Raw genomic sequence first — 57479 nt, 5'->3', positions numbered from 1 at the left:
CTGGCGATCGAGAGCCCTGCCGACCGAGATGGTCGGCAGGGCTCTTCGTCGTTTCGGAGATCCTTGGTCTCCTCCACAGTCGTTGCTGATGGCGGACCTCCGGGCGAACGCGAGGGCCGCGACTCGAGTCACGGTCTCGATCGCATTTCCGGAGGAGCTTGCGTGCGCGCGGGGTGAGCATACAATGGCCGGCGGCTCGACACCGAGTCATCCGCGCGGGCGGCGTTCGAACACCGAGAACTCGTCTCCCTTCCCGGCTTCACTCGAGGGTGACGTTCGAGGACCATCCGACATTGACGCATTGGGGACGCGGGGTCGCGCGCTCGATCGGCTTCATCTGCTTGGCCATGGTCGGGATGAGCTGCGGCCCCGATACGATGTTGGTGGCCGTAGACGAGGGAGATGAGCCGCCGCCGCCCTATCGACCTCCGACGGTTCTGCCGACGATCGGCACGATCTTGATCACTCACGAACCCGACACGACTTCGGTCCTAGCGGTCGGGTCCACGCTCCAGATGTTCGCGACCGCCCTGGACGGAGAAGGAAACTTCGTCTCAACGCCCGGACTCGCCTGGCGAAGCTTGACGCCATTCGTGGCGACCGTGAGCTCGACCGGCCTGCTCACGGCGGCCTCCGTCGGAACGGCGCCGATCGTTGTGGTGACCGGCTGCTGCGGTGCGGATACCGTGTTCGTGGCCGTGGAGCTCCGACCCCCACCTCCCCCTTGGGTCCAGATCACCCCGAACGGCGGGACGATTCCGGAGATCGGCGTGGCGCTCGAATTGACGGCGACCGCGAGGGTCACCGAAGAACAGGTCGTCGTGGATCCCGGGCTCTCGTGGACGAGTTTCGCGCCGCATATCGCGACCGTGGACGGGAACGGGCGGGTGACGGGGAAGTCGGCGGGCACCGCCCTCATCGCGGTCGCCGCGGAGTGCTGTGGGACGGATACGGTTGCGGTGACCGTACGCCAGACCCTCCTCCCTCCCTCTCCCTACTTTCCGCCTCCGGCAGACGGTTCGGTCTGGTTCGAGGAGACGTGGGCGGGGTACTCGTCCCTCCCCCAGTACGGTTCCGCGCCGGGGATCCATTGGGCCCAGAACTCGACGATCGAGACCGGGACCCTCTTCGATGGATCCACGGGCCGATTCGTCCGGTCGAGGTACCCGGGGAACGGTGGAGATGGGACCGCAGGCGTGGCCGTCTCACCTACTCTCGCCACCACGGACCGACCCCGTGAAATCTGGGGCGAAGTCTACTTCCGAGTTCCGTCGGACTGGAGCATCAAGTCAGACGACAAAACGCTTTTCGTCATGGAGGACTGGAGAAACGTCCCAGGGTCCTTCTACGGGGGCGGCGAAGGAGAGGTCTGGAGGTGGGCGATTTATCTGAGGAATAACTCGGGTTACGGTGGGCCTTACTTCCAGCTCGTCGGGTTCGAAAATCAGTCGAACCTCACGTCACAGATGTTCACGGGCCAGTGGGTCCGGCTCCGCTATCACTTCAAGATGGCGTCGAACATGACGGCCACAGACGGGATTTACGAGGTCTGGGTCGGCGACCGAAAGGTGACGTCCCGAGTCGGGATTCGTACCGATTCGCATGAGGCCGCGTTCTTCCGGGTGCATGCGCTCGGGGTCAATGCCGATCCAAATGGCTCCGCGGAGCGCGATTGGGGCCGACTGCGGATTTACGCCTCGACCCCGGGGTGGTAGGCCGATGGGCGGCCACAGTCGGGTCGGGGAAAGAAAAGGTGGGTCCCGCCGGAGCTCCTGCCATCCGACCGTCGATTTCGAGATCGGCGAGTTTGAACCCTGCGCGCCGCTCCTGATCGAGAAATACGCCGCCCGCGCAGCCGCCGTCTAGCAGGAGGCCCGAAGCACCATCCCGAGCACCTGCGTGGCCTCCCGGCGCAGAGGCACCTCCGTGTTTTCGTAGGCGCGGAAGTAGCCCGCCGACCAATCGCCGTCCGCCCGGAAGTACCCGTAGCCGTAGATGGCCGCCTGATCCCCTGGCGACACCGGCGGATGCTCGAATTGGTGCGTGCAGTCTCCGCCCCGGAAAATCTCGAAGCGCCTTCCCTGCCAATCCTATTGGAACGGGTCAGGCCCAACCTCGGTGCTCCCGCAGACGACGCACTGCGCTGCGGGGGCCAATGGTTCAACGGTCATTTCGCCTCCCGTTGGATGAGCTTCCGGGGTCCTTCGTTTCGGCTCCCCTGATCCTTCAGTAGCCCCCGCTTCGTCGGTAACGTGCCCCTTGCGTGGATTGCGATCGTGGCGCGACCGCGGTCCCATGGAGCTGAGAGGTCGGCCCAGGTCATGCCACACGGGTTGGAGTAATTCCACACAGGGACGGCGACGCACCACCGCCGTCCTTCCGTTCGCCCAGACACTATCCCATCTCTGTGCGCGCATCCCACCAGTTGCATCGAGCGATAAGAGAAGACAACTTGACCATGGCCAATGGCCGCTATGGTCACTTCCCCCTCTTGGGACCACGGACGGACGGTGCCTAATCTCGAGGCTCATGCCGAGCGGGCCTGCGTCGATTTTCCTCCGGCAACGTATTTCCACTACATCCCGTGAGTGAGGACCGCCTCGCCGGAAATCCTGCGTCCAACGAGCCCCAGCGACTGTTTTGGCTCGGACTTCTTTCGTGCATTTTCGTCGTGCTTGCGGTGGACCACTTTCCGTATGCCGATGCAGTCAATCATCTCGCTCGGTATCGCCTCATTGCGGATTATCTCGCCGGGCATTCGACGATCCCGATGGAGTTTCGGTTTCTGCCGACTGGTTACATCGCCGGCGATCTTTTGGGCGTGGGCCTCCTGCACCTTTTTCCCGCCGGGTTCGCCGCGCGACTTCTGGCTTTGCTCGCGCTACTGATCCCCAGCATCGGTGTGTACGTGCTCGCGGGTTCGCTGTTAGAAGAAAATCGAGACGTCGTCGGGGTTCTCCCGGTCCTTTCGCTGAATTGGTACCTATTCTACGGCTTCTTCAATTACCTGATAGGTCTCGGATTCGCATACTTTTTTCTCGCTTGGTGGTGGAAACTGCGGGACGTGAACCGGCCATCGACACTGGCGGTCACCGCTGTCGGCATCGTGGTCATAGGCCTGTGGCATCTTGCGGCGGTCGCTATCGCGCTGACGGTGATCTGGACACATGCCATCTGGTCGACCTGGAACAAGGGTCGTAACCGGTCCGGTGCGCCCTGGACATCCATGCTGCCCATCTGGGTCATCCCCTTGACGGCCGCCATGGCCGGTTTCTCTTTCGCCATCGTCAGCCGGATGCTCGTGGAGGGAAGCGGGTCGCCGGTCGCCGAAAGCCCCGAAATGATGTTCCGCACCCCATTCGAAAAGGCCATGCAGTTCCTTTCACCGATCTACGTGTTCTCGCTGGCTCAGGCCTTGCTCATGGTCGGGACCCTAAGCTTCGCGTTCGTCGCTTGCTGGATCGAAGGCCGACGATCCTCTCGAAGGGGCCCCTTGTTCCTGCTTACGGGGGCAATGCTGCTCTTCTTTTTTCTCGTGTTTCCCGTCGAGATGGGTGGGGTGTACGACGTCGACGTACGTTTCCTGTTGCCCGGGTACGTCTTTCTCCTCTTTTGGGCAGCACCACGAACGCGTGTAAGCTCATGGGTCCTCCGGCTTGTCACTTTGGGAGTTGTTGTACATTCGGCCGTCACATATACGCACATGCGCACGATTGATGAGTCCTTGGGTGACCTTGCCGAGGTCATCGACGCGCTCCCCAATGGCGTGAACGTGGTTGCCCTCGTGGCGACGGAGTCCCGGGGGCGCGTGGACCCTGAGCGACACTTCATCTTTTGGCACACAATTCAGCACGGCGGCCTTGCCAACACGATGTTCACGGCAGAACACGGCGGCCATTTGGCCCACTTTATGGTGAGCAACCTGCCCTACGACGTTCCACTTGTGTGGATTCCGGGCGTGAACGACCCTGATTGGCACCGGGTCGCCGAGGACTACCAATATGCCGTCACGATTGGAGCCCGGCTTTCCGCCGGGACGCAGGCGCAGATCGGCGCCGAGGAAATTCTTTCGCGGGGTCAATCGACTCTGTACCTGATCGCCGACCCGCCCTTACCACGCTAGGCTGGAACTCGCCGGGGAGGTGTCGGCCACGGGTGCCGAGGGTCCTTTCCACGGACGTTGAAGCCATGCAGGACGACGACTTCCAAGCCCACTCTCGCCTCGACACCAGTCACTGGTGGTTCGTCGCACGGCTCGAAATCGTGCGAATGCTACTTCACCAAGTGCTTCCTCCGTCGAGGGACCTGAAGATCGTGGACATTGGATGCGGCACGGGCGGGGCCGTTGCGGGCCTTGCAGGGGACTACGCCGTGAGCGGCATCGACCCATCCGCGACCGCTATCGGTTTTGCGCGGGCGAGATTTCCCGAGCTGGACCTTCGATGCGGTGAGCCGTGTGAAATTCTTCTCGGGTCGAAGGAGCGGGTCAATGCCGTTCTCATCATGGATGTTCTCGAGCACGTAAAGAACGACGCAGCGCTCTTGGCGTGCGCTGTGGAGGCCCTGGCACCGGGTGGCTATGTGGTCCTCACGGTGCCCGCGGACATGCGACTCTGGAGCAGTCACGACGAACGTTTCGGTCACTTTCGACGCTACGACATGCGGACGCTACAATCGCTCTGGGAAGCCCTGCCGATTCGACTCCGTATGCTGTCCTACTTCAACACCCGACTCTATCCAGCCATCCGGACCTTTCGCGCCGCAAAGCGATTGCTGGGCATTTCTGGAGAAGCGTCGGATCTCGCGGCGACTGGTCCGTGGTTGAATCGGGTGCTCCTGTCGGTGTTTCGAGGTGAATCACAGAGGCTGGTCCGGGCACTCGAAAACCCTGCGGCGGCTTACCGTTTTGGAGTGAGCTTGATCGCCGTCTTAGAAAAGGCCGGAAATGGCAGTGTTGGTCAGCGTGCCTCAGACGCGGTAGCGGTGGCGGATCGAGAGCAGGTCGAAAAAGGCCCGGATCATCGAGCGCGCCGTGAGCTTGGAACCTGAAACGTCTTTCCACGCCTCGAGGGGAAATTCTATCACGACCTGAGAGGCCGGCTCTGCACCGATACGGGCTGCAAGTCGGGCCAGGATCTCGACATCGAAGATCCATCTCGATCGAAACGGGTCGTCGAGGGCTGCGGTCACGTCTGGCGTCGCGCGAAATATCTTCGCACCGCACTGGGTGTCATATACACGCATCGAGAGGACCATCGAGGCGACCGTCGCGAAGACTCGGCCGAGGTAGTGCCGTAGTGTGCCGCGCTCGATGCTCCTGCCCAACATTTGAACCCGCGATCCGATCACCGCGATGGCCGTAGGTCGCCGCTGAAATTCCATCATGAAGGATGGGATCTCATCCAAAGGGGTCGCCAAATCGGCGTCCCAATAGCCGGCGTGCGTGGCACCTCCGCCGAAAGCCTCTCTGAGGCCCTGCCGCACGGCCTCCGCTTTCCCAACGTTTTCTGAGAGCGACATCATGCGCATGCGCTGTGGCGCGCGATCCATCAGTTGGCCCAGAATCGCCGCAGTGCCGTCCCTGCTGCCATCGTCGACGAAGAGAAACCCGACGCCCGGGACCCGCGCGGCGAACTCCAGGAAGCGCGGGACGGGGAGGCGGGACGCTTCGTTGAAACAGGGAACGACAATGACCGTTCGCACGTCGTCGGCCCATCGGTGGGACGAATCGTCGGTGTTCATGGAATGGGAGATGGTTCGAGGGCCGGCGCTCCCGAGACCCCGGAGCGGCGCGTGCCTGGTGCAAGTGAGCGGTGCACGGTACCTGCCCGGAGTGGGAATGGACGAATCAAGGATGTTCGCGCGCCCGAATGCGGGAGTGGGCCCTAAAGGTCCAAGCGGGGGGGACGTGGCGATGCCCTCACCAGAAGCCACCTCCGTCGGAGCGGGAGATGGGTCTACGCTCTCCCCGGGCGGGCGAGGGGTGGGAGCGACTCCGCGTCAAAGCCTCGCCGTCCAACGGGACGAGAGTGACCGGAAATCCGCCGGCTCATCCGCCCACCGAATCCATTGCTCAAGGTCGCCGAGGCCGCCGGACTGCCCGCGGCGAGCCACTGGGCCGCCGTGATCTCGAGTCCGGCGATCAGCGCGAAGAGTGAGAAAAGCATCGCAATGTAGCCCATCGAGAGGAAGAATCCCCCGACACAGAAGGCCATCAGGGAGAGCATGAGGCAGTCCGCGCAAAGCGTGAGCTCGGCGGCCTGAGACGATCCGCGAACGCGGGCGCAGGTGCGACGGAGTCGGAAGAGCGCCAGAAACGCGGTCAAGAACATCCCCAGGTACAGAATGATTCCCGGGTAACCGGTTTCCGTGGCGACTTCGACAAAGGAATTGTGCGAGACGCGTGCGCCGGCAGGGAGGCCGCGCTGCGCTTGGGGCGAGAGGGTAGCCTCGGCCACCGGAAAGTTCAGGGTGCCCACTCCCGTGATCGGTCGGTCGGCCAGATAACCCATGCCTCGCTTCCAGATCTCGACTCGCCCTTCCTGATCCGCGTAATTGTAGTCCTCCGTCGGGCTAAAGAGTGTGGACAGGCGGTCCTGGACGGATGCGGGGAGGAAGAAGAATCCCACCACGAGCGCGATAGCCGGAACAAGACGTACCCACCACTTGATCCCGCGGACCCGCACCCAGAGCACGAGGAGGAGGAGACCGAGGGTGAGGAATCCGCCCCGTGACTGCGTCATCAGGATGCTCACCGCCATCATGCCGGCGATGATCCAGAGCACGGCCTTGATCTTCGTGTCCTTCTCCGAGAACGCGAAGTAGAGCGTCATCGGAAGGACCATGTTGAGGAGAAGAGCAAGGTCGTTCACGTCGTACATCGAGACCGGGGTTCCCCAGAGAGGAAATCCGCCCTTCACGTAAAAGTAGGTGAGTGTCGCGGCACCAAGCACATGCACCGCCATGAGCCCGCGGACCGCTCTGAACGACACGAGGCAGGTCAGCGTGAAGAGGGCCATCGTGAGAGACTTCGAATGGGTGTTGAGCCAGGCATCCCATGCACGGTCCGGATCGATGGCGGCCGGCGACGTGGCGGCCACCCAGAGCATCCAGACCACCAGCATCCAGACATACGGAAGCTTGAGGGCGCGTCCAAGTTGGGACATGCGCGGTTCGAAGACGAGATAGCCCCACGAGGCAACAGTGGCGATCGCCGCCAGCCGGAAAGGCTGGAGGATCGCCGCCATATCGTGATATCGCCAGATGTACGTCAGGACCAGCGCCGCGAGCACACCGTTTCGCAGCGTCGCAAGCCTTCTGAGTTCGGCGATGAGGGAAAATCGCCCGGCAGTGGCGGGATTCGCTCGCCGGCGGGCGCGCATGGTCCCCCCGGCCCAGGGGAAGGTGGCGGTGCTGCGTGCGGTCGGAAGGGATCGCATCCTAGAACGCTTCCGGAATCTGGGAGCCCGCAACGGTCACTTTCTCCCGGACGGCCCGGACGACGCGAACGTAGTCTTCGGCCGGGATCTCGAAGAAGCGCTCGGCGAACCGACACTCCCCGGCGCCGAAGTGCAGGGAGTGAAACATGTTGAGCCCCGTGATCCCGTGCACGTAGTCCTTCCCCGACATTTGGGACGCGTGGAGCCCGAGGAGGCGCCGCTTTTCCTCCTGCGTCTCGTCAATGTTAACGATAACATTCGGCACCGTGAGCCCCCAAACCTCGTAACCCATGACCCGTGGCCGGAGCGTGGTCTCAGCCAACGCCTCCGCCAACGCGAAGTTGGTACGCTGATGATGCAAGTTGTAGTCCAGGAAAAAGGGGACGAAGACGACGTCGGCCCGCGTCCGCTCGATTTCCTCCCGGAGATCTGCGGCGGCCGCCCTCTCTTCCTCTCCCGAGAGGTGCAAATAACGAAGGAAACGGGGTGGTGCAATCCCCAACTCTCGAGCAACGGCAGTGGCTTCCCCCTCTCTCAGCGCGACTTGCTCCGCCCGAGTTCTCCCGTCCTCGGCGTGCTCGTCCCCCCCGTCCTGGGTGAAAACCACCGCGAGCGCACTCCCGGCGCGCCGCTGGAGGATCATCGCTCCCCCGCACCCGATCATCTCGTCGTCCTGATGCGGGGCCACCACAAGCATGGAGCGGCCGAACGGCGCGCGGATCGGGACGGGGCGAATCACCGCAGGGAGGACGTTCGTAGCGCAGAGGATCGCAGCGACCCGGGCATCGAGGCTCTCGAGGGAGCGCTGGAGGAAGAGCTTGTAGTTCGTGCGCCCGTAAAGGAGTGGGACGAACTCCCGGTACAGGCGCCTCAGCGTGTTTCGGATCATCGCCACCCCGCGGTGAGATTCATGGGTCCGAGGACGAGTTTGGGTTCGGGGGACGCTACGTCAGTGGAGCGCGGACCCTCCGTCCGCGGGATCCTGAGGGGCGACGCGGCGGATGATCTCAAGGTAGTGTCGCACGTAAGCGTCAGTCGTGAACGACTCGAGCGCACGCTTCCGTGCGGCGGCCCCCATGCGGGCGCGCTCGCCCGGGGAAAGGCCCATGAAACGCCGGAGCGCTCGCACCAGGTCGTTGACGTCGCCTGAGCGGAAGAGAAGGCCATCCTCCCCATCTTCCACGACGTGGGGGATCCCGCCGGCCGTGCTTCCGATCCGGGCCCGGCCGAGAAAGGCTGCTTCCAGGAGCACTCGCCCCATCCCCTCTGAACGGGAGGGAAGGACGAGTGCGCTCGAACCCTCGATCAGTTCGCGCAAGATGGGCGGTTCCGAAGGCCCTCGAAACTCGACCCGGTCCCGGGGAAAGTCCGCGCCGCGCGCCGATTCCTCGATTCGCCATCCCACGACGAGGAGCCGCCACCCCGGAAATTCGGGAGCGACGCGCGCGAAGGCTTCGAGGAGGAGATCCACACCCTTCAGAAGATAGGGGTGCCCGACGAAGATGAGGCGGTCCTCCGGCGCGCGTCCGGTAGGCTCGAAGGCCGCGGTGTGGATCAATTCGTGGAAGGAGGCGCGAGGGGGGCGGTCCGCCGGGACCATGAAGCCCATCAGCTGGCCGGGGTAGAGGAGCTTGATGAAGTCTGCCCTCCGAAGCATCCATGAACCCACCCGGAGCATCCACTTGCGCTTCCTCTCGGCCTTTCGCTGGTCCTCGAGGTCGATGAGAGTATTCGGATCGCCGAAGACGCCGTTCACTTCGCAAATGAAGGCCGCGCCGGTGAGCCACTTGAGGAGAAGGCCGATGACCCCGCTCTGGAACGGATCGTAGGTGATCACGACGAGCCGCTTCCCTTCCAGCCAACGGAGCCGGAGGCCATGCCCCACGACGCGCGCCGTGTAAAGGATACGGCGGACCGGTTCGGGGAGAAACCGGCTCCCCCAGGCGTACAAACGAATCTTGAAGCGCCCCACCTGATAGTGCGCCTGCTGGCCCGAACGGGTCGCAATCTCTCCGTCGAGGACCGGCGCGAAGGCGCGAGCGAAGAAGAGGAGGTGGTTCTCGACATTGTGGACGGGTCCCAGTCGAACGATGACGAGGTAGGGCTCTTGACCGGAGGCCATCGTCACACCTTTCCGCCAGCCGCGCCGGCGACGAGGATGTGAATCTTCCCGTCGCGTACATCCCACACTTCGTCCGCGAGCTCCCGGAGCGCCGGCTGGTGCGAGATCGAGAGGATGCTGAGCTTCCCCTTCAGACGCGCGATGGCGCGGCAGACTTCCTGCTCGGACACGGTGTCAAGCGCCGTTGTGGGTTCGTCCAGGATCAGAAGGCTCGGGCGCGTGACGAGCGCGCGCGCAATCGCTAGTCTCTGGCGCTGGCCTCCGGAGAGCGTAGTCCCCTCCTCGCCGATCCGGTGGTTCAATCCCCCGTCGAGCGCCATCACGAAGTCCCATGCGCTGGCGGCGCGAAGTGCCGCCTCGACCTCGTTGTCACCGAATGCCGGGTTGCCGAGGGTGACGTTCGCACGCACGGTATCGCTGAAGAGCATCGGTTCCTGCGGAACGTAGCCGATCTGTCGGCGCCACCCGCGAACGCCAGCTTCCGCCAGGCTCACTCCATCGACGAGAATGCGACCGCCGGCCGGTCGGAGGAGCCCGGTGAGGAGGTCGGTCAGCGTCGTTTTTCCCGACCCTGAGGGACCGACGACGGCCACGAACCGGCCCGCGCGGAGCGTCGCGTTCGCACCCTTGAGCACGGCCGTGTCACCAAAAGAAAACGAGAGGTCCTCCACCCGTAGCTCCTCCTCGAAGCGCGGCGGAGGCTTCCCGTCCTCGGCCCAGGTCTCGCGGGCCGTCTCTGCCGCCTCGATGTGTTCCATGAGGGAGCGGAAGGAGCTATCCCCGATGAGTACAGAAACCCACCGCTGCTGCATGTTCGTGATGCTCGTCACCGTCCGGTAAAAAAGCCCGGCAAGGATCATGATGGACGTCGCGGCCAACGTCGTGAAGGTGAGCACAAACCAAAGCCCGAATGCGAGTGCCGCCATGAGGAGGGGCTCGCGTGCCTTCTTTAGGAGCTCGGTCGAAGCGATCTCCTTTCGTTGGGCGATGAAAAAGGCCTCGGTCTCCTCCTCGAGCCGGGGAAGGAGATACCCCTCCATCCCCATCGCCTTGAGCGGCTTGAGGCTGGGAAGCGCATCGGTGAGTCGCGCGAGAATCGACCGGAGAATCTGCACCTGGTCGTGGCCCGCGCGTCGGCTCGCCATGACCCTTCCCTGGAGGATGAGGAGGATCACGGCCCCCGCCCCAATCGCGGCGACACCCGTCTCCCACGACATCAGAAAGACGATCGCGAGGTAGACGATGACCTGCGTTCCCTCGGCCACGACCTGCGCGAACTCCTGATAAGCCATTCCGGTTCGGCCCACCTCGTTGCTCACGGCGTTCGAGATGAAGCCGGACGGGTAACGGAGGACGTGCCTCCACTCTGCGCTCGAGATCGCGCGCAGGAGCCGGATCCGCAGCTCCATGGCGACGCGCGCCACGACGGTCCCCACCGTCAGGACGGCGAGGTAGAAGACCACACCCTTGAGGGTGAACATGACCACGAGGAGGGTGAGAAGAAGCCCGGTCGAGGGCTCGAGTCCCACGGTCCGCAGGCCTTGCTCGATGGCGAGGCTGAGTCCGCTCTCCGTCCCCGCGTCGGCGGACACCATCGACTCGAGGACCGGGAGTGCCGCGACGATGCCGAAGCCCTCCAGGACGCCGGCAAGGGCGAGCAGGACCACCATGAGCGTGACCCTCGCCCGGTCGTGGCGTGCAATGTACTGCACCAGTCCGTTCCGACTCTCCATCAGCGCTCCTTGCCTCGCGTCCCCGCAATTCCCCCGGCGCGCCCGAGTCCAAGGTACCGCGGCACCGCCTCGGGATCGCGGGGTGTAACAGCACGACCCGGGCCAAAGGACTGAGTTTGCGGCCCCCGCCCGCACCATCGAGGCGCATGCGAGCCATCCGCGCTTTGCGGTACAATCTCGAGCACGGCGGCGTGGGCGTGGTTCTCCGGAAAGTCGCAGGCCGCCTCGTAGCCCTCTTTTATCGCGCGGAGGCCTGGCTCCTCTTCGAGATGGACCTCGAATCGCCGGCGGCACCGGAACTCGCCCCGGGGACTGAGCTCCGCACGATGACGATGGAGGACCTTCTCCTCCACCACTTCTTCAAGGCGGTCCACTATCCGGATGACCTGAGGGCCCGATTCGCGGATGGGGACCTCTGCCTCGGAATTTTCATGGACGGTTCGCTGGCGCACGTCGCATGGATGGCCTCCCACCGGCTCCCCCTGGATCCGGGCCTTCCCGTCTTCGCCGCGGCGGGCGCCGCGGGAATCTACGATATGTTCACCCTCCCCGGCTTCCGGCGACGGGGGTGCCAGGCTCTCGCCCTCCGCGAGATCCTCCGCAGGGCGGAGGCGCGGGGACTGACACGGGCAGTCGCCGTCGTCCATCCTGCCAACCGGCCCTCGATCTCCGCATTCGAGAAGTGCGGGTTCCGAGCCCCCCGGCGTCTCGAATACCGGCGAACGCTCTGGAGGTCCCACCTCACCCTCGTTCCGCTCGACGCCTGACCAGTCGCTCGAAGCGAGCGACCCAGCGATTGTAGGCCGGTCCGACCACCCGCTCCGTCCAGGGCCGGCCGCACGCAAGCCAGAAGTACGACGGGCTGACGCGCCGGGTCCGCACGGTGTAGCTCCCGCACTCCGTGACCGACGAAGCCCAGTCGCGCTTGTACCCTTCCGTCCCCTGGAGGAAGTCGATTCCGCTGAGCCCCGCCTCGATCGCATGCACTAGGAGGAAGCGGAGGTGAAGCTTCCCGGGAGAGTAATTCTGAAGGGTGTGGTCGAAGGTGGGTTTGTAGTAGAGGAGGTATCCCCCTCCAACGGCTCCCACATGGTAGGCGATCACCCGCTCTCCCGCCCTCAGGAGGGAGAAGTGGAGTCCCTCCCCCCAGAGCTTCTCGATCATTCCGTAGTAGAAGTCTCTCGCGGAGCGATCTTCGAAGGAGGCGGGGAGGCCGGCCTCGAGCCAGCGACGGTCGTGCATCTCGAAGAGGCCGGGGAGGTGGGCCTTCGCCTCTTCCGGGTCGGTCACCACTCGGAAGTCCAGCGGCCCCACCGACTCCTCGATTCGCTTCGCCTGGCGCCGAAGATCGCCACGGAGGCCCTTCTTCATCGCCGCCTCCGCCTCATCGAAGGTGGGGGGGAGGGAGAGGGTGAGGGAAGGTGCTTCCACGTGACGAAAGGGGAGCCCCCGCTCCTCGAGTAGCGATTCGAGAATCCCGGGGACTCCGGTTTCCACCGGGAGGTTCGCAAGGACCAGCGTCCCTGCCCCGCGCGCGCTGGAGAGGGCCGACTCGAGCAGGGGACGAACGACTTCGGGCCGGGCCTCCTGCCCCGTGATCGGGAGAGAGTAATCGCCCCGTCCTCCCGCGAGGGCGTCCACCACCGGAAGGAAGAGGCCGAAGCGGTTCATCCGGCGCCGCGAGGTGGGAAGGATCCCCACGATCCGGTCCCCTTCGTAGGCGACATGATACCGCACGCGGGCCCGGGGGAAGTAGCTCGCCCGCGCGATCTCGAACCAGTCCGGGTGGAGAAAAAACCTCCACCGCTCTCGCGGGAGGAGCGAGATCCACGCTTCACGGATCTCGTCGCCCTGGTCGCCCTGGAGGACGCGAAGTCGGATCAACGGCTCCACCTTGTCCCTCCCCCTCCCGCCAACGATCCTTCCGCTCCATGAAATCCTTCGTGAAACACGCGGTGGAGCGCATTCTCGTTGGGGCGGGGTACGCGCGCGCCGTGCGCCCGCGGCGCGCGGGACGCCTCCTGATCCTGGCGTACCACAACGTGGTCCCGGACGAAGACGCGGCGGCTGCTCCGGACTCGCTCCACCTCCCCTTGTCGCGCTTCCGTAAGGAGCTCGACCTCCTCGAGCGAGCATCGCATATCGTAGCGCTCGAGTCTCCTGACTCGGCCGGCTCGGTCGAACCCCGAGGGAAACCTCGGGTGGCGCTCACCTTCGATGACGCCTATCGGGAAGCGGTGGAGCTGGCCCTCCCCGAGCTTCTCCGGAGGGAGCTTCCGGCCACCGTCTTCCTCTGTCCCGGTCTCCTCGATGCGGAACGTTTCTGGTGGGATGTCTTCGATGCTCGCGGGGCGGAGGGGAAGGTCTTTCAGGAGCTCGCGGGGGACGATGGCGACGTCTCGCGATTCCTCGCCGGCGATCCGAGGCGCCGGAAGTCCTCCTCCGAGTGGCGCCGCCCGGCACGGATGGAGCTTCTTTCCCCGTACCTCCGCGACCGAGAGGGGGCGATTCGCTTCGGGAGCCACAGCTGGAGCCATCGAAACCTGGCCGCACTCGAGGAGGACCGCCTCCGCGACGATCTCCGCTCGAGCTGGGACTGGCTGGAGCGTTCGGTCGAGCGCCCCAGCCGGTGGCTCGCCTGCCCTTACGGGTTCAACTCCCCCGCGGTTGGCCGGATCGCGGCCGGCATCGGGTACTGGGGCGCCCTCGAGATCGCGGGTGGCTGGGTCCCAGAATCCGGGTGGGACCCATTTCGCACGCCGCGCCTGAACATTCCGGCGGGCGTTTCGGACGAAGGCTTCGAACTTCGCGTCTCTGGCGTAGTCCAGCGGTAGCTCCGCGGGCCGGGGGCGGTCAGGCACTGGACGGGGCCCGTGAGTCTGCCCGGGGTCCCCGGGCGAGCCCCTCGAGTGCCGCAACCAGCCGCGCACCGTCCGTCTCCCAGTTGAAGCGGTCGCGGATCGCGGCTCGCCCCGCCCCCGCGTGCGCCTTGCGTGTCTCCGAGCGCCATAGCGCCTCCATCTGTTCAGCCAGGTGCTCCGCGTCCCCGCTCCGAAACCAAAGGCCGCATCCCGTTTCCTCGATCACCCGACGGGTGGGTCGGGCATCGGAAGCGAGGACCGTGAGGCCGGCCGACATATAGTCGAATAGCTTATTCGGGATGGTAGAATTCCAGCTCTCGTGGGCGAGGTGGGGGATCAGGCCGACATCCGCCCCGGCGACGATATCGAGCGCTTCATCGTAGGGAAGGAATCCGCGAAACCGGATCTCGTCGCCGGTGAGGCCGAGGGCGGTGGCGTCCTCCTCGAAGGCCTGTCGCCCTCGCCCGTCGCCGATGATGGTAAAGCCCACCGGGACGCCCCGATCCCGGCAGAGGGCTACCGCCTCGATCGCCGTCCCCACCCCCCTGGCCTTCTCGAGGAGCCCCAGGTAAACGACCTCGAGGCGGCCGCGGGGCTCCTCGTCGCGGGGACGGGGAAACGGAAAGCGGTCCAGTCGGCTGGCGGATGGGGTGTTTCCCACGACCGTGATCCGATCGGGCGGGACGCCGAGGGCCACAAGCCGGTCCCGGGACTCCTCGACCACGACGACGATGTGGCCCGCGCGCCGCACCGTCCAGCGCTCGACCGCTTCGACCGCTCGCGGGTTCCGGACCAGCGTGTCCCCGAACCTGGTGGCACCCGTGAGCCAGAGATCCCGAATCATCGCCGGATAGTTCTCGGCCATGTCGAGGACCATGGGGACGCCGAGCCGGCGGCCCGCCCAGACGGCGGCGGGCGCGAGGGGAAGGTCCCTGCAGAGGATGAGGTCCACCTGCTCGGCCCGTCCCACCTTCAGGATGTGCCGCATCCAGCGCGGATTGCAGAAGGCCGGAAACTGAGAGGCGGCGTCCATGCGCCGGCCGAGCCGGCTCCATGGACGCATCCGGTGCACGACGCACTCGGGGAAGGTCTCCCGGAGCGCGTCGCGGGTTCGGTTCCGGGCGAGGAGATGCACGGCGTGGCCGCCCGCGGTCAACGCCTGGCAGACCTTCTCGACTCGCACGTCCCAAGGATACTCCGACGTCCAGAGCTTCAGGACGCGCATGCGCCGGCCTCGGAGAGGTTCTCGATTTTCCAGTGCCTGCGCCAGGCCTCGAGCATCGCCACGCTCCAGATCCCCAGCGCGAGTTCGGTGCGCCCCTTCCGGAAGCGCTTCCATGCGGCCTGGACCTCGCGCGGCTCGAGAATCGCGTCGCGCGCCGGCGAGGCGGAGAGGAGGAGGTCCTCGCACCACTCCCGGAGCGGGCCGGCGAGCCAGTCCTCCACGGGAACCGAGAATCCGGTCTTCGGCCGCTCGATCAGCTCGCGGGGCACGCGGCGGTAAAGGATCTCCCGGAGAATCCACTTCCCCACCTCTCCCCGCAGTTTCATCGCACCGCCGAGCCGCCAGCTCTCCTCGACCACTCGGTGGTCGAGGAGGGGGACGCGGACCTCCAGGCTGACCGCCATGCTGGCCCGATCCACCTTCTGCAGGAGATCGTCGGGGAGGTAATACGTCTGGTCGAGAAGGAGCATCTCGTCGAGCGCGAGGGGGTTGGGGCTCCCTTCGAGCATCGCGCGCACGGGGTCGGGCGCGCCGCCGGATCCGTTCCGGACCAATCGCTCGGCCTCGTCCCAGATGGACATCAGCGTCTGGTACGTATCGGCGCGCGACCCATCCCGCATCATGCGGGCGAGCTTGTGGGCCTTCTGTCCGGCGAGGCGCGGAATTCGGGCGCCGATGAACGGCAGATCGCCCAGGCGGTCCCACGTCGGAGCGGGGAGTGCCCGGATCGCCGCACCCATCCACCGCCGGGGCATGGCGGGAAGACCGGAGAGCCGCCTCGCCATCGCGGGGCCGTCGCGATAGCGGTTGTATCCCGCGAAGAGCTCGTCCCCGCCGTCTCCGGAGAGGGCCACGGTCACGCTCTCGCGGGCAAGGCGGCTGATGAGGTAAGTCGGGATCTGCGAGGGGTCGGCGAGCGGCTCGTCGAAGATCTCGGGAAGTTGGGGCACCAGGCGAAGCGCGTCCGTCCCGGTCACGCGAAGCTCGGTGTGGTCGGTTCCGAGGTGGGCCGCCACGCCGCGAGCGTGGACCGACTCGTCGTGCTCCGGATGGTCGAACCCGACGGTGAAGGTGCGGACCGGCCGGTCGGAGTGCTCCTGCATGAGCGCGACGACCAGGCTCGAATCGATCCCGCCGGAGAGGAGCGCACCCACCGGGACGTCGGCGACCATGCGGAGTCGCACGGCGTCCGACAGGAGGGCGTCCAGCGCGTCCACGGCCTCGTCATCGGAAGGGCTGGAATCTCGGAGCGGCATGGCTCGGGCGCGGACTGCGCCGAGCGACCAGAAGGGCTCGGACTTGGGAAGTGGCCCGCGCGGATCGCGGATACGGAGGAGGTGGCCCGGCAGGAGCTTTCGCACGTCGCGGAAGGGAGTGCCTGGCGCCGGGACGTAGAGGTAGCGGAGGAAGCTGGTGATCGCGGCGAGGTCCACCGCCGGATCCAGGCCGGGTGCCCGTGTGACGGCGCCCAGCTCCGAACCGAAGGCGATTCCCCCCGAGGTCTGGGCGACGTAGAGGGGCTTGATTCCCATCCGGTCGCGGATCAGGAGGAGCTCCTGGCGCTCCTGATCCCAGAGAGCAATCGCGAACATCCCGATCATTCGCTCGAGCGTCGCCTCCACCCCCATCCGGTCAAAGGCCTCGAGAATGACTTCTGTGTCGGACCCGCCCCGGTATTCGCTCCGGGGGATCCCGAGTTCGCGCCGGATCGCCTCGAAGCTGTAGGCCTCGCCATTAAAGACGATCGTGTAGCGTCCGGAGCCGGAGACCATGGGCTGGTGTCCGCCCGGGGACAGATCCAGGATCGCGAGCCGCCGGAAGGCGAAGGCGACCCGCCCGGAGGGATCTACCCACGCGCCGTCGTCGTCTGGACCTCGGTGGCGGAGGAGCTCCGCCATCCTCCTGGCGTCCGCGGCGAGACGCCCCGGATCGGTTGGAGGGCCCTGAAAAATCCCGGCAAAACCGCACATCTTGGAAGCTTTGTTCCTCCGATGGGTCCGACGCTCTGCATGGGAAGGTCCGAGCGAATCATCCCGCGACACGCCCGAGTTAGCAAGAACGGGACCACCTGGTGCGTGACCGTTGGGCGATCGTCCGAGCGCACGTTACCTTCCCGCTGATTTCCGTTTCCCGACTGATTTCCCCATCCCGGGCGGCCGTCGCCGGTCGAAGGGACGGAACGCCGAGGGCGGCGACGAATGACGCGGTCCGAGAGCTCACCCCCCGATGCGCCGCCCATGACCGTCGCGCTCGCACTCGAGTCGGATGGGCCGGGTGGAGCCGAATGGATGCTCATCCACCTCGCGGTCGGACTGCGAGAGCGCGGGCTCGGGGTGGTCCCGATCTTGCCAGAGCGGGGTGTCGGTTGGCTCGGCTCGGAGCTCGAGGCGCGCGGTTTCGCGCCGCGCACCTTCCGGCTCGACCATCCGCTCGACGCGGGGTGTGTCCTCCGCCTGAGGCGTCTTCTGATCGAGGAGAAGGTGTCGGTCGTGCACGCTCACGAGTTCACGATGTCGGTATTCGCGACGGCGGCGGGTCGGCTCTGTGGCGTCCCCTCCGTGGTGACCCTCCACTCGGCGCAGGCCTTTCCCGAGCGGCTGCGCCGTCGTATCGCGATTCGGTGGGCCGTGCGGCAAGCGAGCGCGGCCACCACCGTGTCGGCGGCGACGCGAAGACAGCTCGTGGATCGGCTCGGAACGCCTGCCGACACCTGGATCGTCATCCCCAACGGCGTTCCCGTGCCTCGCGGGGAGCGGGCCGCCGCACGGGCCGCACTCGGAATCGGGCCGGATGAGCGGCTCCTCCTCGCCGTGGGAAATCTCTATGCCGTGAAAGGACACGACGTCCTCCTCCGGGCGGTGGCGCGGATCGCCGAGCGGACCGATCTCTCCCCGTGGGTGTTGGCGATCGCAGGCCGAGGCGAGGAACTCGAGCCGCTCCAGGCTCTGGCCGGAGCCCTCGGCATCACCTCGCGGGTGCGTTTTCTCGGGCTTCGCCGGGACGTGGCGTCGCTCCTTCACGCGGCCGACCTCTTCGTCCATCCGTCCCGTAGCGAGGGCCTTCCGCTGGCTATCGTCGAAGCGATGTCGGTGGGGCTTCCGGTCGTGGCGAGCGATGTGGGGGGGATTCCGGAGGTCGTCCGCTCCGGGGAGACCGGTCTGCTCGTGCCCCCCGAAGACGCCGAGGCGCTGGCCGAAGCGACGGTGCGGCTTCTCGATGACCCGGCCGAGGCGGCACGGATGGGAGCCCGCGGCCGCGAGGTCGCGGCGGCGGCATATGGACTCGAGGCGATGATGGATCGATACCTCGCCCTCTACCGTGCGGCGGGCGGAGCGCGGTGAGCATTCGCCCCGAGGTGGTGACAGACACCGCTCCCGGACACGCGGTGAAGGGGCTCCCTGTGAGGGTCCTCTTCGTGCATTACGGCGAGAACTGGATCCGCGGCACCGAGACCGTGCTGTTGGAGCTCGTGCGGCGCTTGGACCGCACTCGCTTTCAGCCGTACGTCGCGTGTAACCACGAGAGCCTGGCCGAGGCCGTGCGCACCGCCGGCGTCGAGGCCTTCGTCATCGACCGGCCCACGATCTGGGTTGACGGACTCCGGACCCGGATCGAGCCGATTCGGTGGCTCCGTACCGTGCGTGCCCTTCGTGACCTAGCGGGACGCCTCGGGGTGGACCTCCTCTGCTGCATGAACGGCCAGCCCTCCATGGTCGCGTATTATGCGGGGAACCGAGGGCGCATCCCCTGCGTGTCCTACGTCCACTCCTTCTACATTCGGCGAGACATCCACCTGTACCGGATCCCAAGGGTCCCCGCGGTCCTCTTCTGCAGCGACGAAGTACGTGCCTCGATCGTGCGAAAGGCGCGCCTCCGCGGGGCAATCCACGTCATCCACAACGGCGTGGATCTCACCCGCTTCCGCCCAAGCGACGATGCGGAGGCGCGGAGCCATGCGCGCGAGCGGGCCGGGATTCCGCTCGACCGGGTGGTCGTCGGTCAGGTGGGAAGCCTGATCCATCGCAAGGGTGTGGACCTCCTGATCCGAGCGGCGGCGGATCTTCTCGGCGCCGGCGCGCCCGTACACGTGGCGTTCGTCGGAAGCGGCCCCGACGCAGATGGTTTCAGGCGGCTCGCAGCGGAGCTCGGGATCGCGGACCAGGTGACGTTCGCCGGCGACCTCCGCGACCCGGCCCCCTGGTACCGAGACATTTTCGACATCAACGTGTTGGCTTCGCGCGCCGAGGCATTCGGGGTGGCCCTGATCGAGGGGGCCGCCTCGGGGCTACCCCTGGTGGCCGCCCGCACGGGCGGAATGCAGGAGATCGTCCGTGAGGGCGTCACCGGACTCTTCTTCGAGCCCGGCGACGCGCGGGACCTGGCCGCGAAGCTGGGACGCCTCGTCGGGGACGTCGGGCTGCGGGAACGGCTGGGCCGCGCGGCGCTCGCCGACGCGCGGGAGCGGTTTTCGATCGAGGGACAGGTGAGGGGGATCGAAAGGGTGTTCGACGAGACGATTCTAAGCGCTTCCGGCGGCGGGGCGCGACCGGCACGGGCGCCATGAGCGCCGTTGATCGGGAGTCCGCCTTGCCGGAAGGGACACGAGGCGAATCGCGCCTCACTGGTGGGTCCGGGGAGACGTTCTGGGGCGCCCGCGGATGGTGGGCGCTCGCGATCGCGGCCGCGGTCGCGGCAGTCTTCGTGCGTCTCTTCGCGCTCGGCCGGGCGGCGCTCGCCGAGGATGAGTATTACCTCATCACTTCGGTCGGGTACATCCTCGAGCGAGGAATTCCCTCTTTCCCCGGGGGTGGGTATTACCCGCGGGGACTCCTTCTCCAGTACCTCACCGCTCCCATCTTCTGGCTCACGGGCGCTGCGGAGTGGTCGGTCCGGATCGTTCCCGCCCTTGCGAGCCTCGCGGCGATTCCGGCGCTCGTCCTGATGGGACGGCGACTCGGGGGTCCTCCGGTCGCCGCGGTCGCCGTGGCCCTCTTCGGCCTCTCGCTTTGGGAGGTCGAGTTCGCCCGCTTCGGCCGGATGTACACTCCCTTCCAAACCCTATTCCTATGGCAGACGGTTCTCCTCCTGCGCGTTTCGTTGGACGGCGCGAAAGGGCTCTGGAAGTGGATGCCCGGGTTGGCCCTAGCCGGCATTCTGGTGTACGACGGGGCCGTTTTTTTATGGGTCCTGGCCGCGATCCCGCTTCTCAGAGGTGACCTGCGCGCCTCCGCAGGCCGCGTCGGTGCGGCAGGGGCCGTCCTTGCGGCGTTGTTCCTTTGGGAGCGCACCGACTTCCGGGGTATGGGTCAGCCTCCGAGGCTCCCTCCGGGGATTGGGATAGAGACGGCCGCATCGGGAACGGGCCTGGTCGGGCCGGTCGTGACTCCCGCATTGGGGGTAGAGCGGCTCCTAGAGGGCCCGTTCTGGGCGGCGGCGCTCCTCCTGGCGCTCGCGGCGATCGGGGGTTGGATCCTGGTGCGAGGCTGGCGGTCGAGGCAGGAGCCCCTCGCCCTGGCGTTTCGGGGACTCGTTCTTCTCCTCGCGCTCCTGGGGCTGTTCGGCGCCGCGCTCTTCCTCGTTCTCGGGACCTGGCTCCTACGCCCCGAGCTCCTTCGGACGGATGGGGCGCGGGAGGGAACCACGGCGCTGGTGGGGGTGGGCGTTGCGGCGCTCCTGGTCTGGAGCCTCTTTCACCTCACGAGCGGACTCGCCCCGTACGGCGTTGCCAAGGAGCTTCTGAACTACCCGCCCTTGAATCAGCCCGTGCTTCAGCCGTGGCTCGGGGCCATGCCGAGGATGACGGTGGCCCTCCTACTGCTCTTGGCGACCCGATTGGCGCTGGAGCTCCTGGCCGAGCGGCGGTCCGACGTCTGGCGATTCCTGGCCGGCGTTCCCCTGGTCTGCGTGCTCGCAGTCGCGGTGATCGCCACGAACCAGCAGAGCAGCCGCTACACGTTTTTCCTGTACGCGAGCGTTCTCCTTCTCGCGGCGGAGGCGATTTGGACGTTGGTGGGCGTCGTGTTGCGTGCGGGGCGAGTGCGAGCGATCGGAACGGTGGCGGCGCTCGTTGCCTTCATGTGGGTGTCCGATGACTACTCCGCTTCGCGCCTCGCGAGAATTCACACGCCTGATGTCGCCTACGGGATTGGGATGACTCCGGCGCGTTGGGGGCATTTCGTCCCGAGAGACGATCACCGGGCTCCGGCCGAGGTCGTGAACGCGGGGCTGGAAGTGGGTGATATCGTGATCTTCGGGCCGCCCGCGTCCGCGTATTATCTCGAGCAGGTGGACTTCGCCTACGAGCTCCATCCGAGCATTCGGTTCTTCGACATCTCGACGGCCGGGGGAACGCGGGAGTTGTGGACGGGGGCCGGCCTCCTCTGGCGCCAGGAAGATCTGCTCGCGGTTCTCTGCGAAGCGGAGGCTGACATCTGGCTCGTTTTGCACGCCGACCCACGCGGGATTCGCAGCGAACGGGACGCGGCGGTGCGAGAGCGCCTCGCCGCGTGGGAGGTCTTCTCCAACATCGGCGGAAGCGCCAAGAGCTACCGAGTCCCTTCGGATGAGTGGCGGGCACGGGGGGAGTGCGTCCCGGGACTGTCCTGAGGGCGACGGACATCTACTCCTTCAGCAGCTCGTCGTACATCCGTGAGACTCTCGAGGTGTGAATCTCCGCGCTGAAGTTCGTGCGCACCCGATCCCGTCCCTTTTCACCCATCGCACGTGCCCGCTCTGGGTTCTCCCTGAGTTCCACGATCGCATTTCGCATCTCGCGGATTGCCCCACGTTTCACCAGGAGGCCGGTCTCCCCGTGGAGGACGATGTCCTCCGGGCCCCCGCCGCGAGTCGCCACGATCGGACGGCCAAGAGACATCGCCTCGATAAGGACCATTCCAAAGGGTTCGGGCTCCGTGGAGGCATGAACCACGAGGTCCATGGCGGCCATGGCTTGGCGTACGTCGGGACGAAAGCCGGTGAACACGATGCGGTCGGCAAGGCCGAGGGAGTTCACCCTTTCCCGAAGTGTGTCGTAATAATCGTCGTCGCCGTCGGAGACGCTGCCGACGACGAAGGCTGTTGCGTCGGGATCCGAGCGGACGATTTCTGCGGCAACCTCCACGAACTCTGCGATCCCCTTCCAGGGAACGAGACGCCCCAAAATCCCAAAAGCGAAGGAGCCGGAAGGGATTCCCAGAGCCACTCGGCATTCGTGCCGCGAAGGGACATCGGCAAATCGGTCGCACCGAATTCCGTCGTGGATGAGGACGATCCGGCTTTCCGGGATCCCGAGATCGCGAAGGTTCTGGGCGATCGCGTTCGATATCGCCACATGCCGGTCTACCCTGCGCGCGATCCAACGGAGAAATCTAGTCCCGACCTGAAAACTTCGAGCGTGCGCAACGCAAGGGAGGCCGATGAGCCTCGCGGCGAGCACTCCCGCCTCCTGACTCTCGAGGTTGTTATTCAGGTGAATCAGCTCCGCACCCTCGCGGCGGGCCAATCGAGCGATTTGCAGGGCTTCGGGAGAGGTCTCACCGAGCAGACGGAGAGCTGTCTTGGCCCGGTCCTGGCCGAAGGTGGAGGATCGAGATCGAGGGCCGCTCGATTCGAGCCCCGGTCGCTCTGTCCGTGGAGCACTCCGGTGCGGGACCGGTCTTACCCGGCGTGTTTCTATTCCCGGAAGGCGCTCTCGGAGAGTCGCCTCAGGCTGGGGAGTGGCGACAATCGGGGTGAAACGGGAGGGATCCAGCCCGGCGACGAGCTCCGCAAGGCTGTTGATCGCACCCCCGAACGTGGTCGTATTGTCCAAGTAAAGGATCTTTCTCGGACCGCCAAGGCTTCGCGAGCCACTTCGCAACTCCAGACCAATCCTCCAGGAGAAAACGAGCGTCAGGATGACTGCGGACAGGAACGGGCCGGAACTTAGGGGTCGGCTTGGGGCAAAGCCAAGTGGCGGCGGGCCGAAGCACGTTCCGAATCCGATGGCGGGCGGCGCGCTCTCGAAACGACGAGCGCAACCTGGAATTGCCCTACCACCGTAAACGGGGACCGGAGGTGATTCGCCGTCTATTCGGTGTCTATACGGTGTAGATTCGGTATTCTGGACGATAGGGCCTGTTCCACGTGGAACAATCGCACTTTCCCTCTTCGCGGTTTCCCCATCGCAGCCCCCGACGTATATTCGACCTCCTCTGAGTCGGCTCGACCTCATTCCGAACGCGCCCCATGTCCCGCGTCGTCGCCATCGCAAATCAGAAGGGCGGGGTCGGAAAGACCACGACGGCCATCAATCTGGGCGCTTCCCTCGCCGTCGCCGAGCTCCGGACCCTGATCATCGACATCGATCCCCAGGGGAATGCGACGTCGGGGCTGGGCGTCGAGAAGTCAGAGGATCTCTCCACTGTGTACGATCTTGTCGTGGAGGGACGTCCGGCCGAGGAGTGCGTCACGAAAGGCGTTCACTTCCCTTCCCTCGACCTGATTCCGTCCAGTCGCGACCTCGTGGGTGCGGAGATCGAGCTCGTGGACCGGCCGGAACGGGAGCGGGTCCTCGCCCGGGCGCTGGAGGGGCTTCGCGACAGCTACGATTACATCCTGGTGGACTGCCCCCCCTCGCTCGGGCTCCTGACGCTGAACACGCTGACCGCGGCGGACAGCGTCCTGATTCCAATCCAGTGCGAGTTTTATGCGCTCGAGGGGCTCTCCCAGCTCCTGAGCACGGTTCGCCTCGTGCAACGCGGGTTGAATCCGCGCCTGGAAATCGAGGGGGTTCTGCTCACGATGTACGACCGAAGGCTCAACCTCTCGAAGCAGGTGGCTGACGAGGCCCGCGACTATTTTGGCGCCAAAGTCTTCGACACGACTATTCCTCGGAACGTGCGGCTCGCGGAGGCGCCGAGTTTCGGCCAGCCGATCGTCACCTACGATGTCCTTTCCGCCGGGGCGCAGAGTTATCTGGGGCTCGCGAAGGAGTTCGTGCGTGGCGCGAAGAAGGGGGGTGCCGGCGGGGCGAAGAAGTCCACAGCGAAGGGGGTGGCACGTTGAGCGCGGCCAAGCGAGACAGGTTGGGGCGGGGCCTTGGGGCCCTTCTGGGTGAAGATTATCTCGGTCCTGTGGCGGATCCGTCCGAGGTCCGGACGCTCCCGGTCGCGCGGATCGGCGCGAATCCCTTCCAACCCCGGCGAGAGTTCAAAAAGGAAGAGCTCGCGGATCTCGCGCAGTCCATCCGGGAGCACGGTCTCCTGCAGCCGCTCGTCGTTCGCCCCGGCCCGGATGGAGAGGGGGACCGATTTCAGCTCGTCGCCGGAGAACGGCGGCTCCGGGCCGTGTCGGAGCTCGGTTGGGTGGAGGTCCCGGTCGTGGTGCGGGAGGTGGACGACCGGACGCTCCTCGTCCTCGCCCTGGTCGAGAACATCCAGCGAGAGGCCCTGAATCCGCTCGAGGAGGCCGAGGGATTCGAGCTGCTCGCCCGTGAGTTCGGGCTCACACAGGGTGAAATCGCGGGGGCAGTAGGGCGAAACCGTTCCACGGTGGCCAACACGCTACGTCTCCTCAAGCTTCCCCCCTCGGTCCGCCGGTATCTCCTGGAGGGGTCCCTTTCCATGGGGCATGCCCGCGCCCTTCTCGCAGTCGAAGATGCGGGAAAACTCGCCGAGCTCGCGCGCCGGGCGGCCGAAGAGGGGTGGACGGTGCGGGCCGTGGAGGATCGGGTGCGAGGTGAAGCCGGGAAGGGGAAAACCAGGGGGCGAAGCCGGCCGCGGGCGGGAGGCTCGGTGGACCCGGTCGCCCAGGCCCTCCAGGAGGCGCTTCAGGAAACCCTGGGGACCCGAGTACGGCTCAAGGTCGGACGGAAGGGAACGGGGTCTATCGAGATTCCCTTCGGTTCTTCGGCGGATCTCGAACGGGTCTTCGAGCTGATCACCGGACGTGACCCCGCCGACCTGATCGGGTGAGACGACCGATGGACTCAGATCGTCTGCTAACGTTCCTGGTCGTTCCCGATTCCGGGGGGCGAACCCGGTCCCTCCGCATTCCTTACCGACAGCTCCCGTGGGTCGTGGGGGCCGGCGCCTTCGTCTTCGTCCTCCTCGTCGGATTCGTGGGAAGCTGGTGGTATCTGGCGGCCCGCGCACACCGCACGGCGCTTCTCGAGGCGCAAGTGACGGAACTACTTGCCCGGGAAGAGAGAGTCGAAGCGCTCGCGCAAACTCTCGCCGAAGTGGAGGCGGCCTACGCTCGGATTCGGGATATGTTCGGTGCCGGTACGGCACCCGCGACGGAAGAGCTCTGGCTCCCCCCTGCGGTGGGACGCCCCTCCGGGGCCTCGAATCTCCCTGAGGCCGAACAGTTCCTTCCTACGAGCTGGCCCCTCACCGAAGCCGGGTTCGTGACACAGGTGCTTCTCGAGGGCGGAGGGACGGACCATCCGGGCATCGACATCGCCGTTCCGGCCGGCTCGTACGTGAGGGCGGCGGGGAGCGGAACGGTCGCGGACGCTGGAGAGGACCCCATCTACGGGAGCTATCTGGTTCTCGACCACGCGGAGGGGTATCGTACGCGGTACGCCCATGTGTCCCTCCTCCTCGCGGCCCGGGGAGACCTGGTCCGGAGGAACGAAATCATCGCTTTGAGCGGGTCGAGCGGCCGGTCCACCGCACCCCACCTTCATTTCGAGATCTTTCTCGAAGGGGAGCCGGTGGATCCCCTCGCAATGGTGGCGCAGCCCTGAACGTGGGTGGTGTGAAACCCGAGGTCTTTCCCCTCCGGAGTTGAATCGGAGACCGGTCGATGGCGCGTGGCAAAGAACGAGACGAAGCACAGAGCCCTTCGGCGATCTCCATCATCGGGCCCGGGATGCGGGTCATCGGTGACTGCGTGACCGAAGGAACGGTGCGCGTCGAAGGGTATGTTCGCGGTTCGATCTGGGCCGGAAAGGCGGTCGTCGTCGGCACCGAAGGAGGGGTCCATGGAGAAATCCGCACGCAGGACGCGGTGATCGCCGGTGAAGTGGTCGGCTCCCTGATGGTCGCCTCACGGCTAGAGGTGCAGGGCAGCGCCCGGATCGAGGGGGAAGTGCACGCTCGACGGGTTCAACTCGAGGAGGGCGCCGTCCTCAACGGGGACATCCGCATGGGCGACATTGACGTCGGCGCACCGCCGGCGAGCGGGTCGTTTCCCGATCGAGGGGAGGCGCTCCAGGACGGGCCCGTCCCCCATGATCGAGAGAAGCGCGCCCTCCCGTGACCGGGCGCCCGGAGCCTTCTCTTCATGACTTATCCACAGATGTGGACAATCCCGTAAGTCATTGCATTATATGATCACATTCGGGGAAAGGGGGCCGCCGAGGCCCCTTCTCAACAACGGGTTGTGGAAGGAGTGACGACGATGTCCCGGGGCTCGATCGCATTAGAAGATGTCCTCCAATTCATGGACGCGGCCCTGGGGATTCCCGGGTTTCCCGATTATGAGGGCGCCGCGAATGGACTCCAGGTCGAAGGACCGGGGCCCGTCACCCGGGTGGGCGCCGCTGTGGATGCAAACACCCTTACGGTTGCGGCGGCCGTCGAACGGAAAGTGGACCTCCTGGTGGTTCATCATGGGCTGTTCTGGGAGGGACTGAGGCCCCTCACCGGACACCGGTATCGCAGGATCCTTCCCCTCCTCGAAAACGGAATCGCGCTCTACAGTGCGCATCTCCCGCTCGATGCTCACCCCAAGCTGGGAAACGCGGCGGTTCTTATCCAGGCGCTGGGTCTCGAGCCCGGAGCGCGTTTCGGGCACTTTTCCGACACGCCGATCGGCTTCGAGGCGTCTGTCTCCGATTCGCGGAAAGCGTTCCACGACAAGGTCTCAGCGGTGGTCGGAGGACCAGTGACGCTGGTCCCCGGGGGCCGGGAAAGTCTCGGCCGGATCGGGGTCGTCACCGGGGGCGGCGCGAGCTTCATAAGAGAGGCCGCGGAGGCCGGTCTCGATGCCCTACTGACAGGGGAGGGAGCCCACCACACCTTCACGGAAGCGATGGAGCTGGGGGTGAATGTTTATTATGCGGGGCACTATGCTACGGAGACCTGGGGAGTGAAGGCCCTCGCGGAGCTCGTCGGGGAGAAGTTCGGCGTCCCCTGGGAGTTCCTCGACGTTCCCTCCGGACTATAGGGCCGCCCCGCCGGGGGTGCCGATCTCCGACCTGGAGCCGCAGCCGGAATTCGTCCGCACGCGCGGAGGTCTCAAAAGAGCCCATCCAGATAGAGCAATAGCTTCCAACTCTTGGTCCCCCTGAGGTTTCGGGCGACATCGAGGCGGAAGATCCCATCCAGGAGTGAGATCCCGGCTCCGACCGCCACCTCGGGCTTCCCCTCGGTGAAACCCGAGCGAGACCCCACAGAGAGGGCGTCCGCGAACCCCACCAGGCGGATGGCCGGCAACGAAGTCCCGATCTCCGCCCTCCCGAACCAGAACGCCTCCCCCGCGAAACGTCCCGCCTCCGCGCCCCGGAAGACCGCCGGGCCACCGGGATAAAAGGAGCGTTGGGGCGGAAGGGTCCCGGTCGAACTCCCGATTCCGGCCTCGATCGCCCCGGTCCAGCGCCGGAGGAGGGGAAAGGTGAGCCCGGCGCTCGTCCACCCGCGGCCGTAGGAGGAGGTCCCGCCCGCCCCTTCGAGGCGCACGGAGCCGAACCCCCGAACGCCACGGGGATCCCGCCCCGCATCCCAGGCCAGATGGAGGGCCGCCCCGCCCCAGCTCCCCTCCGCGGCCATCGGGTTTTCCGGAAGGTCGCGGTCGGTCCAGAGCCGCGCGAGGTGTGCGTGCGTCTCGCGAACGGCCGTGTCCTGCGCTTCCCAGAAGAGGCGCAGCTCGCCCGTGACGAATCGGCCCTCGCGCCCCAGGACCCCTTCGACGCCCCAGGCGCGATGGAAGGGGGTGAAGTCGGTCCCCCAGAGGGCCGAGGCGAGTGAGGTGGCGAGCGCATTCGGCCTGACCCATTCGGAGGAGGAATCGAGTCGCCGGTAAACGGCGAGCTCTTCGCTCCGGACCTCGGAGCCGCGCCGAACCCGGAGCTCTCCCCCGGGCTCTCCGTCCGCGAGCCCGATCCGCGCCTCGGCCCTGATCTCGAGGCGGGGAAGGGGAAGTGTGGCCGAAACGCCGGTGGAGAGCCCTTCCACCCGGTTGTAACGGGTCAGTCCCTCCTGCAGTCCGTACGCAAAGCGCACTCCGGGAAAGATCGTGGGGGCCGCGAGCCCCGCGAGGGTGCGTTCCAACGCTCCGAGCTCGTCGGGGGTGAAGGCGCTGGCGGAGGAGGGGGTCCCCATCGTGAGCTCCGGCGACCGGGCGAGTTCTTGGGCGGTCGGAACGAGCACCGTGATGCTGCGAATCTCGTCATCACGCTCGACTTCGGCCTCGCGCAGGATCCACCCTTCCGGAATCACGTCGGGGATCAGGTCGCTCAGCTCGTTGGGGAGGATCTGATCCATCGTCCACTCGATGGTGATCGGAAAGCGCGCAAAAGCGGCCACCTGCCCCTCTCCTTCGAAGGTCGCACGCCTAGGAATCCAGAACTGGAGGTCGAAGAGGCCATGATCCATCGTCACGTATCGGATCTCGGCGCGAATCGGGCGGAGGAAGCCGGGCGGCAGGTCATCGTCGTCGGCAGCGTCGAGCTCGAGATCGAAGGGACGGGCCGGACGATATCCGGCGCGCACCAGGGCGGCAGTCGCCAGGTCGAACCAGAGCGAAGCCGACACCAGTCGGAAGTCGTTGAACCGGGGCTGAACACGCACTTCGGCGAGGACCACTCGGTCGTTCGTCCCCGGTAGGGTGATGGACAGCGTGTCCCCGCTTTGGAAGCGGTATTGGTGGACGGCGGTGTCAGCGAGCGGGTTCAGCACCCAGTCCGGACCAAAAAAGATGCGGTCGCTCGCCGGATCGTATGCGAGGGGCGGCGGGATGACGGGATCGGTCGGATCGTCGTCCCCGTCCGGGTTAATTCCAGAGAGATTTCGCACGAGGAATTGGCCGATATTTTCGTTCGGGTCGTCTGTGGACGAGAGGCCGGCGATCGGGATGTCGAGGCGCGCGCCCTCCCATCGAATCACATGGTTCCCGTCCCTGGACCACCGAACTCGCGAGACTCGCTCCTGGTCGAAAATCCCACGCTCTCTTCGGAAGATGTCGCCCGAAACCCCGAAGTAGACCCGTTCGCGGAGGCGCGCCTCGTAGGTCTCGAGCCCCTCGGCGACCTCGGATCGCGCAACGCGGGCGCGTTCCATTAGGGCGCGAACTTCTACGTCGGCGTAAGTGTCCGCGGGGGCTTCGCGGGGGGGCGTGGCGGGGAGCGTGTCGGCCTGGGCGGCGGCGCCCGGGTCTTGCGCGACCGCGGCGCGCGGAAATAGCGCCAGGACGAGCAAGAAGGGAAGGCCGCGAGGCCCGGCATTTCGGGTCGAACGACCGGGAGGCGCGGGAGGATCGGAATGGGGCATGGAATTTCGGGTCGGGCAGCTCCCAGGAGTGGGGGCAGGCGTGGGAAAGGTGGCGGGATCGTCGAAACGCTTCGCGCCCGCACTACACATACGCGCGAAACACCGTCCAGGTGTCAGTGGCGACAAGCGGGATCGCGTCTGTCGGCGCATTCGCGTCGCGGGGGCCGGCGCGCGGCGGACTTTCCCTCGGAGTCCCGTCCCGGGGTCCCTCGCCCGGTGAGCGCGCATTATACTAACCTCCCGTTCGAATCTCGGGATCCCTCCGCGACGGCGGCTCTCGATGAAGTTCTGCACTCAATGCGGCCAGGAAGGATCCGGGAGATTCTGTTCGTCGTGCGGGGCCTCCCTCCGGACGCTCCCGTGCCCCGCGTGCGGAACCGAGCTTCCCGCCGGGACCCGGTTCTGCACGGGCTGCGGCACGCCGGTGGGTGCAAGAGGGACCTCCCCCGGGGGTGCCCCGTCCGCCACGGGAACCCCTGCCGCCACGAACGGGTCGCGGATGGGCTGGTGGGTGTCGGGGATCCTTCTCGCCGCCTTGGTGGTCGTGGTGGCGATCGTCGAGCTCTCCGACCGGACCGAGCCGACGGTGGCCGGGGTGCCCCCCGTCGGCGGGCTCGGCCCGGCACCCAACGTCGACCTTTCCTCCATGACCGCCCGTCAGGCGGCGGACAATCTCTTTAATAGGGTCATGCAGGCGGTCGCCAACGGGAACACGACCGAGGCGACGAATTTCCTCCCGATGGCGATCGCGGCGTACGACCTCGCGCGCCCCCTGGACGCCGACGGGCTCTTCCATCTCTCACTCCTTCAGCGGGCGGCCAGAGAGCAGGAGGCCGCCCTTCAATCGGCGCTGGACGGGCTCGCCGCCAACCCGGATCACCTCCTCAACCTGTACGGCGCGGCGGAGGCTTCAGTCGCCCTCGGCGACTCCGCGGCGGCCCGGGGCTATTACGAGCGTCTCCTCGCCGCCTGGGACCGCGAAATCGCGGCGGACCGCCTCGAATACGAGGAGCACGGGGCGCTCCTTCCCCTGATCCGGGAGGACGCGGAGGCGTTCCTTTCCGATGGCGGCCCCAACTGAGCACGAAGTCGTGCACTCCCCGCCCCCGGTTTTTCTGACCGGCGGGACGGGGCTCGTGGGATCCCATATCGCGGAAGCCCTCCGCAGCGGTGGGACTCGAGTCCGCGCCCTTCATCGCGCAGGCTCCGACACGAATCACCTCCACGCCCTCGGGTGCGAGCTGGTCGAGGGGGAGCTTGACTGGTCGGCGAAAGCGCTCGGCGAGGTCATGGCGGGGTGCGGCGCCGTCGTCCACGCGGCGGCTTCCGTGTATGGGAATCTCCCCTGGACCCGGCTCCACGAGATCAACGTGGGAGGGGCGCTGAGGGTCTTTCAGGGCGCGGCCGGGGCGGGAATCCGGCGCGGGGTCCACGTCTCTTCGGTCGCGGTCTACGGCTCTCTGGCGGGACCGGCGGACGAAACGGCGGCGGACTCCCCCAACGGGGCTCCGCGCGGGGGATACGGGCGCTCGAAGCGGGAAGCCGAAGAGGCCGTGGGCGGCGCGGCGCGCGAGAGCGGGATGCGGGTGGCTCTCCTCCGGCCACCGGTGGTGTACGGGGAGAGGGACCGCCTCTTCACGCCGAGGCTCGTCCGGACCCTGTGCTTCCCGGTACATCTGGTCCTCGGAAGCGGCCGGACGCCGATCGCGACCGTGTATGCGGGGAACCTTGCCCAGGCTGCACTGGCGGCGCTCGTCGCGGAGCTCCCCGTCGGGGCGCGGCCGTACAACGTCTCCGGGGACCATCCGGTGAGCCAGCGGGCGCTTCTGGCCGGGCTCGCCCGGCATCTCGGCCTTCCTTTTCGCCCGGTCGCCATTCCTCGGCACCTGGTCATGGCGGGGGCGAGAGTGGTTGATGCGCTGGGGGGGCGCCTCCCCGGGCTTGGGGGGTTGAGGCTCCGGCGGGTGGTCGAGGTGGCAGTGCTTCCGGACCCCTATCGCTCCGAGCGCGCCCGCGAGGAGCTCGGATGGGCGCCCCCCTTCACTCTGGAGGAAGCGCTGGCCCGCACGGCGGCATGGGTGACCGAGGAGGGGAAGAGTACCGGGGAGTGGAGGAGTCGGAAAACGCGCACGAAGAGGAGCTCCGGATGAGGATCGAAGGTCTCCGAGGTCCCCGTGCGGGTAACCCTCTCATGGGGCGTCTTCGGTGGGGTGAGAGGAGGGCGGAATGCCTCGGCCGATTCCCCCTCGGATCGGTTGCCATCAAATGTCCGGGGATGCTATGATCCAGACCGGAGGAAGCCGCAATACCGCGCGCCGTCCACCGAACCTGGACCGGGTTGGTGGAGCGCATCGAGCCGCGCTCCCCGCGAAGCCTGCGAGGGAGCTTTTTTGCTTCATCGGGCTCGCATGTGAAGGGCGTGCGTTGCGACACCTGCAAACGCGCGCCGCGCCCCTTTGGGGAAGCGCGGCGGGAGGCGGATAAAATGACGGACACCGCGACCGCGACGGTCGCTCGGGGGTATCACCCCGGCGACAAGGACACGGGCGTCGTGAAGCCCAAGGGAACGTCGCGGATCCGGGCCCATGAAGGGCTCGCGACCGTTCCGATGCGGGATCGCAAGCCGGAATGGCTGAAGGTCCGCTCCCCGGGGGGGAAGAGCTATCTCCGGCTGAAAGAGTTGATGCGGAGCCAGTCGCTCCATACGGTCTGTGAAGAAGCCGGCTGTCCGAACATCGGGGAGTGCTGGGAAGCGGGGACCGCCACCTTCATGATCCTCGGCGATGTCTGCACCCGCGCATGTAAGTACTGCGCGGTGGCGCACGGGATGCCGACGGAGCTGGACCGGGACGAGCCCCGGCGGGTGGCCGAGACGGTGGCCGCGATGGAGTTGGAGCACGTCGTGATCACCTCGGTGAACCGCGACGAGCTCCCGGACGGCGGCGCCGGGATCTACGCGGACACGGTCCGTGAGATCCGGCGGCGTGTCCCGGGATGCTCGGTGGAGCTCCTGATCCCGGATTTCAAGGGCGACGAAGAAGCGCTCCGGACGGTCGTGGAGGCGCGGCCCGAGATTCTCGGGCACAATCTGGAGACGGTGGAGCGGCTGCATCCCGAGGTTCGCCCGGGCGGTCGTTATTGGCGCTCGATTTCGTACCTGGGTGCCGCAAAACGGATGGATCCGGGAATTCTCGCCAAGACCGGAATCATCCTGGGGATGGGTGAAGAGGGGAACGAGGTCCGCGACGCGATGCGGGACCTGCGCTCGGCCGGGGTGGACATTCTGACGCTCGGGCAGTATCTGCGTCCTTCCGCCGCGCACATCCCGGTGGCGCGCTGGGTGACTCCGGGAGAGTTTGGGGAATGGAAGCGGGTGGGCGAGGAGGAGTTCGGGTTTCGCCACGTAGAGGCGGGCCCTCTCGTGCGGTCGTCGTACCATGCGAAGGAACAGGCGCGTGAAGTCGAGGCCGGGGAGCCCGGGATGATCCGGGAGATTCTCGAGGCCGACCTTCCCGCCCCGGCGGAGCTCGGACGGCCGGCGCTCGTCCAGCTCACGATGGGGCGGTCAAATACGAACGGAAGGGGCTGAAGGATATGGCGGATACCAAGACGCGAAAGCCCAGCTCTGGGGAACGGGGGCCCGCCGGGAAGCTAGAAGGCTTCTCCAAGGAGCAGTTGCACTCCTTCCTCAGGGACATGCTCCTCTACCGGCGCTTCGAGGAGGCCGCGGAGGAGGCTTACGCGATCGGGAAGATCGGCGGATTCTGCCACCTTCACATCGGACAGGAGGCGGTCGCGCTCGGAATGATTGGCCCTCTTCGCCAAGAGGACTACGTCCTCACCGCGTATCGCGATCACACGCAGGCGCTCGCGAAGGGGGTCGAGGCGGGCCCCGTGATGGCGGAGCTCTTCGGCCGGGCGGGAGGCTCAGCACTCGGGAAGGGCGGCTCAATGCACATCTTCGGCGCCGACGTCGGCTTCATGGGTGGCCACGGGATCGTGGGGAGCCAGATCCCGCTGGCGACGGGCATCGGTTGGGCCATCCGGTATCGGGGAGGCGACGAAGTCTGCGTCTGCTTCCTCGGAGACGCCGCGGTGAACCAGGGCGCTTTCTGGGAATCGCTGAACATGGCGGCGGTCTGGAAGCTCCCCGTCATCTACGTCGTCGAGAACAACGAATACGGGATGGGGACCGCCTTCAGGCGCGTCTCCGCCCTCCCGGTCGTGGAGCGGGCCGGCGGGACCGGCGTGCCGGCGCACGCCGTGGACGGCCAGGATGTCCTCGCGTCCTGGCGGCTCATGGAGCGCCTGGTGGCGGACGTCCGGAGCGGCGCGGGTCCACAATATGTGGACGCGCGCACCTACCGGTTCAAAGGGCACTCGATGTCCGACCCCGTTTCCGGGACATATCGCTCGAAGGAGGAAGTGGAAGGGCGCAAGCGAGAGGACGATCCCATCACCCGCCTGCGTGACAGGCTCCTCGACGCCGAGCTTCTCACCAAGAAGGAGCTCGAAGCGATGGACGGGGAGGCACGGGAGGTAGTAAACGAGGCGGTACGATTCGCCGGCGAATCCCCCCCTCCCTCCCCCGAAGAACTTTACTCCCACGCATACGCGGAAATCAACGAACACGGCCGCCTCTTCCTGGACGGCCGCGATCGGTGATCCTCCGCCGGGCCCAAGACGCGGATCCCGGCGGTTCCAACCCTCTCCCCCCGCATCGAGATCACGACGACCCGCGCGATGGCGAACATCACCTACCGTGAAGCTCTGAACCAGGCGCTCGCCGAGGAAATGGACCGGGACGAGACCGTCTTCCTCATGGGCGAAGAGGTCGCCGAGTACGACGGAGCCTATAAGGTGTCCAAGGGACTCCTCGATCGTTTCGGCGACCGGCGCGTCGTGGACACGCCGATCTCGGAGCTCGGCTTCGCGGGACTCGGAGTCGGAGCGGCGATGGTCGGGCTCCGTCCGGTCATCGAGTTCATGACCTTCAACTTCTCCCTCCTCGCCCTCGACCAGGTCATCAACTCGGCGGCGAAGATGTATTACATGTCGGGCGGCCAGATCTCGGTGCCAATCGTTTTCCGCGGACCCACCGGCGCCGCGCTTCAGCTCTCCGCCCAGCATTCGCAGGCGTGTGCCTCCTGGTACGTGCATGCGCCCGGGGTGAAGGTCGTGACGCCTGCGACGCCGGCGGACGCGAAAGGGCTCTTGAAGGCCGCGATCCGGGACAAGGACCCCGTGGCGGTCATGGAGGGGGAGCTTCTCTACAACGTGAAGGGCGAGGTCCCCGACCCGGAGGACGGCGACTTCGTGATCCCGCTCGGGCTGGCGGACCTGAAGCGCGAGGGGGAAGACGTCTCGATCATCACGCACGGTCCGACCGTGCACATCGCCCTGATGGCCGCTCAGAAGCTGGAGAAGGAGGGGATCGAGGCGGAAGTGGTGGATCTGCGCTCGATCCGTCCCCTCGACGTGGACACGATCCTCGCTTCGGTCCGAAAGACGAACCGGGCCGTAATGCTGGAGGAGGGGTGGCCCTTCGCCGGGGTCGGGTCGCAGGTCGTTTCGATTATTCAGGACGAAGCCTTCGACGACCTCGACGCGCCGGTCGTGCGGGTCACGCAGGCCGACGTTCCCATGCCGTACGCGAAAAATCTGGAGCAGCTCGCGAAGCCGAGCGCCGATCGCGTCGTTGACGCGTGCAACCGGGTCCTCTACCGGAGTTAGGGCCGAGTCATGGCGACGAAGGTGCATATGGAGGCGCTCTCCCCCACCATGGAGGAGGGGCAGCTCGTGAAGTGGCTCAAGTCCGAAGGGGACGCCGTCTCGAACGGGGACGTCCTCGCCGAGATCGAGACGGATAAGGCCACCATGGAGCTCGTGGCGCGGGGGGAGGGGATCCTTCGGAAGATCGTGCTCGGCGAGGGGAGCACCGCCCCGGTCGGGGAAGTGATCGCCGTGATCGGCACGAAAGACGAGGACATCTCGGACCTGGTCGGCGGGGGTGGGGACGCGGCCCCCCCGCCCGCGCCGAAGGCCGAGAAGAAGTCCACGAAGGGGAAGAAGAAGGAAGAGGTCAAAGAAGAAAGCGAGGCCGAGCCCGAGGCGCCCGCCGCCGAGACAGCGGCCGCGGCGGCGCCGAGTCCCGCGGAGGTCGAAGGAACGACTGCTCCGGCCACGGAGGGTCGGGTGAAGGCTTCACCCCTCGCGCGCCGGCTCGCCGCGAACGAGGGGCTCGAGCTCCGCGCCATCCAGGGCTCGGGACCCGGCGGGCGGATCGTAAAGCGGGACGTGGAGCGGGCGGCGCAGGAAGCACCGGCCGCGCCGGCCGCCGCGAAGGCCCCGGCCTTCGCACCCCGCCTGACCCCCCCCGATTCGACGGAAGACTTCCGCGACGTCGCGCTTTCGCAGATGCGGAAGACGATCGCGAAGCGCCTCGTCGAGTCCATCGGGCCGGTCCCCCACTTCTTCCTCACCGTGGACGTGGACATGAGTCGCGTCGTCGAGGCTCGAGAGCGGGTGAACGCCCTCCTCGAGTCCACCGGTGTGAAGGTCTCTTTCAACGACATCGTTCTGAAAGCGACGGCCGCCGCGCTTCGCCGGCACCCCGAGTGCAATGCGCACTGGGGCGGCGACCACATCCGCCACTTCAACCGGGTCCACCTGGGGGTCGCGGTCGCGATCGAGGACGGCCTCATCACTCCGGTCGTCCGCGACGCGCACCTGAAGGGGATCGCGGAGATCGCCGCGGAGGTCCGTGAGCTCGCCGGCCGCGCGCGCGAGAAAAAACTCAAGCCCGGCGAGTACACGGGAGCCACCTTCTCCGTGTCGAACCTGGGAATGTTCGGGATCGAAGAGTTCACCGCGGTGATCAACCCGCCCGAAGCGGGGATTCTCGCCGTCGGCGCGCTCGAGGAGAGGGCCGTGGTGGTGAACGGAGAAGTGAAGGTCCAGCCCCGCATGAAGATCACGATGAGCTGCGATCACCGGGTGATCGACGGAGCCCAGGGGTCCGCCTTCCTCCGCACCCTCAGGGCGATCCTCGAGGAGCCGCTTACCGCGCTCCTTTAAGGCTCACCGCGCTACCCTGAGGAGGGTGCGAGGCGCGGGTCGCGTGAGGCGTGCCGCCGTCCCCGGCGCGCCTAGAACTTCACCTGCGGGGCCGCCCGCGCCTCCTCTTCGATCTCGAAGAACTCCCGGGCGTCGAAGCCGAAGGCGGTCGCGATGAGGTTCGTCGGGATCTGCCGGATCTTCGTGTTGTAATCCCGCACGACCCCGTTGTAGGTGCTCCGCGCCCGCTGGATCTGATCCTCCACCTGACTCAGCTGTCCCTGAAGCTGGAGGAAATTCTGGTTTGCCTTGAGATCCGGGTACGCCTCGGAGAGGGCGAAGATCTGGCGGAGCGCTCCGGTCAGGACGTTTTCCGCCGCGGCGGTTTCGGCCGGTCCCTTCGCGGAAAGCGCCGCATTACGGGCCTGGATCACCCGTTCGAGCGTGGTTTGTTCGTGCGTCGCGTACCCCTTCACCGTCTCGACGAGGTTCGGGATGAGGTCGTGGCGACGCTTGAGCTCGACATCGATGTTGGACCAGGAAGCGTCCACCTGCTCCCGCAACCGGACCAGACCGTTGTACATCGCCACCACCGCCAGAACGACGACGGCGGCGAGGCCGAGCACGATGAGAATCCACATCGAGAGACGACTCCGGGACTGAGGTCAGGAGGGCTCGCGGCGCGCGATGCGAACCTCAACATGATAGGCACCCATCCCGTTCAAGGCAAAGGGTGCGGTAATGCTCGGGGACGGGCGGACTGGCAGGGGGGGACGCCCTTCCTCTAACTTGTTTCGGCTCCTTCCGGGACATCTCCCAGGGAGCCGGATACGGATCCAGAAAAATCCATTCGACCGGGGGTTTTCAGGGTGGCGGGAAACAATCCGAAGAGCTTCGACGTCGTGATCGTGGGGAGTGGCCCGGGCGGGTACGTGGCGGCGATCCGGGCGGCCCAGCTCGGTCTCGGCGTGGCCTGTATCGAGGCCGACAAGCTGGGGGGCGTCTGCCTCAACATCGGATGCATTCCGACGAAGGCGCTCCTCACCTCCGCCCTCCTGGTCAAGGAGGTCCGCGGGGCCGGAAAACATGGGATCACGACGGGAGAGGTGAAGGTCTCTCTCGGTCCCGCGCAGGAACGGAGCCGCCAGGTGGCGGAGCAGATGAACCGCGGGGTCGAGTTCCTCTTCAAGAAAAACAAAGTGACGCACCTCCAGGGATACGGGCGGCTGGCCGGGAAGGGGAAGGTGGAAATCGAGAGCCCGGACGGAAAAAAGGAGACGGTCGAGGCGAAACACATCATCATCGCCACCGGCTCCCGTCCGAAGAGCCTCCCCTTTCTCGAAATAGACGGCGACAAGGTCTGGTCCTCGGACGATGCCCTCTTCGTGAAGGAGGCCCCCAAGCGGCTCGCGATCGTCGGGGCGGGGGCGATCGGGATGGAGTTCGCCGACGTTTTCGACGCGTACGGATCGGAGGTCACGGTCCTCGAGGCGCTCGACCGGGTCCTCCCCCTCGAAGACAAGGATGTCTCGGCGCACGTCGAAAAGGTCTACAAAAAGCGGGGGATCACGGTGCATACGGGGGCGCGGCTCGAAAAGGCCGAAGTAGGGAAGGACTCCGTCACCCTGACCTTCAAGGACCGGGAGGGGAAGGCGCAGAAGCTCGAGGTGGACCGTGTCCTTTCCGCGGTGGGGCGCGCTCCGAATACGGAAGACGTCGGGCTCGACCAGGCGGGAGTGAAAAAGACGGAGAAGGGCGGCTTCATCCAGGTGGACGAGTGGATGCGGACGAACGTGGCCGGGATCTATGCGGTCGGTGACTGCGCGGGCGGCGCCCTCCTCGCGCACAAGGCGTCGCACGAGGGGATCGCCTGCGTGGAGAAGATCGCCGGGAAGGCACACGGGTCCGTGGATTACGGGAATATCCCGAACTGCACCTACTGCCATCCGGAAGTCGCCTCGGTGGGGCTCACCGAGGAGCAAGCGAAGGAGAAGGGTTACGACATCGAGGTCGGCCGTTTCCCCTGGGTGGGGAATGGGCGGGCCGTGGCCTACGCGGACACGGAGGGGTTCCTCAAGGTGATCCGCGACAAAAAGTATTCGGAGATCCTGGGGGCCCACATCGTGGGTCCGCACGCGACCGAGTTGATCGGCGAGTTCGTCGTGGGGCGACACCTCGAGACGACCGCGGAGGAGATGGAGAAGGCGATTCACCCCCACCCGACTCTTTCGGAAGGGATCGCGGAGGCAGCGCTGGCATCCCTCGGGCGTGCCATTCACATCTAACAGCGAGATGGGCGCACTGGACGTACGGAGCCGATTGGAGCCGATGGAAGAGCAGACGACGACAGAGCCCGCGACCGGCCACAGGACCTGGGGCGACCCCGAAGAGGAGGCGCTTCGGCTCTGGCTCGCGCTCGCGCGTTCCTACCACACGATGTCGCGCATCGTGGGCGGCCTCCTCACGGACCATGGGGTGACGATCCCGCAGTTCGGAGTCCTGGAAGCGCTTTACCACCTGGGTCCGCTCTCCCTCGGGGAGCTCGCGGACAAGCTCCTGGTCACCGGGGGAAACATTACCTACGTGATGGATCGCCTCGAATCGGAGGGGCTCGTGCGGCGCCGGCGAAATCCCGAGGACCGGCGCGTCGTCACCGCGGAGTTGACTGAAGAGGGGCTTCGGCTCGTGGCCTCGACTTTCCCCCATTACGCGGAGTTCGTCCTCGCGCGAGTCGCCCACCTGGAGCCGGACGAGAGATGTGAGTTGAGGCGGCTCCTCAAGAAGCTCGGAAAGGGGCTGCTGGCGGATCACGGAGAGGACGAGGCGGAAGACCCCGAGGGGACCGCCCCGAAGCTGGGGTGAGACCCGGTTCCGGTCTCGGCCGCCGGGCGCGGCCAGGTCCTCGGGTCCGCGCGTGACTAGACCGCGCCGCCCCCGCTCGCTACCCGCAGGACTTCTTCCCCCGTCGTGACTCCCTCGCGGATGAGGCGGATCCCATCCTGGTGGAGGAGGCGCATCCCCTTCGAGACTGCGATGCGGGAGAGCTGCCCCGCGCTCGGGTCCTGGTGCATCGCGGTGCGGAGGTCATCGTCCATCACGAGGAGCTCGTAGATCCCGATCCGTCCACGGTAGCCCGTCCCCCGGCACTCTTCGCACCCGCTCCCCTTCCACGCCGGGACCTGGTCGTCGGGCCCGAAGCCGAGTGCCGACTTCTCCTCGGAGGTGAGCTCAGTCCGTTCGCGGCAGCTCTCGCAGATCGTTCGGACGAGCCGCTGCGCGAGGACCGCTTCGACCGTGCTGGCCACGAGGTACGACTCGATCCCGAGGTCCACGAGGCGGGTGAGCGCCGTCGCGGCGTCGTTCGTATGGAGCGTCGAGAGGACGAGGTGCCCGGTGAGCGCCGCGTGGGTCGCGATCTCCGCGGTGTCGTGGTCCCGGATCTCCCCGACGAGCATGATGTCGGGGTCCTGGCGGAGGAGGGCGCGGAGCGCGGTGGCGAAGGTGAGGCCGACCTTTTCGTTCACCGGGACCTGCGGAACCCCGGCCAGCTCGTATTCGACCGGGTCTTCGACAGTCACGATTTTTTCCCGCCCTGTACGGATCTTGTCCACCGCAGCGTAAAGCGTCGTCGTTTTTCCCGATCCGGTCGGCCCCGTCGCGAGGACGATCCCGTGCGGATGGGCGATCACCCGCTCGAAGACCCGCCTCGTGTCTTCCGCCATCCCCAGCTCTTCGAGTCCGATCCGCCCCTGCTCCTTGTCGAGGAGGCGGAGGACGACGCTCTCGCCGTGGAGGGTCGGGAGGGTCGCGATCCGGACATCCACCTGGCGGTCCTTCATCCGGAGGCGGATCCGGCCGTCCTGGGGGACCCGCCGCTCGGCGATGTCCAGCTCGGCCATGATCTTGAGGCGGCTCACGACGGCGGCGGCGAGGCGCCGGGGCGGAGCCGGGGCATCCTGGAGGACCCCGTCCACCCGGTAACGGACGCGCACGCCTCCCTGGTAGGTCTCGAGGTGTACGTCCGAGGCGCGCGCCTCGAGCGCTTCGAGGAGAAGGAGGTTCACGAGCTTCACCACGGGGGCCTCGTTCGCCATCGCGACGAGGTCGTCGAGCGCGCCGTCGGTGTCGCTCGTTCCCTCCGTGCGGACCTCGTCGCCCATCCCCGCGATCAGATCCTCGGCCGTGACCGCGTCGGGCTGATAAACGCGGCGAATCGCGCTGCGGAGCTCCGCTTCGGGGAGGTGGATCAGCTCGACGGGAGCAGCGGCGATCTGACGGAGGTCGTCGAGCGCCTGCGCATCCACCTCGTCCCGCCAGGTCGCGACGAGAAGGCGCCCGTCCTCGACCTGGAGGGGGAGGACCCCGTGGTGCTCGAGGTACCGGTCGGTGAGGTCGCGGGAGAGGGGCTCGAGGGATTGGAGAAGGGCGACCGGATCCCGGTCCGTTCGGGGCTCCGCGGAGCTCACCCTCCTCCTCCACCGTCAGGGGCCGGCGCTCCCGGGGCCGGGAACACGACCGGCGGGGTCAGGGGCGCATCGGGAAGGATCGGTCCGATCAGCTCCGCGTCCTGCTCGATCTGTTCGCGGAGGAGGTCGGCGTCTTCGTCCGTGGCGACGATGTACGGCGTCAGAAAGAGGAACAACTCCGAGTTCGACGACATCGTGCGTTCGAACCCGAAGAGGTACCCGAGGATCGGGATGTCCTTCAGAAACGGAATGCCGGAGCGAACCTGATCCTCCTGCCGCGAGACGAGGCCGCCGAGCACGACGGTCTGGCCGTTCCGCGCGAGGAGCTGCGTCGTCGCTTCGCGCGTGTTGATGATGGGCGCACCGAACTGGACCTCGGCGGTCGCGCTGCTCACTTCCTGGGCGACGAGGAGATTGACGTATCCGTCCTCGTTGATCGTAGGGAGAATGTTCAGGATCGTCCCCACGTCCTGGTACTGGATGACCTCGTCGCGGGCGCCTTCGTCGGTGGGGAGGGTCCGCGACACCTGCACGAAGGGGCGCTGCGATCCGACGTTGATGCGTGCCTCCTGGTTGTTCTGGGCGAGGACCACCGGGCGCGAGAGAATCCGCACGTTTCCGGTCGCGGCGAGCGCCCTCAACGTCGCCTCCACGTCCACATTTCCTGTCCGGAGAAGGTCGAGGGTGAAGGCGTTCGCGGGAGGCAGGTCTCGGGTGAGCGCGCCCGTGACGTCGGCCCCGTCGGCCGATCCGGTGATGCTGAAGGTCGTCCCAATGTCAAGGTCCTCGGTCCGGCTGACCTCCGCGATCACGACCTCGATCACGACCTGGAGGGGTCGGAGGTCGAGTGCCTGGAGCGCCTGCTCGAGAATCGTCCAATCGTTCGGGGTGGCGCGGATCAGGAGTGAGTTCGTCACCTCTTCGGGAATGATGAGGACGTTCCCCTCGAGCTCACCCGATCCGGGCTGGAAGTTGATCACCGGGGCCTGTTGGGCCGCCTGGCCCCCGGGTCCGAGCCCCGTCCCCTGGAGCTGGGTGATCTGTTGGGAAAGCGTTTGCGGCCGCGTCAACGAGCCCGACGCCGGCGCCGGTCCCCCGAAAAGGGCCGAAAGGGTCTGAGCGAGGACGGGCGCGCGCGCGTGGCGAAGCCGGTAGATGAAGAGCTCGCGGAGATCCGGCGGTTCGTCCTCATCTTCCGTGGTGCCCTGGAGACGGACGAAGCCCCCTTCCTCCACGACGGCCACGCCGTTCGCCCGGGCAATCGACTGGATCAGCGCCGGGAGCTCTTCGACCGGCATCGGCTCGGTAGTGCGGAGCGTGATCGGCTTCGAGGGGAGGTCGTGGTAGATCAGGTTCAGATTCGACGCCTGGGCGAGCGCGGTGAAGACGAAGGCGAGGTCCAGATCCTGGAAATTGAGCTGAACTCCCCCGTTCACCTGCTGGATCTGCTGGGCTTCGGCGGCGCGCGGTCCGAACCCGGCCGCGAGGAGGAGCGCGGCCAGGAGGACGACCGCCGTCGGCGGGCGCCGGCGCGCCGCCGGAAGTTTCACTGGTTTCCGCCGGGCCGCACGCGGACGGCTTCCACCTGTCGTCCTCCCGCGCCGTTTTGGCGCATCATCTGGACGGTCCCCTGGTTCGGATTCACCGTCACCTGCTCCCCACCCTGTCCCTGGATGAAGATCTGTCCGTCCCGAACCTCGACGTTTGCGATCCCACCCCCGGCCTGGAGGCGCTCCATCATCTGGAGCGCAGCCGCGGGAAGGTTTCCGCCGAGTGCGCCCCCCAACTGCTGGAAACGGGCCTGCGCCTCGCGGAGCGCCGCCGCGCGATCGTCGTCATCGTCGTCGTCGTCCCGGTCATTCCGGTTGTTTCTGCCACGCTGCGGAGCCGCGACCGTCGCCGACGGCTCGTTCAACTGCACCTGAAGGGTGCGTCCCATCCCCGCCATGACGGCCGCGTCGCCCTCGATCGAGGCGACGGTATAGCCTTCGATCATGTCCCCCGTCGCGACCATCCGCGGCGTCTCATCGCCGACGCGGATCACGGCCCACCCGCCCCTCTCCGTCGCGACCGCGCCGAGGAGGCTGAACTCGGGCGGTGGGGGAAGCTCGATCCGGGGCATCTCGAAGACGGGCTGCTCCGTCCCCGGGAGGACGTAGCGGCGCGACGGGGGCTCGCGGTCCTCATCGAAGGGCGCGCGTTCGACGGCGAGGCGGAGCACCTCGGGAGAGACGGGCTCGCGGCTCGAATTCGAGGCACGGCCGACGTCGGCCATTGCGCCCTCGCTTGCGCGCCAGGCGCCTTCAGGGTTGGCGGCGGCATATCCCTCCGTCGGTCCATCCGAGGCCGGAGGCGACACCGCGGGTTCCGCCGGCGCGGGCCCGCTCGCCATGGCGCGTCCCAGGGCAACCCCGAAAACGAGCACCCCCACGATGAGTGCTCCCCCACCAATCCACGCTCCGACTCCCGCTTGCCGTCTCATGTGACCTCCTCCCTCGACGCGTATGCCTCGATCACCGCCATGAAGTTCATTACACCGGACTCACCGGCCTGCATCGAAAGCCCGACCACCCGGATGAGGAGAGGGTCGGATTCGATCGCGTGCAGAAAGTCCAATATACCTTCGAAATCGCTCTCAACACGAACGTTAAGACGAATCGGAATAAGCCCCGGGGGGGGCTCTTCCCCCACTCCCAGCGCCACGCTCCTCGCCTCGAGGAAGAGGGCGCGATTCGCGCGGGCGAGCTCCTCCACGAGTCCGACGACTTCTGCCTCCGCGAGGGCCGGGTTCACCGATTGGACGAGCCGGGCCTCTTTCCGCGCGAGAGTGGCCCGGGCCTCGCTCAGCCGGCCCGGGAGGGTCGGCGCTTCCCGAAGAAGGGCGCGCTCGCGCTGGAGGAGCGACTCTTCGGCCCCAGCCGTCTCCGCGAGCGAGGCGAGGGCGCTCTGCCACGGGCGCACGATCCCGATCCAACCGAGAGCCGGTCCCAGGATGAGAAGCCCGAGGAGAAGTGCGCGCCGATCACGGGTGGAGAGCGCACGCACCCGATCGCGGAGGCGCTCGAGCGACTCGAAGCGGGGCGTCATGGATCCCTCTCCTCGGAATCGGGGCGCGGACGGTCCGGCTCCGCCACTCGTTCGAGCTCGGAGGGCCGTTCGCCCGTCTTCGCTGCAGAGGGGAGTCCGTCCGCCCGAATCGCGCTCAGGGTGAAGCGCTCCCGAGCGGCCGCGCCCGCCTCCACATCGCGCTGGATCGTGCCTTCGAGTTGGACGTCGCGGAAGCTCGAAGAGTTGCCGAGCGCGTCGAGCGCGTCACCGGCTCGCCCCCCGACCGCGTCCATCACGAGCGTGTCGCCCGCGGCCTGCAGCGCCGCGAGGTGGACGTCCTCCGGCAAGACGACGGCGAGCTCCACGAGGGCGAAGGTCCATCCGGACGCCGCCTCCTCGAGGGTCCCGATTGACGCGAGCCGCTCCTCGATCATCCCGAGGGAATCGGCGGCGGCGAGCACCGGCGCGACCGCCTCCCGGATCTCGGCCCGTTCGGCGCGGACGAGGCGGAGCTCCCGGCTCGCGCCCCAGAGCTGGACCCCCGCCGCGGCTACGACGAGGACCGCCGCGGCGATCCCCATTCCGACCGCGACCCGGCGAGCCCGGTCGCGGCGTGCCATCGCGAGTGTCGGGGGGACGAGCTCGGCTCCCGCCTCGTGCGCGTGCAGGGCCGCGACACCCGCGGCGGAGCGGCGGAGGCGAGCTTCCACTCCCGATTGCCACCCCGCGGCGGCGAGCGCCTCGGCGATCGGTCGCCCCTCGGCGTCCGAGGCGAAGACCCAGGCGCGCCCGGCGCCGCCCCCGGCCGCGGCGACGATTTCCGGAATGTTCGTGGCGGGAAGCCGGCGCATCCCCGTCGGGCGGTCCTCGTCCAGGCGAAGGAGGTGCGCGGTCTCCCCGTGGATCGCGACTACGAGTCCCGGAGCGCCGCGAGCCGGCGCTTTCCCCTCTCCACCGCTCCGCACGGCCTCGACCCACGCGGCGTGCGCCGGAACGATCGCGGCGAGCCGCCACCCCGCACCGGCGACCGAGCGCAGGATCGCCTCGGCGAGCTGCCGCGGCGCGGCGGCGGCGAGGACCGGCCCACGACCGGCACGCTGCACCTCCCCGTCGGACGCTCCGACTACCTCCGAGCCGACTCCCATTCCGCTCCCCTCCGAGCTCCGTACCCCTCCGCGGTGCATATCCATTCCGCGGTGCATGTCCACCCCGACCACCGAGGCCGTGCCTCCCCGGAGGAAGTGTTTCGCGAGGTCGCGGCGGAGGACCGCCTCGGCCTCTTCCGGCCGAAGCGGCGGGAGGGGGACGAGCTTCACCTCGACGAGCGGGGGAAGGAGGGCGACCGTGACCTCTCCCCCCTCTTCGCCGAAGCCGAGCTCGCGAAGCCCGTCCAGCGCGAGCGCGAGCGCGGGCGTCGGATCCTCCGACCCGGCAGGGAGGACGAGCGGTACGGAAACTTCGCGGAACGCCCCTCCTTCACCGACGAGGGCGGTGATCCGGTCGGGGCCGATCGCGATTCCGAGCGGAGCCTTCACCATCACTCCACCCTCCTCCACACGACGAGCGCGCCTTCGCTCGCTCGCGAGACCACGAGGTGCACGAGGGAGCTCACCGGGCTTCCTTCGACCCACCCCTCCGAGAGGATCTCGACTTCATTCGTGGCAAAGGTGATGCGCGCCTGAAGCTGGCGCTCGGCTTGGCGCCCCGACCCCGTGACAGCGGCCGGCACCATCTCCAAGAACTCGTCGTTGTTCCGTGGGAAGTAGCCACTCTCGCGATTCCGAATGAGCTCTCCGGCGAGCCCGGGCGTCATCCCGGGGACGGCGAGAAGAACGGCCTCGGGAGCCGCGTTCACGTTGATTCGGCCGGAGCCGATCAGGGTGAGGTGAGGGGTGGCCGCCTCGAATGCCTCCGGCGTCATCCCGAGGACGAAGCGGAGCTCGTCGAGGGAAGCGAAGAGGCGATTCGGCGGCAGGACGGGAAGCCCTGCGTCGAGGTACGCTTCGCGCTCCCCGCCGCCGACGCGAGGGATCTCGTCCTCGTCTCGCCAGTCGAGGACCGCCTGCGTGATCCGGTCCGCATCGGTGAAGTCGAGACCGATCCCCTGGGCGAAGAAATTGCGGAGCATCTCTTCGTCGGCCTGGTTGAGGTTCACGGCCGCGCCCGTGTCGCGCACCTGGAGGCGGAAGTTCGAATCGCCGAGCGAGATCTGGTCCATCAGGAGTCCCGAAGGGTCCCGCCACGGATCCTCCATCGGATCGGCACTCCGGAAGAGGCGCTCCACGGACTGCGTGCGAGTGTTTCCTCGCCCGCCGCCGCGGGCATTCCGGCTCTGTTCGGCCACCTGCGCGCGGAGCTCGTCCGCGCGCGCGAGCATCGCGGCGGTCAGGCGGGAGCGCGCGTATTCCGCTCCGGCGTAAGCGGCCGCGCGGGCGCGGCTGTCGTCCACCGAGTTCGCGACCGCGAGGCGTTCGGTGCGCCCGCGGAGCCCCGCGTCGAGCCCCACCGCGGCGATCGCCACGAGAAGCCAGAGGACGGCGATCAGGATGAACCCGTTCTCGTCGCGGATCATTGGAGGGTCGCCAGCGCTACGCGAATGGGAAGGGCGAGAAGGGGAGGCATCGGATCCGCGGGATCGTCGAAGAGGACGATCTCCACGGCGCGGGGAAGTGCGTCCTGCGCCATCCAGCTCGCCGCCCATTCGACTTGGCCGTCCACGTCGGGGCGGTAGCGGATCTCCATCCCGAGGACTTGCGGCGCGAGCTCCATGCGGACCGGTTCGTCGGCCTGGCGGCCGACCAGCTCGGCGACGAGGCCCCGCTCCGGCGTATTCGGATCGAAGTCCAGATAGAGGCGCACCAGCGTCGTGGGCGTGTCCAGGGGAGTGCGCGCCGTTGTGGGGAAGTAAAGCTCGTCCGAGACGAGAGAGAGCTCGGCGGCGTCCCGGCCCTCGAAAACTTCCCCGAGGTCGGAATCTCCGCGGCGAGCGCCGACCAGCCAGTTCACGATGAGGTCGCGGCTCGCGGCACTTTCGAGGGCGGCCGTCGTCGCGTCGCGGGCGTGTGTCGAGCGGTCCTGGAGGGAGGTGAGTGCGCCGAACCCCGCGGCGAGCGCGATCCCCGCGACCGTGAGGGCAACGAGCATTTCGACCAGGGTAAATCCGGCGGAGCGGCTTTTCATTCGCCCCCCCTTCCGCCGCCTTGGCCGCCGCCCCGGCCGGCGCCGCCACGTCCGCCGCCCGCCGGAAGACCCGCTCCGCCTCCGCCGCGCCCCGGCGGTGCATCCGTCACGTTCCCGCCGCGTCCCCCTCGCCCACCGGCCCCCCCCTGACCCGCTCCGCCCCTCCCCGCCGCGGCGCTGCCCGCCACGATTTGCGGCCGCGGGCGGTGGAGAAGAGTCTGGACCGGGAAGACCTCGCCCCGCCCCGTGGTGACCACATCGAGGGTGAAGAGATCGTATTCGCCTTCCGTCTCGTGAATCGCCGCGCTCCACGAGTATTCGTCGAAGGGGGCCGGGAAGGCGCCGCCCATCAGCGAATCCGGAGGATCGCGAAGCTCCTCGTATCCGAGGAAGCGGAAGGCGGTCGTCCGGTCTTCCGCGAGGGTGCGGGCGACTGCGAGCACGCTCGCCTTGCCGGCGGTCCGAACCTGGGCCGCGGTCGAGGCCAGGACGCCCACGGCGACGATCCCGATGATCGCCAGCGCGACGACCGCCTCGAGGAGCAAGAAGCCGTGGGTTGCGGACGCCCGGAAAGACCGGATCGTCGTTCCCGCGGCTCGGCGAGCCTTCCCGTGAGCTCCCGCGCCGGAGCCCGCCGCCCCCGAAGCGCCGTCCCGCCGCGCTTCCCGCTCCTTCGGAGCTTCAGTAAACCTGCGCATGGCCGGTCCAGGGGTTCACGGTCACTAGGCGGATCGTCGCTCCACTTCGCAAATAGATCGAGTCCGGGAAGACCTGCCCGTCCGGCTGGAAGGTGAAGCGGGCCCGCGCCGAGGTGAGCTCCATGCGCACTCCGGCGGGGAGGTCGAGCGACGAGCCCGGTCCCGTCGAGGCGGCCGCGGCCACCCCGGCGCTCAGGAGCGCAGAGGCTTCGCCCGCCATCCCGATCGAGGTCGGAGTCGTGAGCCAGACGAGCGAGCTGGCCGAATCCACGACGACGGTGACCGGAATCGCGGTCTTCACCGCCGAATCGCGCGCGATCCGGAGGAGGATCTCGACCCGTTCGGTGGCCAGGTCCAGATCGCTCAGCTCGCGCGACGACCGAAAGGCCGGCACCGCGATCACCGCCGTGACCGAGAGGATCACGAGGACGACGACCACCTCGACGAGGGTGAAACCGGCAGACCCGATCGGCGTCGAAGAGCGACCCCGTGATCTGCCCGCTCCGCGAGCCGCCGGGCGAGCGACCCCTCGCCTCATCGCACCGCCTCCAGATTCACCCCGTAGATCGCCTGGAGGAGCGAAAGCGCCACCAGCGCCACGATTCCTCCGAAAGCGATGATCACCGCCGGCTCCGCGAGCGCGACCATCCGCTCGAGCCCGCGCTCCGTCCTCCGCTCCAGGAGGTCCGCCGCCTTCAACAGGAAGTCGGCGAGGCTCCCCGACTCCTCGCCCAGAGAAACGAGCTGCCAGAGCTCCTGGGGAAAAAGCGACACCTCTTCCACCGCCCGCGTCAGCGTCGAACCCTCGCGCACCCGCCCCCGCACGGTGTCAATGGCCCCGCGTGCGATGGGGTCTCCCATGCACTCCGCGGTGTCCCTGAGCGCCGAGAGGAGGGGCGAGCCCCCCACCAGGAGCTCTCCGGACATCCGCGCGAATCGCGCCGCGAGCGCCTGCTTCCGCCAGGTCCCGACCACGGGGAGGGAAAGGAGGAATCGCGAGGCCGCCGCCTGGCCCGCCTCCGTCCCCCGCATCCAGGCGAGGGCGAGAGCGAAGGCGACGGGGACCAAGAGGAGGTAGACCCATCCCTGCTGAGCCGCCTCCGCGATTCCGAGGACGAGGGCGGTCGAACGCGGGAGCGGAGAGCCCGATCCCACGAGGACCTCCGCAAAACGGGGAAGGACAAAAAGTACCAGGACGAGGACCGACGCGAGCCCGACGACGGCGAGCGCCACCGGATAAATGGACATCGAAAGGAGCTTTCCTCGAAGCTCCTCCTCCCTCTCGAGGTGGGCGGTGAGGCGGATGAAGGCGCCGTCGAGGGCGCCGGTCTTTTCGCCCGCCCGGATGATCCCCACGTAGAGCGGGGAGAAGAGGTCGGTGTGTTCGCCGAGGGCGGCCGCAAGCTCGTCGCCCCGCTGGACCCGCTCGCGAACCGAATGAAGAGGCGCCTGAATCGAGGCCGGCGAGGTCGAAGTGGAGGCCGCGAGTGCTTTCGAAAGGGGCATCCCCGCGGGGAGGAGAGCCGCCATTCCCCTCGTGAACTCGAGCACGGCACGCCGCCGTCCCCGACCGACGCTTCCCTTCCCCTGCGCGGTGGCGGCGTCTTCCTGGAGGTCGAGCGGGAGGAGCCCCCGCGTCTCCAGATCGAGCGCGGCGGCCGTCTCGGTAAGGGCCGTGACGCGCCCCCGAGTCCGGCGTCCCTCCGCGGTGACCGCGCGGTACGCGAAGACGGGCAAGGGTCGCTACTCCCAGCTCAGGATGTCCGCTTCTTCCCCACTTCCCCCCGCGAGACCGTCGGCGCCGAACGAAACGAGGTCGTACGACTGCGGGTTGGCCTCGCCGGGGCTCACATAGATGTAAGGGTTCCCCCACGGATCGAGTGGGACCTCGCGGCGGAGGTAAGGACCGCGCCAGTTGCGGGGGCGGGGCTCCGCCGCGGGTTCCCCGCGGAGCGCCTGGAGCCCCTGAGCCGAGGCCGGATACCGCCCATTGTCGAGGCGGTACGCGTCGAGCGCGGCGCCGAGCATCTCGATCTGCGAGCGAGCCGCGGCGTCCTGCGCGGTCCCCAGGTGCTGGAAGACGTTCGGGGCCACGAGCGCCGCGAGGACCGCGATCACCGTCACGACGACGAGGATTTCGATGAGGGTAAACCCGCTCGTTCGCTTCACCATGGCTCGCGTTCCCGAAGGAGGTGACGGCACGGACGGGGCGAGGCCCATACCGGGACGCCGCCCAAAATCCGCCCAAACATTGGATCGTCTTACTGCAATGTGGGTTGCCCGCACCTATAATGACACTCCCTGGGTGACAAGCGTTAACCAGAAAGGTGTCAGGGAACGGTCAGCTACCGGACCACTGCGGGGTGATCCCCCGAATTTCGAGGACGCGGAGGAGGGCGTCGCCCACTTTGTTGTTGGGGGTGGAGGCCCCCGCTGTGAGGCCCAACTCGAAGGGGCCCTCGGGGATCCAGGCGGATTCGACGGTTTCGGGGGCGTCGGCCGCCAGCTCGGCCTTGTGGCGGATCGTTCCGGACTCGACGTCAATGCAGGCCGAATCCTCGATGTGGTAGGTCCGCGTGCGCTCGCGGCACATGTGGGCGAGGTGGTTCGTGTTGGAGGAATTGTATCCCCCGATCACGATCATCAGGTCCGGCGGGGTCTCCATCATCTTCACCACCGCGTCCTGCCTCTCCTGCGTGGCGGAGCAGATCGTCCCGAAAGAGCGGTAGTTCTCCCGCGCGTATTCGGCGCCCCGGGCCTCGATCAGCGCTTCTTCCAGCTTGCGGCCGATCGCCATGGACTCGTTCGCGAGCATGGTGGTCTGGTTCGCAACGCCGAAACGGAGGAGGTCCCGGTCGGGATCGAAGCCGGGAGAAGCCTTTTCGGAGAAGTGCTCGACGAAGGCCTTCCGCGTAAGGTGCCCGGGCCGGCCGGCGACGTAGTCGCAGACCAGCTCCCCTTCGGCCATGTCCCTCACGATCAGGTACTTCCCCCCCGGGTGCTTCCGCACCTGCGAAGCTGTGGCCCGGCTCTCCTCGTGCGTGTATTTCCCGTGGATGATCGAGGTGAGACCCTCCTTCGCGTATTGCTCGACCCGCTTCCAGACGAGGAGGACAGACCCGCATGTCGTATCCACGAGCACGCAGCCGATCTTCTTCAGCTCCTCGAAGGCCTCGATGGTAACGCCAAAGGCCGGAAGGAGGACCACGTCCTCGGGACGGACGACCGAAAAATCGAAGTGTCCATGCGCGTCGGGATACAGACAGCGGATCCCCATATCCCGCATCCGCTGGTTGACGTACGGGTTGTGAATGATCTCACCGACAAGAAATACTGTCTTGTCGGGAAATTTCTGTCTAGTTTCGTAGGCGTAATCCACGGCGCGGTCCACGCCATAACAGAAGCCGAACTCCTCGGCGAGACGGACCGTGACATCGCCGAAGGTCCGCCGGTACCCATGCGCGCGGATGTCCTCGACGACGGCCGAATGGTACTCCGCCTCGATGACGGGGCGCACCTCGTCCTTGAGGCCGAATCCCCGCCGGAAGTAAGTCTGTTCGATCGTCATGGCGGCGGGTCGAACACCGGATGAAGTCGGGGGTTCCGGGGGTGTTGCCGTGAGTGGCCCCCCCTCCTAGAGTGCGGAGGGCGGGGCGCGAGCTACCCCGGCAACCCCATCTCCCGAGCCACACGGTCGTGAGCCATGAAAAAAGTCGCCGTCATCCTCTCCGGCTGCGGCGTCCACGACGGCGCCGAGATCCACGAGGCGGTCCTCACTCTCCTCGCCCTCGACAAAGCCGGGGCAGAAGCCGTCTGCGCCGCTCCCGACATTCCCCAGGCCTACGTCTTCGACCATCAGCGAGGGAAGGCGGCGAAGGACGAGGTGAGGAACGTCCGCACCGAGTCGGCGCGGATCGCGCGAGGTCCGGTGAAGGATGTGGCAGAGCTCGATCCCAACGAGTTCGACGCGGTGATCGTCCCCGGAGGATACGGCGCCGTGAAGAATCTCTCGGACTTCGCCTTCAAGGGCACGGACTTCTCCGTCAATCAGGACGTGGCGGACTTCCTCCGAAAGTTTCATGCGACGGGGAAACCGATCGGGCTCCTCTGCATCGCACCCGCGATCGGAGCGCATCTCTTCGGCAAAGAAGGGTTCCGGTACACGATCGGAACCGACCAGGAGACGGCGAACGCCCTCGCACCGCTCGGGGGGCGTCATGTGAATTGCGGAGTCGAAGACATCGTGGTGGACGATGAGCTGAATATCGTCACGACTCCCGCGTACATGCTGGCGCACCGGATCTCCGAAGCCGAGGAGGGGATCACGAAAGCGGTGAAGGAAGTCCTGGCACGGGCCTGAGGGCGGCGGGCCCGCGGTCTCCCCTCGCCTGCACGAGCCGCCCCCGAACCCAGCCGCATTCGACGCGGGACGCGCGAGAGCCATGAAGCAGATCAGGACATTTCTCATGTTCGAGGGAAAGGCCGAGGAGGCAATCCGCCTCTACACATCTCTTTTCGAGGACTCCGAGGTCATCTCGATCGAGCGTTACGACGAATCCGGACCCGGAGCGGCGGGGAGCGTCAAGCAATCCGTATTCGCGCTCGGCGGGAGGGAATACATGGCGATCGATTCCCCGGTGAAGCACGAGTTCACCTTCACTCCCGCCATCTCCCTCTTCGTCGAGTGCGAGTCGAATGCGGAGCTCGAACGGTTGTTCGGGGAGCTGTCGCAGGGCGGATCCGTCCTCATGCCCCTCGATTCCTATGGTTTCAGCCAGAGGTTCGGATGGCTCGCGGACCGGTACGGGGTGTCGTGGCAGCTGAACCTTCCCTGAGCGTGCGCCTCCCGAGCGCGCGCCCCGGCCGAGGTGCCGCGGCCGCCGGGTGTGCCTGGAACTCTCCGCGCGCCCCCCGCTTCCTTCCTGCGGTCACCCTCCTCTGGATCGGGGCCGCGGCCTGCGGAGCCGCTCCCGAAACCGCGCCCTTCGAAGAGCGGGTCGTCGTATTCATGGAGGCGACGCCGGAGGAGCTCGAGGCGCTTCGCGCCACTGTTCCCGAGGAGGACTTCGCGACCATCGCGGACGATCTCATGTTTTATCGCGCCGAGGCACACCTTTTCCTGGAGAGGGAAGGGTGGCCCATTACGACCCTGGCGGGCCGCCGCCCCCTCGAGTTCGTCGTTTCTGGGGAAGCGAAGAAGTACGATTTCGCGGCGCTGCCGGCCCTCGACGCGATCGTGCTCTTCGAGCCGGGGAAGGAACCGAGGGCCATCGCGCCCCTGGATGTGGCTCTGGCGGCCGCGTACTTCCAGGGGCGTGCGGCGTCCGAGACCCCGGCGGATCCGACACCCGATCCCGTCGCCCCCGTCGCGGGAGTGGCCTTCGATTCCACCTGGATCGTGCAGCCGAGCGGATTCGGACCGGTCCGGGTGGGAATGAGTCGCGACGAGGTGGACGCCGCGCTCGGTGGGGCGTTGGAGCGGCCGGATCCTTCGGGGCCGGCTCCCCCTGCCGATCTTCCGGCGCCGGGCACCGCTTCCACGGGGCCCGCGTCGACCGCCGAGCTCCCGGCGCTCGTTCCGGGCACAGAACCCGCAGGAGTGGCGTCCACCGTCGCATGCGAGCAAGTCACGCCCTCGGGATGGCCCGCGGGCGTCTCTCTGATATTCGTGGAGGGACGATTCGTGCGCGTGGATGTGCGGGAGGGAGCGGTGGCGACCGCGCGGGGAGCGCGCATCGGCTCGACCGAGGACGAAATTCGCACGCTTCATCCGGGCAACCTGACGGAGGGGCCCCACAAATACACGGATGGGAAGTACCTGACCGTCACGCCGGGTGAGCCGGAGGAAGCGAAGCTCAGAATCGTCTTCGAGACGGACGGGGCTCGCGTCGAGCGCTTCCGGGCCGGCGCGCTGCCGGCGGTCGAGTGGGTAGAGGGGTGTGGCTGAAGAGTTCTGGCCCGTGCTCCCTGAGCGAATTGAGACCGAGCGCCTGGTCCTCCGCCCCTGGGGGTTGAGCGACGTCGGCGACGTCCTGACCTATGCCCGCGACCCCGGGTGGGCGCAATTTCTGAAGGCGCTTCCAATCCCGTATGGACGAAAACACGCGGAAGAATTCATCGCGAGGCAGATCCTCCTCGATCGCTCGACACATCCGGCTTGGGCGATCGGGCTCGATGACGGGGCGGTTGGCGGGATCAACCTCCGGCTGAACCTCCAACATCGCCGGGGGGAGATCGGATACTCGATCGCCCGCCCGCTCTGGAATCGTGGGTTTATGACCGAGGCCACCGGCGCGGTTGTCCATGCGGCATTCTCGACCCTTCCGGAGCTCAATCGGATCTGCGCCATGGCCGACGTACGAAACACCGCCTCGCAGCGCGTCATGGAGAAGATCGGAATGACGAGGGAAGGGGTGCTTCGGCAGAATCGGATCGAACGGGAGGAGCCGATCGACGAAGCCTGGTACGGAATCCTGCGATCAGAGTGGCGCGGCTGAGTTGTCCCCTCCAGCCATGGCTTCGTCCCACCGCCCGTAGGATCGTGGTGCGGTTATCGTACTCCTTTCCGCCGCGAGGCGCCCATGTCGCAGTCAGAGCCCGGCGACTCCACCACTCCCGGGTACTTCCCACCCAAGAGCACTGAAGTACCGGGCCGACTCCCCGGGTCGGTGATCAGGCCCCCTCTGGTGCAACTCGACGGGCAGGGTCGATTCCTCGTCACCTTTCCCTACGACCCCGAAATCGTGCGGCGCATCAAAGAGATTCCGGGAAAGCGATGGCACCCGGACACAAAGAGCTGGAGCCTGCCGGCAACGCACAGATCGGCGGAACGACTCGCATCCACCTTTCCCGGAATCCGGCTTCCAGGTCGCGCCGCTTCTCCCGTCGGGGGAGCGGGATCCAAGAGCGCCGATACGCGCCCCGGCCAGGGGCGAGACGCCGCGGGACTCCCCGGCCGAGACTCGGGTCGCGACGTGCCCGCCGTCCGAGATGCGCGAGACGGCAAGGCACCAGATGCCCGCGACGCTCCACCCCGAGACTCCGCAGCCCGGGCGATCATGGACGCCGAGGCCCTCGCCGAAATGAACCGTGCGATGGTCCTCGCTGGCTACTCCCCCAAGACCCGCCGCGTTTACCTGGGTCACATTCGGCGATTCGCTCGTTGGCGTTGGGACGCCGCAAATGCGACCTGCGGACCGCCGCCGGAGCTCCGGGTCGCCTCGCCGGACGAGATTCGCGGATACCTGGTCTACCTGATCGAAGAGAGGGGCGTGTCCCGTCCGCTCCATGGGCAGGCGGTCAGTGCGCTTCGCCTCCTGTACGACACCGTCTTCGGCCGTCCCCAGCTTCTTCGGGAGATCCCTCGCCCCAAAAGGGCGCGGACTCTGCCGACCGTCCTCTCGCGCAAAGAAGTCGAGTCGCTCCTGGGCGTTGCGCGACATCCCTCGACACGTGCGCTCCTCATGATCCTCTACTCGAGCGGCCTTCGCGTTGGCGAGGTCGTGCGCCTCCGCGCCGAAGACGTGGACCGTGACCGTCGGCTGCTCAAGGTCCGGGGAGGGAAGGGAAGAAAAGATCGATACACGCTCCTGAGCGTACGCGCGCTACAGGCGGTTGACCGACACCTCCTGCTTCGCGCGGAGGATTGTGGGGAGTGGCTCTTTCCGGGAGAATCCGGGGGAAGACATCTCAACACGCGGAGCGTGCAAAAAGTCGTCGCGCGGGCTCGGACCCGAGCCAAGATCGCTAAGCGAGTGACCCCGCACACTCTGCGACATTCGTTCGCCACGCATTTGCTCGAAGCGGGGACGGATCTCCGATACATTCAGGAGTTGCTCGGCCACGCCTCGAGCCGGACGACCGAGATCTATACACATGTCAGCAACCGGGACTTTGCAAGAATCCGAAACCCATTGGACGAGCTCGGCGGGGAAGAGGAATGGGACGCTGACGGAAAGTGAAGGTTCGCAAATCGTGCACGCCGACCGCTCCCTCCGGCCCCGAGCGGAAGAATTGCTTGCCTTCACCGCGACCGCATCGCCATCATTGGCATCGTTGGGCCAATCCAGGGACTCACATCGGCGGGACGGCCACTTCAGGCGATTCGCACCCAAAGATTCGCCCCTAACACCACCCCCAACCGCATTCCCCCGCATCTGGGTTTCAATCACGAACCCCACGCCGCACAACCCAGGCGAACGCGGGGGCGGAAACGGGGAGTTATACGAAACTCGTGCCGCTCTTTCTCGTGCGAGGTAGGACGAACGGCAGGACGACGTAAGGAGCCTGGAAAAGGTCAGTAGTCAGTAGTGATATCTGGCCTGCAGGAAGTCGACGAAGTCGTTTCCCACTCTGTAAACGAGTCGGTCACGGCTCGTGATTCTCCGGGACCAAACATCGGGTCCCATGTGTTTGAGCGGCTCGGGTTTGCCGATCCCCTGGAAGGGATCACGGCGTGCAGCCTTCATTAGATCGAAGATTCGGAGCGCGGTCTTCCGGTCGGTTGCGATCCAGTGTTCTAGGTCCTCCATGCATTCGCTCTGAATGATTGTGACGCGGTGCTTCGGAGTGGAGGAAGATTTTGAGCCGCGTCCCTTGGCGCTCACGTAAGGGCCCTACTCAACGAGCTCGAGTTCACTCATGAGCGCTTCGAGTTCAACAGGACGGGTGGATCCCTTTCGGGAACGTACCAGAGCACTTAGGAGTCGCACGGCATTCTTTGGAGAGCGTAGGAGGTATGCTGTTTGTTGAAGACTGGACAGCTCGTCCGCTGGCACGAGAGCCATGGTGTCATGACCGCGGCGCTCTAGAATTGCCGGCTCTCGGCTATTCTCAACTTCGTTCCAGATCGCCGCAAAGTTCGCTCGGGCGCGGCTGTAAGTTGCACGGGTTGCCATACGTAATCACTCGGTTGGGGAGAACATGTACAAGAATACAGTACAAGATAAAGGGCCTCGATGCAAGACTGTGTGACGGGGCTGCTCGAGTCGGAGGGTCGGATCAAGGGACCAGCGGCACGAGCCTCGTATAACAACGCTTTGCCGGCTCCGGCGCTTCGCGCCTCCGCTGCAACCCTTCGCCCTGTCACGGCCCGTGCTGAGCACGGCCCGCGCCAAGACTCAGGGTTCGGCAACGCTGGAACGTTATCAGAACGCCCGCGCGGGGACGCACTGAATC

Annotated in this window: 52 protein-coding genes; 26 read left to right on the top strand and 26 right to left on the bottom strand. The window is 66.8% G+C overall.

Annotated elements, in window-relative coordinates:
• Window positions 1-293: 293 nt before the first annotated feature.
• A complete protein-coding gene (locus WEG36_14810) occupies window positions 294-1715 on the top strand; it encodes an Ig-like domain-containing protein (protein ID MEX1258883.1) in 1422 nt (473 codons plus the stop codon).
• A 147-nt stretch (window positions 1716-1862) separates the two neighbouring features.
• Here the strand turns inward: WEG36_14810 and WEG36_14805 are convergent, their stop codons facing one another.
• Window positions 1863-2021, bottom strand: coding sequence for a hypothetical protein (locus WEG36_14805; protein MEX1258882.1), 159 nt, complete (start codon window positions 2019-2021; stop codon window positions 1863-1865).
• A gap of 659 nt (window positions 2022-2680) precedes the next feature.
• Here WEG36_14805 and WEG36_14800 point away from each other — a divergent pair.
• Both WEG36_14800 and WEG36_14795 read left to right on the top strand, forming a co-directional pair.
• The gene (locus WEG36_14800; GenBank protein ID MEX1258881.1) at window positions 2681-4123 is read left to right on the top strand and encodes a hypothetical protein; all 1443 of its coding nucleotides are present in this window, start codon (window positions 2681-2683) and stop codon (window positions 4121-4123) included.
• 32 nt (window positions 4124-4155) lie between these two features.
• Complete coding sequence (locus WEG36_14795) at window positions 4156-5049, top strand: class I SAM-dependent methyltransferase (GenBank protein MEX1258880.1); 894 nt, start codon at window positions 4156-4158, stop codon at window positions 5047-5049.
• Here the strand turns inward: WEG36_14795 and WEG36_14790 are convergent.
• The 5 genes from WEG36_14790 to WEG36_14770 all read right to left on the bottom strand — a co-directional run bounded on the left by WEG36_14790 (window position 4969) and on the right by WEG36_14770 (window position 11294).
• Window positions 4969-5742 carry a glycosyltransferase gene (locus tag WEG36_14790; protein MEX1258879.1) on the bottom strand — a complete coding sequence of 258 codons (774 nt, stop codon included), beginning with the start codon at window positions 5740-5742 and terminating at the stop codon, window positions 4969-4971. The genes WEG36_14795 and WEG36_14790 overlap by 81 nt on opposite strands.
• Before the next feature lie 215 nt (window positions 5743-5957).
• Window positions 5958-7439 (bottom strand): O-antigen ligase family protein, encoded by a 1482-nt coding sequence (locus WEG36_14785; protein MEX1258878.1) that lies wholly within the window; start codon window positions 7437-7439, stop codon window positions 5958-5960.
• Between the two features lies 1 nt (window position 7440).
• Window positions 7441-8328, bottom strand: a complete 888-nt coding sequence (locus WEG36_14780) for a PIG-L deacetylase family protein (GenBank protein ID MEX1258877.1) — start codon at window positions 8326-8328, stop codon at window positions 7441-7443.
• Between the two features lie 60 nt (window positions 8329-8388).
• Window positions 8389-9561: a glycosyltransferase family 4 protein gene (locus WEG36_14775; protein ID MEX1258876.1), complete on the bottom strand. Its 1173-nt coding sequence runs from the start codon at window positions 9559-9561 to the stop codon at window positions 8389-8391.
• Window positions 9562-9563: 2 nt separating this feature from the next.
• Window positions 9564-11294: an ABC transporter ATP-binding protein gene (locus WEG36_14770; protein ID MEX1258875.1), complete on the bottom strand. Its 1731-nt coding sequence runs from the start codon at window positions 11292-11294 to the stop codon at window positions 9564-9566.
• A gap of 146 nt (window positions 11295-11440) precedes the next feature.
• Between WEG36_14770 and WEG36_14765 the strand changes: the two genes are divergently transcribed.
• Window positions 11441-12061, top strand: coding sequence for a GNAT family N-acetyltransferase (locus WEG36_14765; protein MEX1258874.1), 621 nt, complete (start codon window positions 11441-11443; stop codon window positions 12059-12061).
• Here the strand turns inward: WEG36_14765 and WEG36_14760 are convergent.
• Window positions 12036-13187: a GNAT family N-acetyltransferase gene (locus WEG36_14760; GenBank protein MEX1258873.1), complete on the bottom strand. Its 1152-nt coding sequence runs from the start codon at window positions 13185-13187 to the stop codon at window positions 12036-12038. The genes WEG36_14765 and WEG36_14760 overlap by 26 nt on opposite strands.
• A gap of 38 nt (window positions 13188-13225) precedes the next feature.
• Between WEG36_14760 and WEG36_14755 the strand changes: the two genes are divergently transcribed.
• Window positions 13226-14128, top strand: coding sequence for a polysaccharide deacetylase family protein (locus tag WEG36_14755; protein MEX1258872.1), 903 nt, complete (start codon window positions 13226-13228; stop codon window positions 14126-14128).
• A 19-nt stretch (window positions 14129-14147) separates the two neighbouring features.
• On the opposite strand, the gene WEG36_14750 is transcribed toward WEG36_14755, so the two are convergent.
• Window positions 14148-15380, bottom strand: a complete 1233-nt coding sequence (locus WEG36_14750) for a glycosyltransferase family 4 protein (GenBank protein MEX1258871.1) — start codon at window positions 15378-15380, stop codon at window positions 14148-14150.
• Window positions 15368-17350, bottom strand: coding sequence for an asparagine synthase (glutamine-hydrolyzing) (gene asnB / locus WEG36_14745; protein ID MEX1258870.1), 1983 nt, complete (start codon window positions 17348-17350; stop codon window positions 15368-15370). Before asnB ends, WEG36_14750 begins: the two co-directional genes overlap by 13 nt.
• Window positions 17351-17578: 228 nt before the next feature.
• Here asnB and WEG36_14740 point away from each other — a divergent pair, with 228 nt between their 5' ends.
• The 3 genes from WEG36_14740 to WEG36_14730 are packed head-to-tail and all read left to right on the top strand — an operon-like array spanning window position 17579 to window position 21986.
• The gene (locus tag WEG36_14740) at window positions 17579-18721 is read left to right on the top strand and encodes a glycosyltransferase family 4 protein (GenBank protein MEX1258869.1); all 1143 of its coding nucleotides are present in this window, start codon (window positions 17579-17581) and stop codon (window positions 18719-18721) included.
• Entirely contained in the window at window positions 18718-19944 is a 1227-nt protein-coding gene (locus tag WEG36_14735; GenBank protein ID MEX1258868.1) for a glycosyltransferase family 4 protein, read from the top strand. Before WEG36_14740 ends, WEG36_14735 begins: the two co-directional genes overlap by 4 nt.
• Window positions 19941-21986: a hypothetical protein gene (locus WEG36_14730; GenBank protein ID MEX1258867.1), complete on the top strand. Its 2046-nt coding sequence runs from the start codon at window positions 19941-19943 to the stop codon at window positions 21984-21986. The genes WEG36_14735 and WEG36_14730 overlap by 4 nt, the downstream gene beginning before the upstream one ends.
• Before the next feature lie 13 nt (window positions 21987-21999).
• Here WEG36_14730 and WEG36_14725 read toward each other — a convergent pair whose 3' ends face one another.
• Window positions 22000-23592 carry a glycosyltransferase family 4 protein gene (locus WEG36_14725; GenBank protein MEX1258866.1) on the bottom strand — a complete coding sequence of 531 codons (1593 nt, stop codon included), beginning with the start codon at window positions 23590-23592 and terminating at the stop codon, window positions 22000-22002.
• A 14-nt stretch (window positions 23593-23606) separates the two neighbouring features.
• Between WEG36_14725 and WEG36_14720 the strand changes: the two genes are divergently transcribed.
• From WEG36_14720 to WEG36_14700, 5 genes are all read left to right on the top strand, one after another.
• Window positions 23607-24425, top strand: a complete 819-nt coding sequence (locus WEG36_14720; protein MEX1258865.1) for an AAA family ATPase — start codon at window positions 23607-23609, stop codon at window positions 24423-24425.
• Complete coding sequence (locus tag WEG36_14715; GenBank protein MEX1258864.1) at window positions 24422-25333, top strand: ParB/RepB/Spo0J family partition protein; 912 nt, start codon at window positions 24422-24424, stop codon at window positions 25331-25333. The genes WEG36_14720 and WEG36_14715 overlap by 4 nt, the downstream gene beginning before the upstream one ends.
• Before the next feature lie 8 nt (window positions 25334-25341).
• Window positions 25342-26109, top strand: coding sequence for a M23 family metallopeptidase (locus WEG36_14710; protein ID MEX1258863.1), 768 nt, complete (start codon window positions 25342-25344; stop codon window positions 26107-26109).
• Between the two features lie 59 nt (window positions 26110-26168).
• Entirely contained in the window at window positions 26169-26624 is a 456-nt protein-coding gene (locus WEG36_14705; GenBank protein MEX1258862.1) for a polymer-forming cytoskeletal protein, read from the top strand.
• Window positions 26625-26765: 141 nt separating this feature from the next.
• Complete coding sequence (locus WEG36_14700) at window positions 26766-27533, top strand: Nif3-like dinuclear metal center hexameric protein (protein ID MEX1258861.1); 768 nt, start codon at window positions 26766-26768, stop codon at window positions 27531-27533.
• 71 nt (window positions 27534-27604) lie between these two features.
• Here the strand turns inward: WEG36_14700 and WEG36_14695 are convergent, their stop codons facing one another.
• A complete protein-coding gene (locus WEG36_14695) occupies window positions 27605-29854 on the bottom strand; it encodes a hypothetical protein (protein MEX1258860.1) in 2250 nt (749 codons plus the stop codon).
• A 499-nt stretch (window positions 29855-30353) separates the two neighbouring features.
• On the opposite strand from WEG36_14695, the gene WEG36_14690 reads away from it, so the two are divergent.
• From WEG36_14690 to WEG36_14665, 6 genes are all read left to right on the top strand, one after another.
• Window positions 30354-30935 (top strand): hypothetical protein, encoded by a 582-nt coding sequence (locus WEG36_14690; protein ID MEX1258859.1) that lies wholly within the window; start codon window positions 30354-30356, stop codon window positions 30933-30935.
• A complete protein-coding gene (locus WEG36_14685; GenBank protein MEX1258858.1) occupies window positions 30919-32004 on the top strand; it encodes an NAD-dependent epimerase/dehydratase family protein in 1086 nt (361 codons plus the stop codon). The genes WEG36_14690 and WEG36_14685 overlap by 17 nt, the downstream gene beginning before the upstream one ends.
• A 335-nt stretch (window positions 32005-32339) precedes the next feature.
• Window positions 32340-33443 (top strand): lipoyl synthase, encoded by a 1104-nt coding sequence (gene lipA / locus WEG36_14680; GenBank protein ID MEX1258857.1) that lies wholly within the window; start codon window positions 32340-32342, stop codon window positions 33441-33443.
• Window positions 33444-33529: 86 nt separating this feature from the next.
• Window positions 33530-34519 (top strand): pyruvate dehydrogenase (acetyl-transferring) E1 component subunit alpha, encoded by a 990-nt coding sequence (gene pdhA / locus WEG36_14675; GenBank protein MEX1258856.1) that lies wholly within the window; start codon window positions 33530-33532, stop codon window positions 34517-34519.
• 54 nt (window positions 34520-34573) lie between these two features.
• Window positions 34574-35587 (top strand): pyruvate dehydrogenase complex E1 component subunit beta, encoded by a 1014-nt coding sequence (locus WEG36_14670; protein ID MEX1258855.1) that lies wholly within the window; start codon window positions 34574-34576, stop codon window positions 35585-35587.
• Window positions 35588-35596: 9 nt separating this feature from the next.
• Window positions 35597-36931, top strand: coding sequence for a pyruvate dehydrogenase complex dihydrolipoamide acetyltransferase (locus tag WEG36_14665; protein MEX1258854.1), 1335 nt, complete (start codon window positions 35597-35599; stop codon window positions 36929-36931).
• 71 nt (window positions 36932-37002) lie between these two features.
• On the opposite strand, the gene WEG36_14660 is transcribed toward WEG36_14665, so the two are convergent.
• Window positions 37003-37551, bottom strand: coding sequence for a LemA family protein (locus WEG36_14660; GenBank protein MEX1258853.1), 549 nt, complete (start codon window positions 37549-37551; stop codon window positions 37003-37005).
• A gap of 228 nt (window positions 37552-37779) precedes the next feature.
• Here WEG36_14660 and lpdA point away from each other — a divergent pair, with 228 nt between their 5' ends.
• Both lpdA and WEG36_14650 read left to right on the top strand, forming a co-directional pair.
• Window positions 37780-39195, top strand: a complete 1416-nt coding sequence (gene lpdA / locus WEG36_14655; GenBank protein MEX1258852.1) for a dihydrolipoyl dehydrogenase — start codon at window positions 37780-37782, stop codon at window positions 39193-39195.
• Between the two features lie 43 nt (window positions 39196-39238).
• Window positions 39239-39772: a MarR family winged helix-turn-helix transcriptional regulator gene (locus tag WEG36_14650; GenBank protein ID MEX1258851.1), complete on the top strand. Its 534-nt coding sequence runs from the start codon at window positions 39239-39241 to the stop codon at window positions 39770-39772.
• Between the two features lie 56 nt (window positions 39773-39828).
• On the opposite strand, the gene WEG36_14645 is transcribed toward WEG36_14650, so the two are convergent.
• The 12 genes from WEG36_14645 to WEG36_14590 all read right to left on the bottom strand — a co-directional run bounded on the left by WEG36_14645 (window position 39829) and on the right by WEG36_14590 (window position 51870).
• Complete coding sequence (locus WEG36_14645) at window positions 39829-41376, bottom strand: ATPase, T2SS/T4P/T4SS family (GenBank protein MEX1258850.1); 1548 nt, start codon at window positions 41374-41376, stop codon at window positions 39829-39831.
• Complete coding sequence (locus tag WEG36_14640; GenBank protein ID MEX1258849.1) at window positions 41373-42926, bottom strand: secretin N-terminal domain-containing protein; 1554 nt, start codon at window positions 42924-42926, stop codon at window positions 41373-41375. The genes WEG36_14645 and WEG36_14640 overlap by 4 nt, the downstream gene beginning before the upstream one ends.
• On the bottom strand, window positions 42923-43858 hold the full coding sequence (locus WEG36_14635; protein MEX1258848.1) for a hypothetical protein: 936 nt from the start codon (window positions 43856-43858) through the stop codon (window positions 42923-42925). Before WEG36_14635 ends, WEG36_14640 begins: the two co-directional genes overlap by 4 nt.
• Window positions 43855-44463: a type II secretion system protein GspM gene (gspM, locus tag WEG36_14630; protein MEX1258847.1), complete on the bottom strand. Its 609-nt coding sequence runs from the start codon at window positions 44461-44463 to the stop codon at window positions 43855-43857. The genes WEG36_14635 and gspM overlap by 4 nt, the downstream gene beginning before the upstream one ends.
• Window positions 44460-45962: a PilN domain-containing protein gene (locus WEG36_14625; protein ID MEX1258846.1), complete on the bottom strand. Its 1503-nt coding sequence runs from the start codon at window positions 45960-45962 to the stop codon at window positions 44460-44462. Before WEG36_14625 ends, gspM begins: the two co-directional genes overlap by 4 nt.
• Window positions 45962-46996, bottom strand: a complete 1035-nt coding sequence (locus WEG36_14620) for a hypothetical protein (GenBank protein ID MEX1258845.1) — start codon at window positions 46994-46996, stop codon at window positions 45962-45964. The genes WEG36_14625 and WEG36_14620 overlap by 1 nt, the downstream gene beginning before the upstream one ends.
• A complete protein-coding gene (locus WEG36_14615; protein MEX1258844.1) occupies window positions 46993-47604 on the bottom strand; it encodes a prepilin-type N-terminal cleavage/methylation domain-containing protein in 612 nt (203 codons plus the stop codon). Before WEG36_14615 ends, WEG36_14620 begins: the two co-directional genes overlap by 4 nt.
• Window positions 47601-48302, bottom strand: coding sequence for a type II secretion system protein (locus tag WEG36_14610; protein MEX1258843.1), 702 nt, complete (start codon window positions 48300-48302; stop codon window positions 47601-47603). Before WEG36_14610 ends, WEG36_14615 begins: the two co-directional genes overlap by 4 nt.
• Complete coding sequence (locus WEG36_14605; GenBank protein ID MEX1258842.1) at window positions 48286-48840, bottom strand: GspH/FimT family pseudopilin; 555 nt, start codon at window positions 48838-48840, stop codon at window positions 48286-48288. Before WEG36_14605 ends, WEG36_14610 begins: the two co-directional genes overlap by 17 nt.
• Window positions 48837-50039 (bottom strand): type II secretion system F family protein, encoded by a 1203-nt coding sequence (locus tag WEG36_14600; GenBank protein MEX1258841.1) that lies wholly within the window; start codon window positions 50037-50039, stop codon window positions 48837-48839. Before WEG36_14600 ends, WEG36_14605 begins: the two co-directional genes overlap by 4 nt.
• A 6-nt stretch (window positions 50040-50045) precedes the next feature.
• Window positions 50046-50474 (bottom strand): type II secretion system major pseudopilin GspG, encoded by a 429-nt coding sequence (gene gspG, locus WEG36_14595; GenBank protein MEX1258840.1) that lies wholly within the window; start codon window positions 50472-50474, stop codon window positions 50046-50048.
• 169 nt (window positions 50475-50643) lie between these two features.
• Complete coding sequence (locus tag WEG36_14590) at window positions 50644-51870, bottom strand: 4-hydroxy-3-methylbut-2-enyl diphosphate reductase (GenBank protein ID MEX1258839.1); 1227 nt, start codon at window positions 51868-51870, stop codon at window positions 50644-50646.
• Window positions 51871-52005: 135 nt separating this feature from the next.
• Here WEG36_14590 and elbB point away from each other — a divergent pair, with 135 nt between their 5' ends.
• The 5 genes from elbB to WEG36_14565 all read left to right on the top strand — a co-directional run bounded on the left by elbB (window position 52006) and on the right by WEG36_14565 (window position 56263).
• Window positions 52006-52662 (top strand): isoprenoid biosynthesis glyoxalase ElbB, encoded by a 657-nt coding sequence (elbB, locus tag WEG36_14585; protein MEX1258838.1) that lies wholly within the window; start codon window positions 52006-52008, stop codon window positions 52660-52662.
• Between the two features lie 82 nt (window positions 52663-52744).
• Window positions 52745-53137, top strand: coding sequence for a VOC family protein (locus WEG36_14580; protein MEX1258837.1), 393 nt, complete (start codon window positions 52745-52747; stop codon window positions 53135-53137).
• The gene (locus WEG36_14575; protein ID MEX1258836.1) at window positions 53089-54249 is read left to right on the top strand and encodes a hypothetical protein; all 1161 of its coding nucleotides are present in this window, start codon (window positions 53089-53091) and stop codon (window positions 54247-54249) included. Before WEG36_14580 ends, WEG36_14575 begins: the two co-directional genes overlap by 49 nt.
• Before the next feature lie 13 nt (window positions 54250-54262).
• Window positions 54263-54799 carry a GNAT family protein gene (locus WEG36_14570; GenBank protein ID MEX1258835.1) on the top strand — a complete coding sequence of 179 codons (537 nt, stop codon included), beginning with the start codon at window positions 54263-54265 and terminating at the stop codon, window positions 54797-54799.
• 84 nt (window positions 54800-54883) lie between these two features.
• Window positions 54884-56263, top strand: a complete 1380-nt coding sequence (locus WEG36_14565; GenBank protein ID MEX1258834.1) for a tyrosine-type recombinase/integrase — start codon at window positions 54884-54886, stop codon at window positions 56261-56263.
• Between the two features lie 342 nt (window positions 56264-56605).
• On the opposite strand, the gene WEG36_14560 is transcribed toward WEG36_14565, so the two are convergent.
• A complete protein-coding gene (locus WEG36_14560) occupies window positions 56606-56833 on the bottom strand; it encodes a Txe/YoeB family addiction module toxin (protein MEX1258833.1) in 228 nt (75 codons plus the stop codon).
• 84 nt (window positions 56834-56917) lie between these two features.
• A complete protein-coding gene (locus WEG36_14555; GenBank protein ID MEX1258832.1) occupies window positions 56918-57199 on the bottom strand; it encodes a type II toxin-antitoxin system Phd/YefM family antitoxin in 282 nt (93 codons plus the stop codon).
• Window positions 57200-57479 lie beyond the last annotated feature (280 nt).

The organism is Gemmatimonadota bacterium (assembly GCA_040882465.1).
Classification (GTDB): Bacteria; Gemmatimonadota; Gemmatimonadetes; order Longimicrobiales; family Gaopeijiaceae; genus JBBEBG01.
The sequence above is the reverse complement of the archived record's forward strand: the minus strand, read 5'-3'. Positions and strand labels throughout refer to the sequence as shown.

Bases quoted from the DNA above. Each gene is read 5' to 3' on its own strand.
- elbB (MEX1258838.1), top strand. From the start codon at position 52,006: ATGAAAAAAGTCGCCGTCATCCTCTCCGGCTGCGGCGTCCACGACGGC.
- WEG36_14665 (MEX1258854.1), top strand. From the start codon at position 35,597: ATGGCGACGAAGGTGCATATGGAGGCGCTCTCCCCCACCATGGAGGAG.
- WEG36_14705 (MEX1258862.1), top strand. From the start codon at position 26,169: ATGGCGCGTGGCAAAGAACGAGACGAAGCACAGAGCCCTTCGGCGATC.
- WEG36_14790 (MEX1258879.1), bottom strand. From the start codon at position 5,742: ATGAACACCGACGATTCGTCCCACCGATGGGCCGACGACGTGCGAACG.
- WEG36_14610 (MEX1258843.1), bottom strand. From the start codon at position 48,302: ATGCGCAGGTTTACTGAAGCTCCGAAGGAGCGGGAAGCGCGGCGGGAC.
- WEG36_14685 (MEX1258858.1), top strand. From the start codon at position 30,919: ATGGCGGCCCCAACTGAGCACGAAGTCGTGCACTCCCCGCCCCCGGTT.
- WEG36_14650 (MEX1258851.1), top strand. From the start codon at position 39,239: ATGGAAGAGCAGACGACGACAGAGCCCGCGACCGGCCACAGGACCTGG.
- WEG36_14575 (MEX1258836.1), top strand. From the start codon at position 53,089: ATGGCTCGCGGACCGGTACGGGGTGTCGTGGCAGCTGAACCTTCCCTG.
- WEG36_14770 (MEX1258875.1), bottom strand. From the start codon at position 11,294: ATGGAGAGTCGGAACGGACTGGTGCAGTACATTGCACGCCACGACCGG.
- WEG36_14565 (MEX1258834.1), top strand. From the start codon at position 54,884: ATGTCGCAGTCAGAGCCCGGCGACTCCACCACTCCCGGGTACTTCCCA.
- WEG36_14725 (MEX1258866.1), bottom strand. From the start codon at position 23,592: ATGAGGTCGAGCCGACTCAGAGGAGGTCGAATATACGTCGGGGGCTGC.
- WEG36_14710 (MEX1258863.1), top strand. From the start codon at position 25,342: ATGGACTCAGATCGTCTGCTAACGTTCCTGGTCGTTCCCGATTCCGGG.
- WEG36_14785 (MEX1258878.1), bottom strand. From the start codon at position 7,439: ATGCGATCCCTTCCGACCGCACGCAGCACCGCCACCTTCCCCTGGGCC.
- WEG36_14580 (MEX1258837.1), top strand. From the start codon at position 52,745: ATGAAGCAGATCAGGACATTTCTCATGTTCGAGGGAAAGGCCGAGGAG.
- WEG36_14605 (MEX1258842.1), bottom strand. From the start codon at position 48,840: ATGAGGCGAGGGGTCGCTCGCCCGGCGGCTCGCGGAGCGGGCAGATCA.
- WEG36_14620 (MEX1258845.1), bottom strand. From the start codon at position 46,996: ATGATCCGCGACGAGAACGGGTTCATCCTGATCGCCGTCCTCTGGCTT.
- WEG36_14750 (MEX1258871.1), bottom strand. From the start codon at position 15,380: ATGCGCGTCCTGAAGCTCTGGACGTCGGAGTATCCTTGGGACGTGCGA.
- WEG36_14765 (MEX1258874.1), top strand. From the start codon at position 11,441: ATGCGAGCCATCCGCGCTTTGCGGTACAATCTCGAGCACGGCGGCGTG.
- lipA (MEX1258857.1), top strand. From the start codon at position 32,340: ATGACGGACACCGCGACCGCGACGGTCGCTCGGGGGTATCACCCCGGC.
- gspM (MEX1258847.1), bottom strand. From the start codon at position 44,463: ATGACGCCCCGCTTCGAGTCGCTCGAGCGCCTCCGCGATCGGGTGCGT.
- asnB (MEX1258870.1), bottom strand. From the start codon at position 17,350: ATGTGCGGTTTTGCCGGGATTTTTCAGGGCCCTCCAACCGATCCGGGG.
- WEG36_14625 (MEX1258846.1), bottom strand. From the start codon at position 45,962: ATGGTGAAGGCTCCGCTCGGAATCGCGATCGGCCCCGACCGGATCACC.
- WEG36_14700 (MEX1258861.1), top strand. From the start codon at position 26,766: ATGTCCCGGGGCTCGATCGCATTAGAAGATGTCCTCCAATTCATGGAC.
- WEG36_14590 (MEX1258839.1), bottom strand. From the start codon at position 51,870: ATGACGATCGAACAGACTTACTTCCGGCGGGGATTCGGCCTCAAGGAC.
- WEG36_14755 (MEX1258872.1), top strand. From the start codon at position 13,226: ATGAAATCCTTCGTGAAACACGCGGTGGAGCGCATTCTCGTTGGGGCG.
- WEG36_14560 (MEX1258833.1), bottom strand. From the start codon at position 56,833: ATGGAGGACCTAGAACACTGGATCGCAACCGACCGGAAGACCGCGCTC.
- WEG36_14555 (MEX1258832.1), bottom strand. From the start codon at position 57,199: ATGGCAACCCGTGCAACTTACAGCCGCGCCCGAGCGAACTTTGCGGCG.
- gspG (MEX1258840.1), bottom strand. From the start codon at position 50,474: ATGGTGAAGCGAACGAGCGGGTTTACCCTCATCGAAATCCTCGTCGTC.
- WEG36_14690 (MEX1258859.1), top strand. From the start codon at position 30,354: ATGGGCTGGTGGGTGTCGGGGATCCTTCTCGCCGCCTTGGTGGTCGTG.
- WEG36_14730 (MEX1258867.1), top strand. From the start codon at position 19,941: ATGAGCGCCGTTGATCGGGAGTCCGCCTTGCCGGAAGGGACACGAGGC.
- WEG36_14615 (MEX1258844.1), bottom strand. From the start codon at position 47,604: ATGAAAAGCCGCTCCGCCGGATTTACCCTGGTCGAAATGCTCGTTGCC.
- WEG36_14720 (MEX1258865.1), top strand. From the start codon at position 23,607: ATGTCCCGCGTCGTCGCCATCGCAAATCAGAAGGGCGGGGTCGGAAAG.
- WEG36_14660 (MEX1258853.1), bottom strand. From the start codon at position 37,551: ATGTGGATTCTCATCGTGCTCGGCCTCGCCGCCGTCGTCGTTCTGGCG.
- WEG36_14740 (MEX1258869.1), top strand. From the start codon at position 17,579: ATGACGCGGTCCGAGAGCTCACCCCCCGATGCGCCGCCCATGACCGTC.
- WEG36_14780 (MEX1258877.1), bottom strand. From the start codon at position 8,328: ATGATCCGAAACACGCTGAGGCGCCTGTACCGGGAGTTCGTCCCACTC.
- WEG36_14775 (MEX1258876.1), bottom strand. From the start codon at position 9,561: ATGGCCTCCGGTCAAGAGCCCTACCTCGTCATCGTTCGACTGGGACCC.
- WEG36_14635 (MEX1258848.1), bottom strand. From the start codon at position 43,858: ATGAGACGGCAAGCGGGAGTCGGAGCGTGGATTGGTGGGGGAGCACTC.
- WEG36_14695 (MEX1258860.1), bottom strand. From the start codon at position 29,854: ATGCCCCATTCCGATCCTCCCGCGCCTCCCGGTCGTTCGACCCGAAAT.